This window comes from Pseudobutyrivibrio ruminis CF1b, from assembly GCF_000424005.1.
Lineage (GTDB): Bacteria > Bacillota > Clostridia > Lachnospirales > Lachnospiraceae > Pseudobutyrivibrio > Pseudobutyrivibrio ruminis_C.
In genome coordinates, this window is sequence record NZ_AUJB01000008.1 from 749,729 (window position 1) to 807,399 (window position 57,671).

Here is a 57,671-nt window from a genome sequence, read left to right on the forward strand (position 1 = left end):
TGCAGTAGGAAAGCTTCCTGAGCTTGGTGTATTTGGTGATGATTATGATACTCCAGATGGTACTGGTGTACGTGATTACATCCACGTTGTTGATCTTGCAAAGGGACATGTTAAGGCTCTTAAGAAGATTGAGGAGAATGCAGGTCTTAAGATTTACAACCTTGGTACAGGTGTAGGTTACTCAGTTCTTGATATCGTAAAGAACTTTGAGGCAGCTAACGACATCAAGATTCCTTACTCAATCAAGCCACGTCGAGCAGGCGATATCGCTACATGCTACTCAGATGCTACAAAGGCTAAGGAAGAGCTTGGCTGGACAGCAGAGTTTGGCATCAAGGAGATGTGTGCAGATTCATGGAGATGGCAGAAGAACAATCCTAATGGATATGCAGATTAATTTAAAAATTAATTAAAAAAAGTGTTGACAGAAGTCAATCTACATAGTATTATATGTCTTGTCGCTGAGGCAATGAGCCTTGCGACAGACAATATGGTTCCTTGGTCAAGCGGTTAAGACGTCGCCCTCTCACGGCGAAAACAGCGGTTCGATTCCGCTAGGAACTGCGAAAGAAAAAGCACTCAGAATTCTGAGTGCTTTTTGTTATATATTTACTAAATCAAACTTTCTATTAAATTCATTTGGAAATGTCTTTCCTGTTTTCTCAGTAACGACAACCCTGTATAAATCTGCTGCATAAATATCATGGCTATCAATTAAATCATTAGGGCTTGTGAGAAGAGGCGCAGATGCTTTTTCTTTTATAATACCAAGAAATGCTGAGCCATTCTTGCTAAATCCAAGCATCCTTAGATATTTAATATAGCCATCAGACTTAGCTTTTTCAAAATCCTCCTGAGTGATATCTAGTAAAATATGACATAAAACCCTGCTTATGCGAGAGTAGGCTATATTCTTAGTTTTTAACAAATCACAGAATTGGCTAAAGCTAATATAATCTTTTAAGTTGTTCTTTATTCTATCCGCAAGATCAGAAGTACAATCCAGATATTTTTCATAGTCCGTTTCTGTAATCAATTTATAATGAAGCATAGAAGAAATGTCATTACAAGCTACAGAAGTCGCTTCTTTATATATTTCTTTTGTTACTTCTGGAATAGCTACAACAAGTCCTGTTTCATTTAAATGAGCTCTAATGGCAGATGCAGAGCTTAATTCACCGGTAAGAGCTATTTCATTATATTCATTTCCCTGGCGCTTAATAATGGCGATATCCATATTAAGTCTTTTATCGATGATATAACGGCAATATTCGAGCCCTAATATGTTATTAGGGTTAGATATAAGCTCTGTTGGTATATGTCTTTCCAGGGCTTTAGAGCGGGCAGAAGCGTAGCTATCTCCTGATGCCATGGAAGAATTAATCTCTTCATCTAATTCACCGGATTTTTCTAATTTAACAAGCTTATGGGCTGCTTCTTTAAATAAATCTACATCATCTGATTCTGCACCAAATAAAATAGTATCTACTATACCTGTATTTGCTAAAAGCTGAACACCTGCGGCTGCAAATTCTCTTGCAGATGCAGTAGCAAAGATAGTAGGAATTTCCAATATAATATCAGCTCCAGAAATTAAAGCAGCATGAGCTCTTGTATATTTGTCAAAGCATGCAATTTCGCCACGCTGAGTAAAGCTGCCGGACATGGCAACTACAACAGCATCAGCCTTAAGCACATTTTTAGCATAATCTATCTGAAGTTTATGTCCGTTATGGAATGGATTATATTCAGCAACAATTCCGACTATCATGTGTTTCCTCCGGTTAAAAAATTAACTATCTATATGATACACGTGTTACTGTTTTTTCTCAATTAATCAAGCTATGTATTTCTTTAAAAACCTTTGTATTTATCTGTTTTTTTCATATCTTTGTGCTATAATAAAATGTCGTTTGAACAAACATTAAAGAAAGATTAAAAATATATTCAGAAAGGAAATAGCTATTATGAAGATTTTAGTTATCAACTGTGGTAGTTCATCTCTTAAGTATCAGGTAATTGATTCTGAGAGCGAGCAGGTACTTTGCAAAGGACTTTGTGAGAGAATTGGTATCGATGGACGTATCGTATATCAGAAGGAAGGTCTTGATAAGGAGATTACAGACATTCCTATGCCAACACACAAGGAGGCTGTTGCAGCTGTTATCGATGCAATCACAAATGATAAGACAGGCGCTATTGCATCCCTTGATGAGATCGATGCTGTAGGACACAGAATCGTACACGGTGGTGAGAAGTTTGCAGCTTCTGCACTTATTACAGATGAAATGATTAAGGTTGTAGAGGAGTGTAATGATCTTGCTCCACTTCACAACCCAGCAAATATTATTGGTATTAACGCATGCCGCGAGCTTATGCCAGGCAAGCCACAGGTAGGTGTATTTGATACAGCTTTCCATCAGACAATGCCTCAGGAAGCTTATATGTACGCTGTACCTTATAAGTATTATGAGCAGTATGGTGTTCGTCGTTATGGTTTCCACGGAACATCACACAGCTATGTTTCAAAGAGAGTTTGCGAGTTTGCAAATGCAGACCTTAACAACTCAAAGATTATCGTTTGCCACATCGGTAACGGTGCATCTTGCTGTGCAGTATTAAATGGAAAGTCTGTTGATACTTCAATGGGTCTTTCTCCACTTGAGGGTCTTGTAATGGGTACTCGTTCAGGTGATATCGATCCTTCAGCTGTTGAGTACATGGCTAAGAAGGAAGGTCTTGATTTCGCAGGCGTTATGAACGTACTTAACAAGGAGTCAGGTGCACTTGGTATTTCTGGTCTTTCATCAGATTTCAGAGACCTTCTTGCAGCTTCTGCAGAGGGAAATAAGAGAGCACAGCTCGCTATGGATATGATTGCATATCGTATCGCTAAGTATGTAGGTGCTTACGCAGCTGCTATGAACGGTGTAGATATGATTTGCTTCACAGCAGGTCTTGGAGAGAACAACGCTGGCCTTCGTCAGGCTGTATGTAATCACCTTGGATTCATGGGCGTTGAGCTTGATGCATCTAGAAACGAAGGCCCTTCAGAGGACAAGCTTATTTCTTCAGACTCTTCAAAGGTTAAGGTATTTGTTATCCCTACAAATGAAGAGGTTATGATTGCAAGAGATACAGCAGCTATCGTATCTGGAAAATAATTATTAAATATAGTATTAAAATTTGCAGAAAATGTTTGACAACTATATTTCTGCTATGTATAATTGACAAAGTGTGGATAGGAGATATTTATGAAGATTTCTATTAAGGATATTACTTCATTGACTGATCAGAATAAGAAGTTCGCAGGTTCATGCGATATAAAAGATTTTTCTTATCTTGGCAGTGAGTTTTCTATCAACCACATAGAGCCATTTGAAGTAGTTTTATCTATGATTGGAAATGGTAAGCTTCACATCACATTTGATACTGAAAGTACTATTTCAGGTGCGTGTGACAGATGCTTAACAGAAGTTACTTTTAAGGTTCCTGTTTCTGTTGATGAGACAATTCAGGTTTCTGATGGAGAAGTAGTTCCTGATGAAGAGCTTGGTCCTTACTCATTTATTGATGGAGAGGACATTCTGGTAGATGAGCTAATTTTAAACGAGATCTTAGTGAATTTCCCGGCAAAGATATTGTGCCAGGATGACTGCAAGGGTATTTGCCCGGTTTGCGGAAAGAATCGTAACATTGAAGCCTGTGGCTGCGATGATACAGTTTTAGATCCTAGAATGGCACAATTTTTAGATGTCTTTAATAGCTTTAAGGAGGTGAAATAGCATGTCTATTTGTCCAAAGAACAAATCTTCTAAGGGAAGAAGAGATAAAAGAAGAGCAAATTGGAAGATGAGCAACCCTACTCTTGTTAAGTGCAGCAAGTGCGGCGAGCTTATGGTACCACACAGAGTTTGCAAGAACTGTGGTTCATACAACAAAAAAGAAATCATTACTGTAGAATAATTTACGTATTGAGTCGCCCCTCGTTTTTTCGAGGGGCTTTTCTTTTGATTGCATTTCAAGTATACTTTTAGCAGTATGTAAGAAAGGGAATGTTATGGGTGATTACACAGTAGTAGCACTTGATGCCATGGGTGGAGACAACGCTCCATCAGAGATGGTAAAAGGCGCAGTAGACGCAGTAAATCTTAATAAAGAAGTTAAGGTTATTCTTGTTGGAAAGGAAGACGTTATAAAGTCTGAGCTTCAGTCTTACCAGTATCCAACAGAACAGATTGAAATAAAGAATGCCACTGAAATTATCGAGACAGCAGAGCATCCTGTTATGGCTATTAAGCGTAAGAAGGATTCTTCTATGGTAGTTGGTCTTCATCTTGTAAAGGATGGAGTGGCTGATGCCTTTGTTTCTGCTGGAAACTCAGGAGCACTTCTTACAGGCGGTCTTGGTATCGTAGGACGTATACGTGGTATCGAGAGAGCTCCATTTGGAGCATTGTTCCCAGTAAAGACAGGTGTAGCATTACTTGCTGATTCAGGAGCTAATGTAGACTGTCGTGCAAGCCATCTTGTACAGTTTGCAAAGATGGGAAGCATCTATATGGAAAAGGTAGTTGGCATTAAGAATCCTCGAGTAGCCATTGTTAATGTTGGTGCAGAAGAGGAAAAGGGTAATGCTCTTGTAAAAGAGACAATGCCATTATTAAAGGAATGCAAGGATATTAATTTCATTGGTAGTATAGAAGCCAGAGAAATCCCAAATGGTTACGCAGATGTTATCGTTTGCGATGGCTTTGTTGGCAATGTTATTTTAAAGCTTTATGAAGGTTTGGCAGGTACTCTTGTTTCTGTTATTAAGGGCGGTCTTATGAGCACACTTCGCTCAAAGATTGGTGCAGCACTTGCCCTTCCAGCTCTTAAGAGCACATTAAAGAGTTTTGATGCCACAGAGTATGGCGGAGCTCCACTTCTTGGTTTAAAGGGTCTTGTTGTTAAGACTCATGGTAGTGCCAAGGCTGGTGAGGTAAAGAACACTATTTTCCAGTGCCTCACATTTAAGGAGCAGAAGATTAACGAGCATATCCAGAATAATATAGTAATAGAGAAAAAGGAGGACTAGAACATGGAATTCGATTTACTTAAGGAGATTATCGCAGAGGTATTAAATGTAGATACAGCTGAAATCAAGCCAGAGACAACATTTGTTGACGATTTAGGAGCTGATTCTCTTGATGTATTCCAGATCATCATGGGTGTTGAGGAAAAGCTTAACATCGAAGTTGATACAGATGCAGCTGAGAAGCTTTCTACAGTTGGTGATGCAGTAGAGCTTATTAAGAAGACTGTTGCAGAGAAATAAGAAAAAATAACTGGAAAGCATCCAGGTTATCTGGATGCTTTCTCATATACTCAGGAGGTAACTTTTTGAAAGATTTAAAAGAGTTTCAAAAGACTATCGGTTATGAGTTTAGAGACGAAAGCTTATTACGTCAGGCACTTACACATAGTTCATATGCTAATGAGCACCATATGAAAAAGCTCTCTGACAATGAGAGACTTGAGTTCCTTGGTGATGCTGTGCTTGAGATTGTATCGAGTGAGTTTTTGTATCTAAATTATACTGATTTAAATGAGGGTAAGCTTTCTAGGCTTAGAGCCAGCATTGTATGTGAGCCTACCCTTGCTTATATCTGTAAGGAGATTAATCTTGGAGATTATGTTCTCCTTTCTAAGGGCGAAGACATGACAGGTGGACGTACCAGAAAGTCTATTTTGTCTGATGCCTTCGAGGCTACTATTGGCGCTATCTTTTTGGATGGCGGTATGGAGCCGGCATCTCAGTACATTCATCGTTTTGTATTAAATGATATTGAGCATAAGCAGCTGTTCTACGACAGCAAGACACGTTTGCAGGAAGTAGTGCAGGCTAATTTTAAGGAGTCACTTACTTACGAGCTTCTTTCTGAATCTGGCCCAGACCATGCAAAACCGTTCAAGGTCCAGGCTATGGTTGGCGACCGTATTCTTGGTTACGGAATTGGTAGCACAAAGAAGGCCGCTGAGCAGGAAGCCGCATACGAAGGCCTCATGCGTTTACACAAGGAAGATTCTATAAAGATTATATAACGTTAGTGTAACAGGCGGTGGTTTATATCAACTGGGGAGTAGAGAAAAATTTCAGGGAGAAAAAAATGTATTTAAAAAGTATAGAATTATATGGATTCAAGTCTTTTGCGCATAAGATGAAGTTTGAATTCCATAATGGAATTACAGGTATTGTAGGTCCTAATGGTTCCGGAAAGTCCAATGTAGCTGATGCTGTAAGATGGGTTCTTGGTGAGCAGTCAGCAAAGCAGCTCCGTGGAGCTTCCATGCAGGATGTTATCTTTGCAGGTACCGAGGCCAGAAAGCCACTTTCATATGCTTATGTTGCACTTACCATGGACAATTCTGACCATGTGCTTCCAGTAGATTATGAAGAGGTTACAATTGCACGTAGAGTTTATCGTTCAGGCGAGAGTGAGTACCTTTTAAATGGTACACCATGTCGTCTTAAGGATGTTGCTGAGCTTTTCTATGATACTGGTGTCGGTAAAGAAGGTTACTCTATCATCGGACAGGGTCAGATTGAGAAGATTCTTTCTGGTAAGCCTGAGGATAGACGTGAGCTTTTTGACGAAGCTGTAGGTATTGTTAAATATAAAAAGAGAAAAGCTGCTTCTGTAAAGAAGCTTGAAAATGAGCGTGAAAATCTTGTTCGAGTAAATGATATTTTATCAGAGCAGGAACGTAGAATTGGACCTTTGGAAAAGCAGTCTGAGGATGCAAAGAAATACCTCAAGTTAAAAGAAGACTTGAAGAAACTTGATGTTAATGCATTCCTTTTAGAGGTTGACCGTCTTAATAATAATCTCGAAGAAGTAGAAAAGAATTCTAAGATTGCCAGCGAGCAGCTAGAAGCAAGCAAGGCTTCTCAGGAAGATATACGTGTTAAATATGATGCGTTAGAGCAGGAAATCACAGATCTTGATGAGAAGATTGAAAGCTTAAAGCAGCAACAGTCTGATTCTACACTCCTTAAGGGAAAGCTTGAAAATGAGATTGCCCTTTTAGAGGAAAAGATTCGTTCAGCTAATGCTACTGATGAAAGTCTTTCAGCACGTGTAGCTGAGATTGAAGCTGATAAGAAAGAGAAAGAAGAACAGCTTGCAGGTTTTAAGTCTGAGAAGGAATCTTTAGATAAGACATTGGAAGAGGCTGTTGAGCGTCTCAATTCTGTTAAGAGCAACTACTCTGATTTACAGAATGCAATTGTTGCAAACAACGAAAAGATTGACGCAAACAACAAGGCTATTATGGAGCTTCTTAATAACAGAGCTTCTATTAAGTCTAAGGAACAGCGTCTTGAGACAATGCTTGAGCAGACAAATATCCGTAAAGCAAAGCTTACACAGCGTCTCTTAGAGAGAAAGACTCGTGAAGAAGATCTTGATTCTGCTGTAGCGGCAGCTGAAGAAGAGTTCAAGAATGCTCAGAGTCTTCTTTTAGAGCTTCAGGATAAGGATAAAGAGCTTAACGAAAAAGCTGCTGAGTGGAAAGAAAAGAATCGCAAGAATTTTGCTGATTTACAGGTTAAAAAGGATGAATTTGCCAGAGTTCAGACACGCTTGGAGTCTGTTAAGAATATTGCTGAGCGTTACGAGGGATATGGAAATTCTACTCGTAAGGTTATGGAACAGAAGGGTAAGATTAAGGGTATCGAAGGTGTCGTATCTGACCTTATCCATGTAGAAAAGAAATATGAGATGGCTATCGAGACAGCTCTCGGTGGAAACATCCAGAATATCGTTACAGATGATGAGGCCTGTGCAAAGGAGCTTATCCGTTTCCTTAAGGATAATAAGCTTGGACGTGCTACATTCCTTCCACTTACATCTGTAGATGGACGTGGCAACTTCAAAAAGACAGAAGTTCTTAATGAAAAGGGTGTACTTGGTCTTGCATCAGAGCTTGTTACTTGTGACAGCAAATTTGATGGTGTAGTTGCTTACTTACTTGGAAGAGTTGTTGTTACAGATAATATTGATTCTGCTATTGCACTTGCAAAGAAAAATAATTACAGCATTCATATAGTTACAGTCGATGGCGAATACCTGGCTCCAGGTGGTTCCATGACTGGTGGTCATTTCAAGAATAAGTCAAATCTTCTTGGAAGAAACCGTGAAATGGAAGAGCTTGAAGAGAAGCTTGATGTTCTTTCTAAGGAAATGGATGACTTAAAGAAGCGTGCTGACGATATTGAGGCAGCTGCAGGTCTTCTTGAATCTGACAGAGAGGATAACACTGCTAAGCTCAACGAGGCAGCCATTGCACTTAACACTGCTAAGCTTGGTTTAGACCGTGCTAATGAGCAGAAAAAGGAAAGCCTTACAGCTTATGAAGGACTTTCTAAAGAAAGTGAGGAGCTTGAGGCTCAGCTTACTGAGATTGCTGCCGGAAAGAAAGAGATTGATTTCGAAAAGAAGGAATCAGAGGACAAGGAAGCAGAGCTCAAAGCTGAGATTCAGAAGCTTTCTGATGAAGTTGATGAGAAGACTTACATGGAGACTTCTGTTAACAGAACAATGTCTGAAGTCCTCATCGAGGAAGCTAATGCTCGCAGCAACGTAGATTTCGTTCAGCAGAATATCGACCGTGTTACTGCGGAAATCGAAAAATGTGACAGCGATATAGCTACTATCAAAGAAAACGCTAAATCTTCTAAAGAGGAAATCGAGACTAATACAATGAGAATCGAAGAGATTAAGGATACAATTTCTGCTTCAGATGATTCCTTTGGACAGCTTGAGACTGAGATTAAAGAAAACATTGAGAAGCGTGAAAATCTTAATAACTCACATAAGAATTTCTTTGAACAGCGACAGGAGATATCAGACAGAATCTCTGAGCTTGATAAGGAAATCTACCGTCTGGATTCACAGAAAGAGAAGATTAACGATTCTATTTCTTACCAGAACAATTACATGTGGAATGAGTACGAGCTCACATACCACAATGCAGAAGAGCTTAAGAATCCTGAACTCAATGACTTGGATCAGATGAAGAAGGATGCCAATAAGATTAAGAACTCTATTCGTGCAATGGGCAATGTAAATGTCAATGCTATCGAAGAGTTCAAAGAGCTTTCTGAGAGATATAACTTCCTCAAGGGACAGCATGATGATCTTGTTGAGGCAGAGGCTTCACTTGTTCGAATCATCGAAGAGCTTGATGAGGGAATGAGAAAGCAGTTTGCAGAAGGCTTTAAGGATATTCAGGTACAGTTTGACAAGGCATTCAAGGAACTCTTTGGAGGTGGTCACGGTACATTAGAGCTTGTTGATAGTGAGAACCTTCTTGAGACAGGTATTATTATTAATGCCCAGCCACCAGGAAAGAAGCTCATCAATATGATGCAGATGTCCGGTGGTGAGAAGTCGCTTACAGCTATCGCGTTATTATTTGCAATTCAGAATCTTAAGCCATCACCATTCTGTCTCCTTGACGAGATTGAGGCGGCACTTGATGATGCAAACGTAGACCGTTTTGCAAATTACTTACATAAGCTCACAAAGAATACCCAGTTTATTGTTATCACACACCGTCGTGGTACAATGAACGCTGCTGACAGACTTTTCGGTATCACAATGCAGGAAAAGGGTGTATCAGCACTTGTTTCAGTAAATCTTATAGAATCACAGTTGGATGATTAGTTATGGCAGAAAAAATACCATTTTGGAAACGTCTCGTTAAGGGACTTACAAAGACAAGAGATAATTTTATAAAATCCATGGATTACATCTTCAATGGATTTTCAAACATTGATGAGGACTTCTACGAGGAATTGGAAGAGGTCCTTATCATGGGCGATATTGGTGTGCGCACTACTGAGACTATCCTCGATGACCTCAGGGATGCAGTAAAGAAAGAGCACATCAAAGAGCCTGCACAATGTAAAGAATTTCTTATTAATGAAATTAAGGAGCAGATGTCACTTGATGAGACAAGCTTTGACTTCGAGAAAAAGACATCTGTTGTACTTGTTATAGGTGTAAACGGTGTAGGAAAGACTACTACCATCGGAAAGCTTGCAGGAAAGCTTAAGGCAAACGGCAAGAAGGTAATGGTGGCAGGAGCTGATACATTTAGAGCGGCAGCATCTGACCAGCTTAAAGAATGGGCTGACAGAGCAGACGTTGATTTTGTCGGAGGCCCAGAGGGTTCTGATCCAGCTGCAGTCGTTTACGATGCAGTTCATGCAGCAAAGGCCCGTGGCATTGATGTCTTATTAGTAGATACAGCAGGTCGTCTTCATAATAAGAAAAACCTTATGAACGAACTTTCTAAGATTAACAGCACAATCACCAAGGAATTCCCAGAAGCATACAGGGAGACACTTATTGTTCTTGATGGAACAACAGGTCAGAATGCCCTTGTTCAGGCTAAGGAATTTTCTGAGGTTACAGATATTTCTGGTATTGTTCTCACAAAACTTGATGGAACAGCAAAAGGAGGTATTGCAATTGCAATACAATCTGAGTTAAAATTACCGGTAAAATACATTGGTGTTGGAGAAACAATAGACGACTTAGAAAAGTTCAACGCAGACGAATTTGTTAATGCCTTGTTCTACGCTGAACAGTAAGCGTCAGTAAGGGAGAAAAAATGCTTACTTTAGACAAATTTGAAGAGGCCTCAAAGATTGTCACAGAGGTCACACACGAGACAAAACTTATTTACAGTGACTATTTCAGCGAGAAATCTGGTAATGATGTGTATCTGAAACCAGAGAATATGCAGCTTACAGGAGCATACAAGCTTCGTGGTGCATATTACAAGATTAGTACTCTCACAGATGAGGAGAGAGCAAAGGGACTTATTACAGCATCAGCTGGTAACCATGCTCAGGGTGTTGCTTACGCAGCTCAAAAATACGGTGTTAAGGCTACAATCGTTATGCCTACCACCACACCTCTCATTAAGGTCAACCGTACAAAGAGCTATGGAGCAGAAGTAGTTCTTCATGGTGATGTTTATGATGAGGCATGTGATTATGCTTATAAGCTTGCAGATGAGCACGGATACACATTTATCCATCCATTTGATGATTTAGCTGTAGCTACAGGTCAGGGTACAATTGCAATGGAAATCTTTAAAGAGCTTCCACTTGTAGAGTATATCCTTGTTCCAGTTGGTGGCGGCGGACTTGCTACTGGTGTATCTACACTTGCAAAGCTTCTTAATCCAAAGATTAAAGTAATTGGCGTTGAGCCTAGCGGAGCTGCTTCTTTACAGGCTTCATTCGATAAGGGAGAGGTTACAACACTTCCTTCTGTAAACACTATTGCAGATGGTACCGCTGTTAAGACTCCAGGTTCAAATATATTCCCATATCTTCAGGAGAATATTGATGAGATTATCACAGTTGATGATGATGAGCTTATTGTAGCTTTCCTTGATATGGTTGAAAATCATAAGATGATTGCTGAGAACTCAGGCCTTCTTACAGTTGCAGCACTTAATCATCTTAATATTAAGGGCAAGAGAGTGGTTTCAGTTATTTCCGGTGGAAATATGGATGTTATCACAATGTCTTCAGTAGTTCAGCAGGGACTTATCTTTAGAGACAGAATCTTTACAGTATCTGTTCTTCTTCCTGATAAGCCAGGTATGCTTGCAAAGGTATCTCAGGTTATCGCAGATAATCAGGGAAATGTAATCAAGCTTGAGCACAACCAGTTCGTTACCACAAATCGTTCTGCAGCTGTTGAGCTTCGCATTACACTTGAGGCATTCGGTACAGATCACAAGGGACAGATTATTAAAGCTCTTGATGAAGGTGGTTACAAACCAAAGATTGTTCGTACATCTTTGTAAAAATATTTGGAGTGTCAAGTATTTTCACTTGACACTCTTTTGTTTATATAGTATATTAGTCTGCGGTGATAAAGGAGAGTCATGGAAGATAAGATTAAATCAGGATATTTATATGATTTCTACGGCGAATTACTTACAGAGCGTCAGCGTAGTGTATATGAAATGAGTATCAATGAGGATTTATCTTTGTCTGAAATTGCCGACACTTTATCAATATCCAGACAGGCAGTTCATGATATCATCAAAAGATGCGATCATCAACTTCAGGAGTACGAAGAAAAGCTTCACCTGGTTGATAAGTTCATGAACATCAGGGAAGATGTTTTGAAGATTAACGAGCTTACATCTTCAGAGCCTGGCAAAGATACTTTAGCTGAGATTTCCCGTTTATCGACATTGATTTTAGAGGAATTATAATATATGGCTTTTGACTCACTTTCAGAGAAGCTTCAGGGAGTATTTAAAAATCTCCGCAGCAAGGGTCGACTTTCAGAGGCAGATGTTAAGGCAGCCTTAAAGGAAGTTAAGATGGCATTGCTTGAAGCAGATGTTAATTTCAAAGTTGTAAAACAGTTTACTAACACTGTCACAGAGAGAGCTATTGGTTCAGATGTAATGAACGGCTTGAATCCTGGACAGATGGTTATAAAGATTGTTAACGAAGAGCTTGTTAATCTTATGGGCTCAGATGTTACAGATATTACTTATGGCACAGGCGGAGCTATTACCACTATTATGATGGTTGGTCTTCAGGGTGCCGGTAAAACTACCACCACAGCAAAGCTTGCCGGTAAGGTAAAGCAGCGTGGTAAGAAGCCACTTTTGGTTGCCTGTGATATTTATAGACCTGCCGCTATTGAGCAGTTGCAGATAAATGGTAAAAAGCAGGATGTAGAGGTTTTCTCCTTAGGAGATAAGGAAAAGCCTGTAAAGATTGCCAAAGAGGCTATGGAATATGCTAAGAAGAATGGCTTTGATGTAGTTATTTTCGATACAGCAGGTCGTCTTCATATAGATGAGGATATGATGAATGAGCTCGCAGCTATTAAGAGCAACATCGACATCCTTAATACTATCTTAGTAGTAGATGCCATGACAGGTCAGGATGCTGTAAATGTTTCCAGCACCTTTGATGAAAAGATTGGTATCGACGGTGTTATCATCACAAAGCTTGATGGTGATACACGAGGCGGTGCAGCCCTTTCTATTAAGGCTGTCACAGGAAAGCCTATTTTATACGCTGGTATGGGCGAGAAGCTTTCAGATTTAGAGCAGTTCCATCCAGATCGTATGGCAGGCCGTATCCTTGGAATGGGTGATGTACTTTCACTTATCGAAAAGGCAGAGGCAGAAATTGATAAAGATGCAGCCCTTCAGCTTTCAAAGAAGGTAAAGAAAGCATCCTTCGATTTCAATGATTATCTTACATCTATGGAGCAGATGAAGAAGCTTGGTGGTTTAACATCCATCCTTGGTATGATGCCAGGCATGAATTCATCACAGATTTCGCAGATTGAAAATGCGGTAGATGATAAGAAGCTTGCTCACATCGAAGCAATAATCTTATCCATGACTCCAGCAGAGCGTGAGAATCCTAAGTTACTAAATCCTAGCAGAAAGCACAGAATTGCTGCTGGAGCTGGTTTAGATATAGCAGAGGTCAATCGCTTCATTAAACAGTTTGAGCAATCAAAGAAAATGATGAAGCAAATGCCGAATATGATGGGAAAAGGACGACGTGGAATGCGTTTTCCATTTTAACCGTTAGTAATTTATTAATTTATTGTTTTATTTAACAGGAGGAATTAAAAATGGCAGTAAAGATTAGATTAAAGAGAATGGGTCAGAAGAAGAGACCAATCTACAGAATCGTTGTAGCAGATGCAAGAGCACCTCGTGACGGAAGAAATATCGATGAGATCGGTACATATGATCCAAATCAGGAGCCAGCTGAGGTAACAGTTGATACAGAGGCAGCTAAGAAGTGGATCGCTAATGGCGCAAAGCCAACTGAGACAGTTGCAAGACTTTTCAAGCAGGCTGGTGTTCAGTAATCATTCACAATCGAAAGGTAGAGGAATATAGTGATGAAAGAATTAGTTGAAGTAATTGCTAAGTCACTTGTAGACAATCCAGAAGAGGTTGTTGTTTCCGAGAAAGAAGATGCGAAGTCAATTGTTGTTGAGCTTCGTGTTGCACCTTCAGATATGGGAAAGGTTATTGGAAAACAGGGTAGAATCGCAAAGGCTATACGTGCGGTTGTTAAGGCTGCAGCCTCAAAGATTGACAAGAAGGTTATTGTTGACATTGTAGATGTTAACTAATTGTATATGGGCCTAAAGAAATTTAGGCCCATATATTTATCAGTATTGTTCAATAGGGGGAACAATACTTTATCACTTTAGTCCATAAAAGTGATAAACTGATAAACAAATAGCGTAAATACACAGTTTTTTCACAGATTGTATTTTTATTCACAAGTGTGTATAAATAGTAGGTATTGATTAATTAAGGGGGAATTACTACAATAGCAATTGTGAACAAGGACGTTCTTTTTCCTTGTTTTTTTCTTACTCCGAATGTCCGCGAGACGGATACAAATGTTTTTTAGTTATGTTATTTAACAGATATAAAGATGATTACAAACAGGTCCAGAGCCTTGGGCCAGACGGAAAACTTAGAACAGTTACTTTTTATGATGGAAGTTATTACGAGCTTCCATATGATGAGAAACAATTCAGGAAGAACAAGATAACTAGCCTTATCTTTTCAGTATTATTTCTAGTTATTTATTTGATGGCTGGTTTTATTAATCCAGATTCTTCAAAGACAGCATGGATTGTATTTCCTTATCTGTTCATATTCTTGCCAATAGCATTTAACATTTTGGCTGTTATTAATCTTTTCACATTGAAACTTAGAATGGAAAGAGCAGGATATGAAGCAAGTATTATTCGAATGAAAAATAGCTCAATGGCAATTCTTGTTTTAGCTATTATAAATATAGTATTGGATTTAGTTTTCATAATAATAAATCGACATACATTAAATTTTGTTCTAGAAATTTCTTATATAGTGCTATTACTTATTCTTATTATTAGTGTTATTGCATTTGGTAAGAAATATGACAAAATGTTTGGAGGGGTAATTTTGAACTCCAATTAAATTGTTAATTTGCTCCCGGGGAAATATTTAGGGTGTAAATATAAATAATAGGAGGAATTCTTATGAAAAAGAAAAAGATTGTTTCGCTTCTTCTTGTAGCTACAATGGCACTTTCTATGGTAGCTTGTGGCAAGAAGGCAGACGATGCTGGAAAATCAGAATCCGGCGCAAGCAATGGCTCTGACACTCCACTTGTTATCGGATGGGATGCTATGAGCCAGAAATTCAGCCCATTCTTCGCTGAATCTCATCCAGATATGTATTTGGATGATAAATGTGTACAGCTTGAGATGCTTAAGGTAGACAGAGCTGGTCAGTATATCTTAGATGGTATTGATGGTTATACTGCTGAGTACAATGGTACAGAGTACACATATTACACACCAGCAAACATTGATGTGACTGAGAATGAGGATGGCTCGGTTACTTACAGCATTAAGCTTAGAGAAGACCTTAAGTTCTCTGATGGTGAGCCTGTTACTATTGATGATGTTATTTTCTCATACTATGTAGTATCAGATCCTACATATGATGGACCTTCTACATTTGCTTCACTTCCAGTAAAGGGTATGGAAGAGTATAGAAGCGGTGTTTCTACACTTTCGGTTTTAATTGCTGAAGCTGGTAAGGATAACACTGATTTCACTAACTTCACAGAAGAGCAGCAGAAGGCTTTCTGGGATGCATGTGCTAACGAAGGTGCTGCATTTGCTCAGTCAATTGTTGATTATATGGTAGCTAACGCAGGCGTTGCTGAAGGTGATGTTAAGGCAGCAGCTGCTGGATGGGGATTTGATCTTGCAGATGGAGCTACAACAGAAGACTTCTTCATGGCTATTGGTGAGCAGTATGGATGGAACTTCTCTTCAATGGATAAGGAAGCAGCTGATGTTACAATCGCTGATTCATTCCCAGAGGATGTTCTTGCAATGTCTACAACTGGTGTTGAGACAGGTGAGTCTGCAGACCATATCGAGGGTATCGTTAAGACTGGAGATTACTCATGTGATGTCATTGTTACAGAGTTCTCTGCTCCAGCTATCGAGAAGCTTGCTACAGATATTGCTCCAATGCACTACTATGGTGATGCTTCACTTTATGATTATGACAACAACAAGTTCGGTTTCCCTAAGAATGATCTTTCAATCGTAAGAGAGAAGACAACAGCTCCTATGGGTGCAGGTCCTTACAAGTTTGTTGAGTACAAGAATAAGATTGCTTACCTTGAGGCTAATGAGAACTATTACCTTGGTGCTCCAGCTATCAAGAGTATTCAGTTTAAGGAGACAGCAGGTCCTGATAAGGTTCCTGGTGTTGTACAGGGTACAATCGATTTAACTGAGCCTTCAATGTCTAAGGCTACAGCTGAGCAGATTGCTGCTGAGAACTCTAACGGCGAAATCGCTGGTGATGTTCTTACAGCTACACTTGCTGATAACCTTGGTTATGGCTATATAGGTATGTGCGCTAAGAATGTTAAGGTTGGTAATGATCCTGCTTCAGAGGCTTCTAAGAACCTTCGTAAGGCTATTGCAACAGTTATCGCTGCATATCGTGATGTAGTTATTGATTCATACTATGGAGATTCTGCTGATGTTATTCAGTATCCTATCTCTAATTCTTCATGGGCAGCTCCACAGAAGTCTGACCCAGATTACGAAATCGCATTCTCTAAGGATGTAGATGGTAACCCAATCTACACAGAGGGTATGTCAGATGATGAGAAGTACGATGCAGCTCTTAAGGCAGCTCTTGGTTTCTTCGAGGCAGCTGGCTACACAGTTACAGATGGTAAGCTTACAGCAGCTCCAAGTGGTGCTAAGCTTTCATACGAAGCAATGATTCCTGCTGATGGTACTGGCGATCACCCAGCATTTGGTATACTTACAGGTGCTAAAGAATCTTTCGATAAGATTGGTTTTGAACTTGTAATCAACGATCTTTCTGATTCTTCAGTTCTTTGGGATACACTTTCAGCTCAGAAGGCTGAGATTTGGTGTGCTGCTTGGGGTGCTACTCCAGATCCTGATATGTACCAGGTATATCACAGTCAGGGTGGTTCAGCTTACCAGTATGCTGTATACTCAGATGAGCTTGATGCCCTTATCATGGATGCTAGAACAAGTGCAGATCAGTCATACAGAAAGGCTGTTTATAAGGAATGTCTTGATTTCATCGTAGACTTTGCTGTAGAGATTCCTACATACCAGAGACAGAATGCAGTTCTTTACTCTTCAGAGAGAGTTAACCTTGATTCTCTTGTAAAGGATCCAACTCCATTCTGGATTTATCTTGATGAAATTGCTAATCTTCAGATGCAGTAATTAGTAATTAAGTATTCTTTATTTCCTAGGGCTAATGTATAATAAGCCCTAGGAAATATTTTGTCTAAATATTCGATTAAAACTACCTTTAATAAACCTCTGATAATAAAGGTATTTTATGATGGGATGGGTTATTGAAATTGGTAAGGGCGTTAGTCCTTTATTTGTCTCACCATAAAATATCTTTATTTATGAAATAAAGGAGAAGAATAATTTAAGAAAGGAATTTTAGTGTCATGAAGAAATTTATGATCAGACGATTGTTATTATCAGTCGTTATTTTGTTCTTCGTATCGATGATTATTTATGCCATCATGAGATGCATGCCAACATCCTTCGTCGAGCAGAAAGCTATGGCTCTTTCACAGAAGCCCGGTGCAAAAAGTTATAAGGAGTGGTTGGATCAGCTTAATGCAGCCTATGGTCTTGATGTAGGTATTGTCCAGGGATACATCAAGTGGTTTGTAAAGCTAATTACTGAGCGTGACTTTGGTGATAGCTGGTATTTCAATATGCCTGTATTACAGAAGTTCTCAAGCGTTATTTGGTATTCATTTGCCCTTTCGCTTGCTTCATTTATTCTTGAAATTATTATTGCCATTCCTCTTGGTGTTATTGCAGCTAGAAAGCAGTATTCTGGGGCAGATTATGCCATCACAGTATTTGCTTTGATTGGTATTTCACTTCCAAGCTTTTTCTTTGCAACAATCCTTAAGTGGGTATTTGCAGTAAAACTTAATATTTTCGATTTATATGGTATTGTTGGACGTAACTATATGAATCTTTCTACAGGTGGAAAGATTCTTGATATGGCTTATCATCTTGTGCTTCCAGCAATTACACTTACTATTGTTTCAGTAGGTTCTTTAATGCGTTATACACGTACTAACATGCTAGAAGTACTTAATGCAGATTATATCCGTACAGCACGTGCTAAGGGACTTTCAGAGAAGAGAGTAGTTAATCACCACGCTTTTAGAAACATTCTTATTCCTATCATTACTTTGCTTGGTGGTACACTTCCAGGACTTTTCGGTGGTGCCATGATTACAGAGACTTTATTCCAGATTCCAGGTATCGGATACACTTCATATCAGTGCATCCTTCAGGGTGATATCCCATTTGTAATGTTCTATATGTTATTCTTTGCAATGCTTATTCTTTTGGGTAACCTTATTGCTGATATTCTTTATGCAGTGGTTGATCCTCGAGTAAGAGTAAATTAAGGAGGAAAGTGACGTGAGCGAAGAGAAAGATTTAAATAAAGAAGAGCTTGCTCTTGACGATGCAAACCGTGTTCAGGTACTTTCTCCTGGTATGATGGTTGCAAAGCGTTTCTTTAGAAACAAGCTTGCTATTACAGGTCTTATTATTATTGCCTGCATGTTTTTATTTGCCTTTTTAGGTGGTGTTGTTGTTCCTTATTCACAGTCAGAGGTTTTCTATACATCTGAGGAAATGAAGAAGGATTATGCTGGTGCTACAGAAATTAGCGAATATCAGATTTTTGCTAATGCTGGGGCAGAGCTTCCAAAGGATATTAGCTCAAAGCTTATCCTTGCTCTTACAAAGAAGGAGCCTACAATTACAACACGAGATGGCTCTACATTTGCTCTTAATGAGCTTAATAACGATATTTTTGAAATTTCATCTGCAGATGGTTCAGAGAGTCTTGCTTATGCATGTAAGTTACAGGTTTATTCTATGGACGGCGGAGTGGTAGATTCTGCCATCGCTGCTTCTATGATTAAGGCTCGTGCAAATGATGAGAATAGTTTCGAATATGATGGTGCTAACTACAAGGTAGATGCACACGGTTCTGGAGCAATGCTTTCAACAGAATCAGGAGATGAAGTTGCATATATTTCTTCTTACAGTATTAACCCTGTAGAAAATGGCGTATCTATTACTATTGATTTTAGAGAGGCTGTAGTTGCAGCAATTACAGAAAAGGCTGATTCATTTGATTTTGAAGGTGAAGAGTATCAGCTTTCAAACAAGAATGGTCAGTATACTGTTACAAAATATAAGGCAACTAGTGTAATCAATCAGTTTGAAGCACCTTCTTCAAAGCATTGGGTTGGTACAGATGGAAATGGAATGGATCTTCTTGCAAGACTTATGTATGGTGGTCGTATTTCACTTCTTATCGGTTTCGTAGTAGTTGCTATCGAGCTTTTCCTTGGAATTATTGTCGGTGGTTTCGCAGGATACTTTGGCGGATGGGTAGATACACTTCTTATGAGACTTGTAGATATTATCTACTGCGTACCTTCAATGCCACTTTACCTTATCCTTGGTTCTATCATGGATTTCTACAAGGTAGATGCAGGTATTCGTATTTTCTACCTTTGTATTATCATGGGTCTCATTGGTTGGGTTGGAATTGCCCGTATTATCAGAGGTCAGATTCTTTCTCTTCGTGAGCAGGAGTTCATGACTGCTTGTGAGGCATGTGGTATTAGCATTAGAAGACGTGTATTTAAGCACCTTATCCCTAATGTTATTCCTCAGCTTGTTGTTTTTGCTTCTATGGATATTGGTTCTGTAATCCTTGCAGAGTCTACACTTTCATTCCTTGGACTTGGTGTTAAGTATCCAGCTGCTTCATGGGGAAATATCATCAATGCGGTTAATGACTCATATGTTATGACAAATTACTTATTTGTTTGGGTTCCTGCAGGTATCCTTATTCTTCTTACAGTACTTGCATTTAACTTTATTGGTGACGGTCTTCGTGATGCTTTCGATCCAAAGATGAAGAGATAATAGAGGTGATAACATGGCAAAGAAAAATGTAAATTATATATCAGCCAAGGAATCCCGTAAGATTTCAAAAGAGAATCGAAAGATTACTAAGGAATTCGAGGCTAAGAGAAATAGAAAGCATATTCCAGAAGAGGAATATATTACAAAGATGAAGAACCCAGAGAACTGTGTAGAGTTCGATGATGTTCACACATACTTCTTTACAGATATCGGAACTGTAAAGGCTGTAGATGGTGTTTCATTTAACGTACCACAGGGTAAGACTGTTGGTATCGTAGGTGAGTCTGGTTGTGGTAAATCAGTTACATCACTTTCTATGCTTCAGCTTGTACAGCGTCCACAGGGACAGACTGTTTCAGGTGAAATTCGTTTTAATTCAGGTGATGAGTGCGTTAACGTTGTAAATGCTCCAGCTTCAAAGATGCAGGAACTTCGTGGTAACAAGATGGCAATGATTTTCCAGGAGCCAATGACAGCACTTAATCCTGTATTTAGAGTAGGTGCTCAGATTGACGAGGTTATCAAGCTTCATCGTCCAGAGATGAGCGATGAGGAGATAAAGAACCGTACAATCGAGATGCTTGGTATGGTTGGTATCGCCAATAAAGAAGGTGTTTACTCAATGTATCCACACGAACTTTCAGGTGGTATGAGACAGCGTATTTGTATCGCTATGGCACTTGCCTGCGAGCCAAAGCTTATCGTAGCTGATGAGCCTACAACAGCTCTAGATGTTACTATTCAGGCACAGATTCTTGATCTTCTTCGTGATCTTAAAGACAGAATCAACAGCTCAATCATGCTTATCACACACGACCTTGGTGTTGTAGCTGAGATGGCAGATTATGTTGTTGTTATGTATGCTGGTCGTGTAGTTGAAAAGGGTACTGCAAGAGAAATCTTCAAGGACCCACGTCATCCTTACACAATTGGTCTTATGAAATCTAAGCCAGTTGTTGGACAGAAGGTAGATGAGCTTTACTCTATCCCTGGTTCTGTTCCAAACCCAGTTAACATGCCAGATTATTGTTATTTTAAAGATAGATGTGATATGTGTATGGAATGCTGCAATGGCGAGTTTCCAGAGGAATACTATATCTCAGATACACATATGGTAAGATGTTACAGATGCAAAGAGGAGGGTGAGAGACATGAGTAACGAGAAAGATTATATCTTAGAAGTCAATCACCTCAAGAAATACTTCCCTATAAAGGGTGGCTTCTTTGGCGGTGTAACAGGAAATGTAAAGGCTGTAGATGACGTTACTTTCAAAATTGAAAGAGGAACTACAATGGGTCTCGTAGGTGAGTCTGGTTGTGGTAAGTCTACTACAGGACGTACAATCCTTCGTCTCCTTGAAAAGACTGATGGTGAAGTTATTTTCAATGGTGAGGATGTAAATACAAAGAGCAAAAAGGAACTTAGAGAACTCCGTACGAAGATGCAGATTGTTTTCCAGGATCCTTATTCATCACTTTCACCACGTCTTCCAATCGGTGAGATTATTGGCGAGGCAGTTAGAGAGCATGGTCTTGTTCCTGCTGCTGAATACGATGAATACATCTCAAAGATTATGAAGGAGTGTGGTCTTCAGGAGCACCATAAGGATAGATATCCTCATGAGTTCTCAGGTGGACAGAGACAGCGTGTATGTATCGCTCGTGCACTTGCGCTTAATCCTGATTTTATCGTATGTGATGAGCCAGTATCTGCTCTTGATGTTTCTATTCAGGCGCAGGTAATCAACCTTCTTAGAAAGCTTCAGAAGGATAGAGGACTTACATACTTATTTATTTCACATGACCTTTCTGTAGTAGAGCATATCTCAGATACAGTTGGTGTTATGTACCTTGGCGGACTTGTTGAGACAGGTAAGACAGAGGATATATTTGACAATCCTCTTCATCCTTACACAAAGGCTCTTTTCTCAGCTATTCCAATGCCAGATCCAGACCTTAAGAAGGAAAGAGTTATCCTTGAAGGTGACATCCCTTCACCAGCCAACCCACCTAAGGGTTGTAAGTTCCATACAAGATGCTCTGAGTGCATGGGCATTTGTAAGGAAGTTGCTCCAGAGGCAAAGGATATGGGCAATGGTCATGTAGTAAGATGTCATTTATATGATGATAAGTAATATGAATAATTTTGAATTTCTTAGAACAATTTTATACTCTGATTCGTCAGAGGTTATATTACAGGCATACAAGTCTCTCAGCAATGAGGGACTTGAAGTCTATGTAGAGGATTCTTTAAATGGGTTTAAGTTGGCTGATGAATCGTTATTAGTAGAGCAGCAGACTCTTATGGTTCCACTTGCTGACTGGTTTGTAGGAAAAGAAATCCTTGAGAATGCTGGTTTATCAGATTATGTGACTGAGCCTGAGATTCCTGAAGGAGTCCAGTCTGAGGTTGAAAAGGCCAGAGAACAATATTTCAAAAAACGAAAATGGACTTATATAGAAACAGCTGTTATTATTGTGGTAGCGATGTTATACTATTTTTTCAAAGTAATTTTTCATTGATTTAGGAGGCTTTTTTGGAAGATTTATATCAGGTTGGTTCAATTACACAGACCCATGGAATTAGAGGAGAGGTAAAAGTTTTCCCTCTTACAGATGATATTTCACGTTTTAAAAACATGAAGAATCTTTTGCTTGATGGCGGTAAAGATGGCTATATCACTCTTGAAGTAGAGAATGCCCGCCCACAGAAGAATCTTGTTATTTTAAAATTTAAGGGTATTGATAATATAAACGATATTGAAAAATATAAGGGCAAAGGACTTTATGTCACAAAGGAAAATCGTGTTGCTCTTAAGAAGGACGAATATTTCATTGCTGACTTAATTGGATGCAATGTTTTTACAGATGAAAATCCAGACGAGAAATTTGGCGTTATCTCGGATGTTATGGAGACCGGTGCAAATGATGTTTACGATATTGAGTTGGAAAAGGGCGGAAATGTTCTTGTTCCTGCCATTAAGGACTGCATCCTTGGCGTAGACATTGAGAATCGTCGTGTTGATATTCATTTAATGAAAGGGCTGATGGATTAGTATGAAGTATTACATTTTAACCCTTTTTCCTGAAATGATTGAAGATGCTTTAAATACCAGCATTTTAGGTCGCGCAAAGACCGCAGGTGCTATTTCATTTGACGCAGTTAATATTAGAGATTACACTCTTGATAAGCATAAAAAAGTGGATGATTATCCTTATGGTGGTGGTGCAGGCATGGTTATGCAGGCACAGCCTATCTATGATGCTTATCAGGCTATTTGCGAAAAGGCAGGTCATAAGGTACACTGCATTTACCTTACACCACAGGGACAGCTCTTTAAGCAGCAGGATGCAAAAGAGCTTGCTTTAAAAGAAGATATTTGTCTTCTTTGCGGTCACTATGAAGGTATTGATGAGCGCGTATTAGAGGAAATCGTTGATGAATATTATTCTATTGGCGATTATGTACTTACAGGTGGCGAGCTTCCATCACTTGTTATGATCGATGCTATTTCACGTATGGTTCCTGGTGTACTTACAAATTCTGTGTCAGGTGAGGATGAGTCTTTAGAGAATAATCTTCTTGAATATCCTCAGTATTCACGTCCAGAGACCTGGAATGACAGAAAGGTACCACCTATTTTACTTTCAGGAGATCATGCAAAGGTAGATGCATGGAGAAAAGAGCAGTCTATCCTTAGAACAAAGGAAAGACGCCCTGATTTATATGCTAAATATTTAGAATCTAATGTTGATTAATAGTACAATCCGTGTTATTATACTAGAGTTGCTAAAAGAAGAGATGGTCCGCTGATTTGCAATAGGGCATATCAAGAACGTCGCGAGTTTAGGAGGAAATAAAATGAACGCAAACGAGATTATTAGAAACATCGAAGCTGCTGAGCTTAAGGCAGAACTTCCTGAGTTCCAGGTTGGAGACACAGTTAAGGTTTACGGTCGTATCGTTGAGGGTAACCGTACTCGTACACAGGTTTTCGAGGGTACAGTTATTAAGAGACAGGGCGGCAGCAACCGTGAGACATTCACAGTTCGTAAGTCATCAAACGGTGTTGGTGTAGAGAAGACTTGGCCACTTCACAGCCCTAACGTTGAGAAGATCGAAGTAGTTCGTAAGGGTAAGGTTCGTAGAGCTAAGCTTTACTACCTCAGAGATCTTACAGGTAAGAAGGCAAAGGTTAAGGAGAGAATCTAATCTCGAAATTCATGGAACAGTCACGAAATGTGACTGTTCTTTTACTTTTAAGGACTTTTAATGGAAATTATATGCAAAGTGCGGTATATTTATACTAAAGATTAAAAAGGGATTTTGTATGTTTTCATCAAATAAAGGATTATTTAAAAGACACTCATTCAAGAAAAAAGACGGTCTTAATTTTCGCAGAAGACGTAGAAAGATAGATTTTGATAAAGTTAGATATGTTCTGATTTTTGCTTTGGAATTAGCTCTTGTTATTGCCTTGGCCTATGGCGTGGTAATTTCTTTCGGAAAACAGGTAGAATGTGCTAATGCTTCTATGGAGCCTACCTACCAAACATCCGATATATTACTTGTAAACACTATTGCTTACAAGCTATCTAAGCCTCAGCAGTCAGATGTTATCGCATTTAAACCAAAATCGAATGTAAACGCCAGTTATAGTGTTAAGAGAGTAATTGCTACTCCAGGCGACACTATATACATTAATAATGGCCGTATTTACATAAATGATGAGCTTTACAAGGAACATCTTGAGGTAGAGCGAATCGAAAATCCTGGTATTGCAGCTGCACCAATCACTCTTATGGATGATCAGTATTTTGTTCTTGGAGACAACCGCAATTCTTCAGAAGATTCAAGATATGAAAGTGTGGGCTTTGTAGCCAGTGAAGATATTTTAGGAAGGGTATGGATGCGATATCCATTCTAGAGGTGGTTTATGGAATTTCAATGGTATCCAGGGCATATGACGAAAGCAAAGCGTCAGATGCAGGAAGATATTAAACTTATAGATTTAGTTATTGAAGTTATTGATGCCCGTTGTCCTGTTTCCAGCCGCAATCCTGACATTAACGGACTTGCAAATGGAAAGCTTAGACTTATTTTATTAAACAAGTCTGACTTGGCAGATAAGGGCGTTAACCAGAAATGGAAAGAATACTTTAAAGAGCAGGGATTCTACTGTGTAGAACTGGATTCTCGTGACAGAAAGAATATGAAGGGCGTGCAGGCTACATTGGATGAAGTTTGTGCAGCCAAATTCGAAAGAGACAGAAAACGTGGTATCAAGAATCGTCCAGTAAGAGCTATGGTTGTAGGCATTCCAAACGTAGGAAAATCTACATTTATTAATTCCTTTGCAGGAAGGGCTGTTGCAAAGACTGGTAATAAGCCAGGTGTTACAAAGGGAAAACAATGGATTAAACTTAACAAATCCGTTGAGCTTTTGGATACACCAGGTATTCTATGGCCAAAGTTCGAAGACAACACAGTTGGTCTTCATTTAGCATTTATCGGTTCTATAAATGACGCGATTATTGAGACAAGAGAGCTTTCTTTAGAGCTTGCTGATTTCCTTAAGGAAAATTATCCAGGAATTCTCAATAAACGTTATGAGATAGATGAAAATGCTGTTAATCATGAGATTATCACAGAAATAGCTGCTAAGAGAAACTTTGTCAAAAAGGGATCTGAGCTTGATTTTGACAAGGCGGCAGCTGTCTTAATTGATGAATTTAGAAATGGAAGCTTAGGAAATATATCACTTGAGAGGCCTTAAAAATGAACAACACAATTGACTTTAACGAAGAAGAACAGATTAAAAAAGATATAGAAAGAGCTAGACGTAACGTAAATAATTCTCCATCGGAGACTAAGCCATCAAGAAATAAGGGTGAGGTTTTTGAGGAAGAGGAAGAACCTATTACAAAGGCTGTGGTATTTAAAGAAATACTTAGCGTAATCATTAATGTATTAGTATGCTTTTTAGTTGTATTTTTGATTACTCAATTTATAGGTCAGAGAACTGTTGTTAGTGGTTCATCTATGGAAGACACACTTACAGACGGTGATAATCTTATTGTAGATAAAATCAGCTACAGAATTCATGATCCAGAGCGTTTTGATGTTGTGGTTTTCCCATATAAGTATGAGGAGGACACATATTACATCAAGCGTGTCATCGGACTTCCTGGAGAATGGGTTTATATTGATGGCTCAGGAAACATCTATATTAATGATGAGCTCCTTGAGGAAAGCTATGGTACAGAGACTATTTTAAATGCAGGTCTCGCAAACACAGATATTCTTCTTGGACCAGATGAGTATTTCGTTCTTGGTGATAATCGTAACAACAGTACAGATTCAAGATTTGAAGCTGTTGGAAATATAAAGGGAGATGATATTGTTGGCAAGGCTTGGCTTCGAGTATATCCATTCGGAGACTTTGGTCTTGTAGACAATATTGAATAATCATGGGCGAAAAGAAGATTACTGAGATTCAAAAGGAATTCAAAGAAGCAGATATTGATATTATTCCTGATTTTATTCAGGAGTATATCAATGATGGCAGACCAGGTGTCTCTAAGATTATTGGTCAGGCTCAGAAGAAGATGGAGAAGCTCCGTATTGAAAAGGATCGTATCGAACGTCTTAAGGAATACGAATACAAATACTGGGATCAGTATGAATTCATCGGTGGAATAGACGAAGTTGGAAGAGGTCCTCTTGCAGGTCCTGTTGTTACAGCTTGCGTTATTTTACCTAAGGACTGCGATATTCTTTACATTAACGACTCTAAAAAGCTTACAGCTACAAAGAGAGAGGAGCTTTATGAGGAAATAATGGAAAAGGCAGTTTCAGTTAGTATTGGTGCTGCTTCTGAAGCCCGCATTGATGAAATCAATATTCTTCAGGCTACATATGAAGCAATGAGACAGGCTATTGAGGAAAGCAAGGTAGAGCCTCAGATGCTTCTTAACGATGCAGTTACAATACCACAGGTAAAGATTCCTCAGGTACCTATTATCAAAGGTGATGCTAAATCTATTTCTATTGGTGCAGCCAGCATTATTGCCAAGGTTACCAGAGATAGAATGATGATTGAGTACGATAGCATTTATCCAGAATATCATTTTGCTAGTAATAAGGGCTATGGTTCAGCTGAGCACATTGAAGCTCTTAAAAAATATGGTCCATGTCCTATACATAGAAGATCTTTTATCGGAAACTTTGTTTAAGTTTGCTGGGGTGAGTTATGAACATCAATACTGGGCTTAATCCATATGGTAATGGCTACAATATTAATGCAGCTGATACCACGAAGATGAGCCAGAGCCAGTCTCTTACAGGGTCTGTTACAGACAACTTGAAAGAGGGGGAGATTTTCGAGGGCTCTGTCAATTCTATTGAGAATGGCAAGGTTACTATTGGACTTGCCAATGGTCAGACTATGACTGCCCGTCTGGATTCTGGCGTTAGTCTTGTGCCCGGTCAGTCTGTTTTCTTTCAGGTAAAGAGTAATGATGGTAATTTAGTTCAGATTCGTCCCGTTTCTTTGAATAGCCTTGACGCTAATCCTACACTTCTAAAGGCTCTTGATATGGCGAATATTGCTGTAAATGAAAGGACCATTAATATGGTCAATTCTTTGATGCAAAATTCCCTTTCGATTAATCCTGAAAATTTGACAGTTATGAATAGAGCTATGCTTAATAATCCTCAGGTCGAACCTCAGACCCTTGTCACAATGGCAAAATATGGTCTTGAGCTTACGCCTGAGAATATTTCCATGTTCCAAAACTATGCCAATGATAAAGCAGCTCTTGCAAATAATTTTGATGTTATATCAGAGATGCTTCCTGATCTTATGACTTCTGAGGAAGTGAGCACATCTGATGTAATAAATTTAAATAATCAGTTACGTGCTATTTTTATTGATGGAGCGGCAGAAGAATCTGCTAATCCTAATATGGCTGTTCAGGGCCAGGTTACAGAGGAGCAGGCCGCACAGCAGGCAAACCAGGAAGCTGCTCAGGTTCAAAATTTCACTACCATTGTTAACGAAGGTGTTAACCCTCAGGTTATCGGTGCCCAGCAGAATTCAGTCGCTACAGAAAATTTGAACCAGCTTCAGGGGCAGGTTATTGCTGAAGTCGTATCTGAAGAACAAGCCACAGAAGGTGCAGAAATAGCAAAAGAGGCAAATACTCAGCAGCAGGCACAAGTTGTAGCTGAGCAGACAAAAGAGGCTGTTATTCAAGAAAATATAGGTACACAGACACTTAACAGTTTTGCAGGTGAGAAACAAATCGCTTCTTTTAATACAATATTGAGTACAATGCCTGATTTCCCTAAGGATAATCTTGAGATTTTCGGGGAAGATGGTACATTAAAGGCTGATGCCAACATAAAAGAAGTCTTTCGAGAAATATCTGATTATTTAAATGAGCATCCAGATATTCCAAAAGAGACATTAAATGATATAATAAAAGCTCCGCTTTATAGGGGGCTACTTAAAAATCTTATAGCAGACAGCTTTACCATGGAGCCAAAGGATGTTACCAAGACCGGTCAGCTGTCCAAATTATACGAGAGAGTTTTAAAGCAGACAGAAGCATTAGAAAAGCTTATGTCGAGCTTTAATAATAAAGCAGCTGAGACTATTAAGAGTCAGACTGCGGAAATAAAACAGAATATTAACTTCATGAATAATGCTAATGAAATGTATAATTTTGTGCAGATTCCTTTGAAAATGTACAATCAGAATACAGATAGCATGTTATATGTTCGTCAGAATAAAAAAAGCAGCTATGAGGAAGGTGAAGAAATTACAGCATTCCTTCATTTTGATATGGAGTATCTAGGTCCTACTGATGTATTTATCTCTTTGAAAGAGATGAAGGTAGGATGTAAGTGGAATCTTGCTGATGAATCAGTATTGAAGCTCATCGAGGATAATATAGATATTCTTACAGAGAGACTTGCTGCCAAGGGATTTACATGTACATCAGAAATGACCTGCGGACAGCCTAAGACAAGCTTTGTAGAGGATTTCCTGGGAGCGGCTCCTGTCATAACTGAAAATTCCAGCAGCGACGGTATTGTTCACAGATACAGCTTTGATATGAGAGCATAATCATGAGGGTGAATTATGGCTGAGGAAAAAACATTCGACAAAAATAAAACAGCGGTTGCACTTTCCTATGAAGCTGGTGATGCTGCGCCTAAAATCCTGGCCTCTGGCAAGGGATATGTGGCTGAGCAAATTATTGAGGAAGCAAAAAAGGCTGATGTTCCTTTTTATCAGGACAATGAGCTGGCTCAGACATTGAGCAAGCTTAATATTGGCGATGCTATTCCTCCTGAGTTATACGAGGTTGTTGCAGAGATTTTAGTCTTTGTTAACGATATGGAAAAGCTTAAAGCTAAGCTTGGTAGATAAAGATTTATGAATAACAGAAGACAGGGAAATGATTTTGAAAGTCTTGCTGCTGATTATCTCAAACGCAATGGTATGTTGGTTCTTGAACAGAACTATTACTGCAAAATGGGCGAGATAGATATTGTGGCGCGAGATAAAGAGTATCTTGTTTTTGTGGAGGTTAAATATCGCAAGAACAAAATGACTGGTTCTGCAGCTGAGGCTGTGAACTTTAATAAAATGAGAAAAATCTCACGATGTGCTGATGTCTGGATGATGCAGCATAAAGTGAGTGGAGATACAAGTGTCAGGTTTGATGTAGTAGCAATAGAGGAAGGACATTTAACGCATTATAAAAATGCATTTGAGTATATACCAATATGTTAAATTCAAGTCATAAAATCAAACAGGTAATGGAAGGAAGCCCGGCTCAGCTGGCAGGCCTTGTACCTGGAGATATAATTACAAAAATCAATAATGTAGAGCTGGTTGATATCTTTGATTATCATTATTATTCAGATGATGCAGATATCACAGTAGAGCTTCTTCATGAGGATGGCAGCACAGGTGTTGTTATTGTAAAAAAAGAAGAGGGCGAAGATCTTGGAGTTATCTTCTGCAATGGTCTTATGGATGATTATAAATCATGTTCTAATAAATGCGCTTTCTGCTTTATTGACCAGATGCCACCTGGTATGAGAGAGACTCTCTATTTCAAGGATGATGACACACGTCTTTCATTCCTTCAGGGTAATTACGTTACTCTTACAAATATGAAGATGGCTGATTTGGACAGAATTATAGCCTATAAGCTAGGACCAATTAATATTTCTGTTCATGCTACAAATCCAGAGCTTAGAATGAAGCTTTTACACAACCGCTTCGCTGGAGATATTTTAGATAAAATCAGGAAGCTTTATGAAGCAGAGATTCCTATGAATGCTCAGGTCGTTTCATGTCCTGGTCTTAATGATGGGCCAGAGCTTGACAGAACAATCAGTGATTTGCTTCAGTTTGCTCCTGTTATGAGTTCAATGTCAGTTGTACCTGTAGGTATTACAAAGTACAGAGATGGACTTTTCCCACTTAGAACCTACACTGCTGAGGAAGCTTGCGCTGTTATTGATCAGATTGAAAAATGGCAGCAGATTGCCATGGAAAAAGTTGGCAATCACTTTGTACAGGCTTCAGATGAATGGTATATTTTAGCAGGTCGTCCACTTCCAGAGGCTGACAGATATGATGGATTCATACAGCTTGAGAACGGAGTTGGAATGCTTCGTCTTTTAAAGGAAGAAGTGCTTGATGCCTTAGAGGATATCAAAAAGCCATTCTTTATGAAGCGCCGCAAGGTCACCATTGCTACAGGAAAGCTAGCAGCTCCATTTATGCAGGAACTTGGAGATTTGATTACTGAAAAGTTCAACAAAGTTTCAGTAGAAGTTGTGCCTATCACAAACGATTTCTTCGGAGAGGAAATCACTGTATCAGGTCTTATTACAGGCCAGGATCTTATCGCACAGCTTAAGGACAGAGATTTAGGAGACAATCTTCTTTTATCATGCACAATGCTTCGTGCACAGGAAGAGGTTTTCCTTGATGATATAACACTTTCAGAGCTGGAGTCAGCTTTACAAGTGAAGACCCGTATTGTACAATCAGACGGGCGTGATTTAGTTTACGCTATAATTGGACGTTAATTCAGAAAAGAGGTAATATATGTCAAGACCAGTAGTAGCTATTGTAGGTCGTCCTAATGTTGGAAAATCTACTTTATTTAATGCTCTTGCAGGAGAAAGAATATCTATTGTAAAAGATACTCCAGGTGTTACAAGAGACCGTATATATGCAGATGTTTCATGGCTGAATTATGATTTCACCATGATTGATACAGGTGGTATCGAGCCAGATACAAAGGATATTATCCTTTCACAGATGCGTGAGCAGGCTCAGATTGCCATCGATACAGCTGACGTTATCATTTTCCTTGTAGATGTAAAGCAGGGATTACAGGATAGTGATTCAAAGGTAGCTGATATGCTTCGCCGAAGCCATAAACCAGTTATTCTTGTAGTTAACAAGGTGGATAGCTTTGAGCGTGATATGGCTGATGTTTACGAGTTCTATAATCTTGGAATCGGCGATCCTATTCCAGTTTCAGCATCAAGCCGTCTCGGATTTGGTGATATGCTTGATAAGGTAGTAGCTTACTTCCCTGAGCCATCTGCTGAGGAGGAAGAGGATGATACTCCTAAGATTGCAGTTATTGGAAAGCCAAATGTAGGAAAGTCATCACTTATCAATAAGCTTTGTGGTGAGGAGCGTGTAATCGTTTCTGATATCGCTGGTACTACACGTGATGCTGTAGATACAAGAGTTCGTTATAATCACAAGGATTATATTTTCATCGATACAGCAGGTCTTCGTCGTAAGAGTAAGATTAAAGAGGACCTTGAGAGATACTCTATCGTTCGTGCCGTAGCTTCTGTAGAAAAGGCAGATGTTGTTATCATTATGATTGATGCTACAGAGGGTGTTACTGAGCAGGATGCAAAGATTGCCGGTATTGCTCATGAGCGTGGAAAGGGTATAATTATTTGTGTAAACAAGTGGGATGCCATTGAGAAGAATGATAAGACAATGAAGGAGCACGAGACTAAGATTCGACAGATTCTTTCATTCATGCCTTACGCTTCAATTCTTTTTATTTCTGTAAAGAGTGGACAGCGTCTTGGAAAGATTTACGAGACAATCGATGCAGTTATCGAGAACAACTCAATGCGTATTGCCACAGGTGTACTTAATGAAATCGTTACTGAGGCAGTTGCTCTTCAGCAGCCACCTACAGATAAGGGTAAGAGACTTAAGATTTTCTATACAACTCAGGTAGCTGTAAAGCCACCTACATTCGTTATTTTCGTAAATGAAAAGTACTTAATGCACTTCTCATATGTACGATACCTTGAGAACCGAATCAGAGATGCATTTGGCTTCGAAGGAACATCTCTGAAATTTATAATTAGAGAGAGAAAGGAAAACGAATAATGATTATTGGGAGAATTATTGCTGTATTAATTGGTTACTGCTTTGGTATGGTTCTGATGGGGTATTTTATCGGAAAGTCAAAGCATATTGATCTCACAAAGGTAGGCAGCGGTAATGTGGGTTCTACAAACACAATGCGTAACTTAGGCGTTCCTGCCGGACTTATTACTTTACTTTGGGACTGCTTTAAGTGTGTTGTTGCGTGCTTTGTTGTATGGCTCACTTATCACAGATTCTTCGATGATGTAAGCATTTACATGGTTTATGCAGGTCTTGGTACTGTTTTAGGACATGATTTCCCATGTTATATGCATTTTAAGGGTGGTAAGGGTGTAGCATCTACACTTGGATTTATCATCGCGTTATTCCCTATGGGACTTCCGATTCCAGCATGTATTTTTATTGGAATCGTTGCAATTACACGTTACGTATCCCTTGGTTCAATCATTGGATGTTTATCATTTGCAGTTGAAATGCTTGTTGGAGCATACCTAGGATTAGTTCCATTTGAAGGTTCAGAGCTTGTTGAAGTACTTGTTATTTGCTGCTTCGTATCAGGCCTCGCCATCGTACTCCATCATGCGAACATTAAGCGATTAATCAATGGCAATGAAAATAAATTCTCTTTTCATCCAGAAACTAGAGCGTAATTTTTATAAGGACTAGAGGTATTTTATGGCTAGAATTAGTGTTTTAGGAGCTGGTAGCTGGGGCATAGCCTTAGCTGTTATGCTTAATAAGAATGGACATGAGGTTAAGGTTTGGTCCCACAGACAGTCACAGGTGGACCAGATGAATGACACTCATACCAGCGATAAGATTAAGGGAGTAAAGCTTCCTGAATCTATGATTTTCACTGCAGACATTGAGGATGCTGCTAAATCAGCAGATGTTGTTTTAATGGCAGTTCCTTCAAAGGCTACCAGAGAGACAGCTGAAAAGATTAAGCCTTTCGTTAATGATAATCAGATTTTTATAACTGTAACAAAGGGTATCGAAGAGGAGACTCTTTTCACTCAGACAGAGATTTTAGAGGATGTCTTAGGCGCAGGAAAACGTATATGCGTTTTATCTGGTCCTAGCCACGCAGAGGAGGTTGTTGTATTCAAGCCTACTCTTGTAGTTGCTGGTTCTACTGACAGACAGACTTCTCTTTTTGTTCAGAACCTTTTCATGAACAAATATTTCAGAGTTTACTCATCTCCAGATGTAAAGGGTATCGAGGTTGGTGCAGCACTTAAGAACGTTATTGCTCTTGCTGCCGGTATGTCTGATGGTCTTGGATTTGGAGATAATGCAAAAGCAGCTCTTATTACTCGTGGTATCAAGGAGATTTCAGCACTTGCTGTTGCCATGGGAGGACAGGCCGAAACACTTGCTGGTCTTACTGGTGTAGGTGATCTTATCGTTACATGTTCATCAATGCACTCTAGAAATAGAATGGCAGGTTTTTATATTGGACAGGGCATGTCTAAGGACGATGCCATGGAAAAAGTAGCCATGGTTGTTGAGGGTGTTTACTCAGCAAAGGCTGCAAAGAAGCTTGCTGAAAAATATGAAATTGAAATGCCAATCGTAGATGTGGTAAATGCAGTTCTCTTTGATGGCATGGCTGCAAAAGATGCTGTTTACGAGCTTATGACTCGTTCAAAGAAGGATGAAACTTCAGATTTAGAATGGTAAATATTTTAAGACTAGCTCAGAAGGCTAGTCTTTTTTATTGCACAATAACTCCCAGATGTGTAGAATAGCATTAATATTTTACGGAAGGAGTGACGGTATGATTATTAAAGGCATGGATAACGACAAAGAATTTGACTGGGGCAACACATCTAAGGATTATGCCAAGTACAGGGATATTTATCCTCAGGAGTTTTATGATTACATTCTAGGCCTTGGTGCTTGCAAGGATGGTCAGAAAGTTCTAGATGTAGGAACAGGTACCGGAGTTCTTCCAAGAAACATGTATAAATATGGTGCCAACTGGACAGGAACTGATATTGCAGCAAATCAGATTGAACAGGCTAAAAGATTGGCTAAGGAGTCAGAGATGGACATTGATTTCTTTGCCTGTCCTGCTGAAGATATTGATTATCCTGAAAATACATTTGATCTAATTACAGCTTGTCAGTGTATCTGGTACTTGGATGCTAAAGTAATAGCGCCAAAGTTTGCAGGGATGGTGAAAGCTGGAGGAAGATTTTTGATTTTGTATATGGGATGGCTTCCACTTGAAGATGAGGTGGCAGGAAAAAGTGAGGAGATTATACTTAAATATAATCCAAATTGGACAGCTCATAGTGATTATGTTCATCCTGTTTGGGTACCTGATGAGTTCTTAGAATATTTTGACCTGGTTTCTAGAAATGAATTCAGGATTGATATTCCATTTACAAGGGAAGGCTGGCATGGACGTATGAGAGCCTGCAGAGGAGTAGGTGCTTCTATGTCGCCTGAAACTGTTGCTAAATGGGACAAGGAACACTTTGCTATGCTTGAAGCAAATGCACCTGAAAAATTTAATATTAAGCACTATGTATCTATTGCAGAATTGAAGGTTAAGAAGTAGAAGGAAGCTGAACGTAAAACAAAGAAACACGCAAAAATAGCAGGTTTAAACAAGTTCTTAAGGATATATTATGCAAGAGTAAGTGAAGTGTATAAATAGAAAAATATAGTTAAAGGCTGGTCTACCGCCAGCCTTATTATGATGCAATTAATTATTTAAAAAGTATATTTGAAATTCATACTTGATTTTTGTTAGCAGGTTTTTGTACAAATTTTGAGAGCTTCTAAATTTAAACATGGATTGATTAACATCTTTTTAGTTTCGCCTAACATGAATCCTCTAGAAGGTGAAGGTGGCTATACAATTCAATTTGCACCAGATAATAAGGTTATTCGATTCTTCAGATTTGGCCGCGATGATATGTTTAGAGGTCAATTAAAGGCACCAATTGGAGATGGTAAATATCATAATCTAGAAATTAAAAAGAAGAATAATAACATTTCTGTTTTTGTAGATGATGTGAATAGTCTTGATTACACTTTAGAGGATGCTAACGATTTAGAGGAAGGATATGTTGGACTTGGACTTTGGGATGGTGAATTAAATGTTCAAACCTTCTATGTAGATTCCAAGGATACAGAAAAACCGGCGGAGGATAAGCCTGCTACTCCTTCTACCAATAACAATAAATCAGATATTTCATCATCAAATAGTGGAAGCTCATCTGGTTCATCAAATTCAAATAGAGCCTCTAACACTGCTTCAAATAATGGCCAGACACAGGTGAAAATTGCAGATGAGTCTGTAGCACAGGCACTACCTAAACAAGAAGCTACAGGTAAAATAAGAACTAAAAATTCTTCGAAGAAGCCTTCAGAAAAAGAAGAACAGGCTGTTACTGAAGATCTTTCTACTAGGGATAATTCCTTAGATGAAAAAGCCTCAGAAGAAATACAGGATGAAACTGTACCTAAGGCAGCAGTTGAGACAGAAAATGATTCTGCTACTGAGTCTATAGCTGAAGAAAGTACTTCTAATAATGCAGTAATTGCTATTTTATGTGTACTTGGTATTTTACTTGCCTGTGGACTAGTAATACTGATGATTAGAAAGAAGAAAATGTAATTATTTCTCGGGCAGTCCTCTGTATTGGGGATTGCCTGATTTTTATTATATGAAATTAAATTGTACATGGTTTTTTATATTATAGTTTGTTACAATGATGAAAATATATTTTGAAGGAAGTGTTTTATGAAAGCGTATTTTGCAGGCGGATGCTTTTGGTGTGTTACACCTATCTACAAGATTTATGGAGTAGATTCTGTTGTGTGCGGATACTCTGGAGGAGATGAAGTTAATCCTACTTATGAGGATGTAAAATCTCAGAAGACTGGTCATCGTGAGACCATTGAGCTAACATATGAGAAGGAAAATGTTTCTTTTGATAAGCTTCTAGATATTTATTTTGCTAATGTAGATCCATTTGATGGTGAAGGACAGTACATCGACAAGGGATTTTCTTATACGCTGGCTATCTACTATCAAAATGATGAAGAAAAGCAGATTGCTGAGAGTAGAATAAAGGCTTTGGAAGAGGAATCAGGTAAAAAAGTTCAGGTGGCTTTAGAGCCATTTAAATCTTTCTATCCAGCTGAAGAAGAACATCAGGACTACTACTTAAAGAATCCTGAGGCTTTTGAAAAGGAGCTTATTGAAAGCGGTCGTAAAAAATAAGGGGAGATAATTGGGGGAATAAAATGGATAGACCAATATTAAAAAATAAACTCTATCTGTATCTGACAGAATTTTTTGCAGGAATGTCAGTTATGGCGGTAGAGCTTGGCGCCAGTAGACTCTTGGCGCCTTATTTTAGTTCATCACAAATAGTTTGGACTATTATTATCGGAACTATTATGATTGCCATGGCTTTAGGAAATCTTTATGGAGGACGTTCTGCTGATAAAGATCCTAATCCAGATAAGCTTTATTTACGAATTGTCATTGCGGCTATATGGATTGCAGCTATTCCTGTGGTAGGTAAATATATAATCATAGCTATTTCAGGATTATTGATTTTTACAGTAAGCAATAATTTCCTGATTATAGCTGGCTTTGTAGCCTGTATGGTGATATTCGTATTTCCGTTATTTTTGCTTGGTACTGTAACACCATCACTTGTAAAGTTTTCCGTAGACAGCTTGGATGATAGTGGAACTGTAGTTGGAAAGCTAAATGCCAGCAATACCATTGGAAGCATCATCGGTACATTCGTACCTACATTTATCAGTATTCCAGCTGTTGGAACTTCCATTTCATTTTTGATTTTTGCAGGCATATTATTGGTTCTTTGCATTATCTATTTTGTTACTTCGAAAATAAATTTTTCTCAGGCCAAGAGGGTACCTGTTAGCATAGTTTTGTTTTTAGTCTGCTGCCTTCTTGGTCATAACAACAGCTTTGCGTTTTGGCAGACTGATCTCACCTATGAAGGGGAGTCTATTTATAATTATCTTCAGGTAAGTGAGACAAAGGACAGGGTTATTCTTTCAACCAATGTATTGTTTGGTGTTCAATCCATCTATCAGAAGGAAAAAGGACCAACCGGCATGTATTACGATTATGCCATGGCATCAATTTATATGTCAGGAAATGATGGGCCTAAGAAGATTCTGATTCTTGGAAACGGCAGCGGTACTTTTGCTACACAGTGCAAGAGATATTTTGATGATGTAGATATTACTGGCGTGGAGATTGACCAAAAGATTACAGACTTAGCTGTTGAGTACTTCGAATTACCAGAAGATGTGCCAGTTGTAACCTATGATGGAAGGGCATATTTAAATGCAATAGAAGATAAGTATGATGTAATAATGGTAGATGCTTATCAGGATATAACCATTCCATTTCAAATGTCATCGGTGGAGTTCTTTCAGCTTGTGGAAGATCATTTAAATGATGACGGTGTAATGGTTGTAAACATGAATATGCGAAGTGATTCACCAGATAACATCAACGATTATCTAGCTGATACCATTGGTAACGTATTTACGAATATGCTTACCACCGATGTAAAGGGATGGTCAAATAGAATACTTTTTGCCAGCAACAATCCAGATATGGAGGAAAGATTACTGGCTGCCATGGCAGAAGAAAATGATGACGACATGTTTTTTATGATGGCAAAGGTGTATGATGGACTTACAGTTTACAAACCTGGAAATCTTATTATGACAGATGACAAGGCACCGGTGGAGCTTTTAGGTATGAGAGTAATTGACGAAATCATATCTGATGAGGTATCAGAATATAAAGATCTCTATGAAAAAGAAGGAGTAAAAGGACTATTGAATGTTTTATAAAAGAAAGGAGCATGATTATGCCATTTATTGATTCTAAAATTACAGTACCCGTTACAAATGAACTTAAGGAAGAGATTAAAAGTGAGCTTGGAAAGCTTATCACTACTTTAAATAAGACAGAGACATATCTTATGGTAGGTATTGATGATGCCTATGACCTTTGGCTTGGAGGTAAGAAGCTTGATAAGGGAGCTTATGTTTCTGTAAGTCTTTATGGAAATGCACCAGCAGAGTCATACGACAAGCTTACAGGACAGATTTGCCAGCTCTTTGAAGAGAAGCTTGGTATTCCTGGAAATGCTGTATATGTTACATATCATCCAGTAAGCGACTGGGGATGGAACGGCGGAAATTTCTAATAAAATGATTAAAGGAGCTCTCACTTAGAGGGCTCCTTATTCTATGTTTATGATTACATATTCTGATCTACATCCTGTTTTAAATTTCAGCGCCCAGTCGGATATGCCTGATGTAACAATAAAATCTGTATCATTGATTCTTTTGTAGCCATAGGTAAAATCATTAGCTCCCACAAGGACTCCAATATGACGAATTGGAACCATCTGACCGCCATGGGTATGACCGGAAACCACAAGGTCGGCTTTTGAATTTGCTTCGGAGTCGTAATCGTTTGGTTCATGGTCCATAACGATAATGTATTTATCCTCTGGGATATCTTTAAGTAAATCATCCATGGATTTACGGATATCACCATCTACATTTTTATCAAGTCTTCCTACAAGATAGAAATTGTTATCTATCAATTCATATTCATCTGCCAAAACATGAACGCCGTTAGCTAAAAGCCTTTTCTCTAAATCATCGGCAGTAAAATCTCTGTGATTAAAATAACCTTCATCATGATTTCCGTATGAGTACCAGACTCCATATTTTAGATTCATTTCTCCAAGAGCCTCACAGGCTTTTTCCATATTAGCTTTCTTTGTTCCATCATCTACAAAATCTCCAGCAATCAGGAGGATATCAGGATTTTGACTTTCAATTGTTTTTAAATGTTCTGCAAATCCATCCCCATCAAAGGTAGTGCCAATGTGAGAGTCTGCAATCATAGCTACTTTGACAGGTTCTATACTCTTAGTAGTGGTCAGATCATAATCTTTTTCTACAACAGAAACACAAAGGTAATATCCTGAAACAAGATACAGAATAGATGCAAATATAGCCAGCCAACCCTGCCAGTGAACAGATGTGGTCATTTTTAAGCTTTTCTTAAATATTCTTCCAATAAGTCCAAAAATCAAAAAGAACATAGTGGTATAGATGCTTATTGTTAGCGCATTTATCCATCCCATGGTAAAGAAAAAGAAGATAAATACTCCTACAACTATAACAAGTGCAGCTAACTTGTTTCTGATAAAGGAGAACTTAGCTATTGAATTTATCATATAGATGGAGCCTAAGATTGCGCCCAAGGCTGCACCTAAAAACATAATTAACCAGATCATGAAATACCTCTTTAAAACAAAAATACCTAATGAATATCATACTATGAAAATGTGTTTATTTTTTTATTAATATCGCATCTTTTATGTTGGTTTTTGAAGGGCAGTATAGTAAGATAGTTAGTAATATATTGGACAAGTATAAGCATTTGTAGATTCTTGTTTCGCAGAGTAAAGAGGTGAGTTCTATGAGGACCAGAGAAGAAGCTTTGAAATATGGTTTATCTTTTCCAGATACATATCAGGACGCTCCATTTCATGATGATAACTGGCAACTGGTAAGATATAAAGGAAATAAAAAAGCTTTTCTATGGACTTATGAGAAAGACGGCTTTATGAATTTAAATCTAAAAGTGGATCCTGATAATGCCTATTACTGGAGACGAATCTATAAGTCTGTGATCCCTGGGTATCATCAGAATAAAGACCATTGGAATACAGTGATTCTCGATGGAAGTATTCCTGAAAAGGATATCAAGCTAATGATAGCTGAAAGCTATGATTTGATTTCCTATAGCCCAACAAAACGTATATACGAAGCAGTAAAGCTTATCCCAAAGGGAAAGGTTGCTACATATGGTCAGGTAGCTGCTATTGCAGGAGATAAAAATATGGCAAGGGCAGTGGGAAATGCCCTTCACAAAAATCCTGATCCTACTACCATTCCCTGCCATAGAGTGGTAAATGCCAAGGGGGAAATGGCAGGCCAATATGTTTTTGGAGGTGCATGGAAGCAGGCTGAAATACTTGAATCTGAAGGTGTACATATTGAAGATAATAAAGTAGATTTAAAGCAATATCAGTGGGATTTTTTTGGTGATAAATATAAGGAGTAATGATGATTTTTGAAAAGGCTGTAAAACTTAAAAATGGCAAGGAATGCATACTTAGAAATGCTGAACCTACAGACGCAAGAGAATTCTTAGAGTACTTTGAGCTCTGTCATGCTGAGACAGATTTTCTTACCACATATCCAGATGAAACAGAACATAATCTTGGAAAAATATCTGCAAGATTAGCAGATAACAAGCAAAGTGAAGGTAATGTAGAAATCCTGGCATATGTAGATGGAAGACTTGTAGGAAGTGCAGGCATTCATATGATTCAGGATAGAGATAAATTACGTCACAGAGCTGAATTTGGAATTTCAATTATTAAAGCTTATTGGGGCTTTGGAATCGGGAATTATCTTACAGAAAGCTGTATTGAATGTGCCAAAGAAGCCGGTTATTTACAATTAGAACTTGATGCAGTATCTGATAACAAATCTGCATTGAATCTGTATCGTAAATACGGATTTACTGAGTTTGGAAGAAATCCAAGAGGTTTTAGAACAAGAGAAGGTAATTGGCAGGAGCTTGTATTGATGAGGCTTGAGTTTTAAGGCTTTTGAAATAATTAACAATAAATAAGATTAAATTGCTTACTAAGGAGGACTAGAAATGACAGCAGAAGAATTATGGAAAAAATCTGGACTTACAGGTGAATATGAAGCCTGGGGGTTCGGTGATGATGAACTTACAGAATTGGTTAGTTCTGGTAAAAAGACAGCTACTTCATCAGCGTATGCCTGTTATGAGGCTGAAGAGGAAGATTTACCAGAGGTTGGTGAGACAAGCATCCTTTTAGATGACAATGATGATGCAATTTGCATTATGCGAACCACAAAGGTTTATACAGTTCCTTTCAAGGAGGTTTCAGCTGAACATGCTGCAAAAGAAGGAGAGGGAGACCTTTCTTTAGATTATTGGAGAGAAGTTCATAAGGAGTTTTTCACAGAAGAGCTAGAGGAAATAGGTGAAAGTTTTAGCGAAGATATGCTTGTAGTCTGTGAAGAATTTGAAGTAATAAATGTATAAGGAGAAAGCTTTATGGAGACTTGGTATTACACAGTAGTCAGTATTGATGGAGATTATGCTAATTTAAAGAGAACTGATATAGATTCGGATGAGCTAAAGCTTGTGGCAAGAGCTTTGCTTCCTGCTGATATTGAAGAAGGCACAAATCTTAAGTATGAGTTGATGCAGTATTATATTGTTTAATAGATGCCAAAGTGGATGCTGAAAAGCAAATAATAACTTTTGAGGGTAAATAATATGAGTAAAAAATTAGCAGTACTTTTTCCAGGAATAGGCTATCACAATGACAAGCCTCTTATGTATTACACAAAGAAGATTGCATCTAACCATGATTATGAAATTATTCAGCTTAGTTATGACCTTTCAGAGGCGGCTTCTTCAATAAAAAATGATGCAGATAAAACAAAAGATGCCATAAATGAAGCTTTTACACAGGTAGTTGACGCACTAAAGGATGTTAATTTTGACAATTATGAAAGAATTATCTTTGTAGGAAAGAGTATTGGAACTGCTATTATGGCCAAATACGAGATGACCTATGAGCTTGATGTGGATATGATTATTTACACACCTATTCCATATACATTCAGTTATCTTGGTCCATGTGAAGGGCTATTATTCCACGGAAGTAGTGATCCTTTCTGTGATACTGATATGTGTGTTCAGCTTTGTGACGAAATGTCACTTACATATGCTGTTATTCCAGAAGCAAATCATTCTTTGGAAACTGGGGATGTCCAAACCGATATTGCAAATATGGCAAAGGTAATGAATGCAGTAGATAAAATATTTTCCTTATAGATTTATTCTTAAAATAGAGTAAAATATTAAATAGTGAAAAAACAGTATTTTAAAGGGAAATATCGGAGGATATAGTTATGAAAGGTATAGTAGTTTATAAATCTAAGTATGGAGCTACAAAGCGGTACGCTCAGTGGATTGCAGAGGAAACTGGATTCGATTGCATTGATTTAAAGCATACCAGAATTGATGATCTTGAAGAGTATGATACTATAGTATTTGGTGGTGGACTTTACGCTCAGGGCATTGCTGGATTGTCATTTTTGAAAAAACATATTGATGCATTAAAGGACAAGCAGCTTTTTGTATTTTGTGATGGTGCTTCACCTATTGAAGAGGGTGCTATCAGCTTTATCTTTGACCAGAACATGAAGGATTATTTGAAGATGCTTCCATTTTTCTATTTCCGTGGTGGCTGGGATATGGATAATATGTCATTCGTGGATAGAAATCTTTGCAAGATGCTTCAGAAATCTGTAGCAAAGAAGGATCCAAAGGATTACGAAGTTTGGGAAAAAGCTTTAATGGAAGCTGGTACTGATAAACATGACTGGACAGATAAGTCATACATTAAGCCATTAATTGAGGCAATTAATACAAGCTACGTATCGTAGTATATATGAATTTAATGAGGTAGAAAGATTTGAAATGTTATTATCACCTTCCGGGGTTATTCGAGTTTTATGAACTATATAAAGTCTTTCTCCCTCTTTTTTATTATCACAGGGAATATTTTTATGATTGGTGTGAGATAGGTTCTATTTATGGCGCTCCTGATGATTGTATTTGGGGTGGTGGACGTGTTGGCTTTGGGGAAGAAAATCCAAAAGATGTAGCGTCGCTAATGGAAAAATACGATATATCATCACGTCTGACCTTTAGTAATTCTTTGTTAAAAGAAGAGCATCTTTCAGACAAAAAATGTAATGCTCTGTGCAAGTTATTTGAAAACAACGGTAATAAGCAAAATGGAATTATCGTATATTCGGATTTGCTTTTAGATTATTTAAAAGAAAAGTATCCAGATTTTTATTTTGTTTCAAGCACTACAAAGGTTCTTACGGATTTTAGTGATTTTGAAAAAGAATTAAATCGTATGGACTTTGCTTATGTGGTTCCTGATTTCAGACTTAACAAAGAATTTGAAAAGCTTAATTCATTGCCTCAGGAGCTGAAAGATAAAGTGGAATTTTTAAGTAATGAATGTTGCTGGTTTGACTGTTACGACAGAAAGAACTGCTATGAAAATGTTAGCAGAAAAAGTCTTGGTGAAGACTGTGAAGATCATATTTGCGTGTCACCAACTGCAGATATTGGATATAGATTCTCAGACGCCATGAAAAATCCAGGCTTTATTGGAATAGATGATATTATAAATACTTATATGCCTAACGGATTTACGAATTTTAAGATTGAAGGCAGAGGCTTGGGCAGTGCAGTAGTTCTGGAATTTTTGTTATATTATATGACAAAACCAGAATACTATCTAAAAGTTAGGGAAGAGATTTATTTAGATAGTATGCTGGATTTATTTTAATTTAAAATTCGCTGTTATTTTGGTAATAGCAGATGCAGTTATCACTGAAATTAAAAGTGAAAACAAATAGGTGAACAGGTACTGTTCGATTCCGAAACGTCCTATCATTTGTTTAATTATAAAGTGATGTACTAAATAAACTGCAAATGAAATTGAGCTGAAAAATTTTAATATTTTTCCCACATTAGTGTTGTAACTAAACTTTGAGAAAATCATATTTAATAAATAAAAAATGGAAATTCCAAGTAAGTTTTTCCATGGAAGAACATTTCCGATAAAAGGCAATTGGATAAACGCTACAGCAATACCTGTGATTAAAGCCAGTGCTGTTTTCAAGTAAGTAGCTTCAAGAATTACAGGATATTCCTGCATCAGCATTCCGAGCCAGAAAAGCATAAGTCCAGTAAAAATGCTGGCGTCTGCTGGAACAGTTGGATGTATACCTTTTATACATTCTGCAAAATATAATATCGTAATTACGATAGTTGTTATTGCAGGACATTTTTTAATGAAAATGCGAAGCAATAAATAGGATACATACAAAAAGAGAATCATGGCTGTGAACCATTCGCCTACACATGAATAAGTAGGCACATAGTAATATTGAAGATATGTATCTACACCAATAAATGAAAGAACAATTCTCCAAATTTCACCGCCCCAGAAATAGTTATTTCTATTAATACTTGTAAGCAAATAAACAAGTATAAAACTAAGCCAAAGAGCTGGATATATAGATAAAAATCGTTTTTTAATATAAGTAATGATATTAGAATTCTTGCTTCCCATGTGAATTAGGTATCCAGAAAGAAGGAAAAATATACTGGTTCCAACACTTCCCCAGCCACCATTTTTATATACACAAAAGATGGATTCACTGGCACCTATTTCCATACAAAAATGGTAGTTAAATATCATAAGTATTGCGAGAATACGAATTATATCAAATTGTGATTTGCGATTTGATTGTACTGTCATTATTTTCACCTCGTATATGAGGTTATCACATAGTTTGTTCATTTGTAAATGCAGGTTTTTAGGAGATTTGTTATGGAGACTAAAATTACAGTAATCGTAGATAATATTTCAAATATGGGTCTGGAGGGAGAATGGGGTTTATGTCTTTTAGTAGAATATGGAGATAAGAAGATTCTTTTAGATGCAGGTGGATCAAATCTATTTCTTACTAATTTAAAAGAATTAGGCTTTGATGTGGCAGACATTGATTATGGAGTTCTCAGTCATGCCCACTATGATCATGGAAATGGTATGCCTGCATTTTTTAAGAATAATTCCAAGGCGAAATTCTATTTAAGAGACGCTGCTGCAGAAAATTGCTATCATAGAAGAAAATTTTTCAGAGTATACATAGGTATTCCAAAACATGTATTAAGGGATTATCCTGACAGAATAGAAAAGGTATCGGGAGATTACAAACTTTGTGATGGAGTATTTCTTATTCCTCACAAATCTTTAGGTTTATCTGAAATTGGTAAACGGGAGAAAATGTTTGTAAAGGAAAATCGTAAGTGGTTTCCTGATGAATTTGCCCATGAGCAGAGCCTTGTTTTAGATACTGATAAAGGACTTGTTATTTTAAATTCATGCTCCCATGGCGGTGTAGAAAATATTATTAACGAGGTTCAATCATCATTTCCTGAAAAACGTATATACGGATATATAGGTGGCCTTCATCTTTTCAATAAGAGTGAAGAGGAAATATTGGAGGTCGCAGATATATTTAAGGAAAAGAACATTGAATATATCTGCACAGGACACTGTACTAAAAACAGAGCCTATGGGATTTTAAAAAATGAATTAGGTGACAAACTGGAGCAACTAAAGGTTGGTCTTGAAATAAATATCTGATGTAGAAGGAGGATAATTATGGACGCTAATATTATCAAGAGAAATGAATTGCTGGCACAGAAGGTTATTAAAGGACTTGAGTCCCGCAACATGAGCGGTTACTACGCTTCAAATAAGGAAGAAGCTTTAAAGAAGGCCTTGGAGCTTATTCCTGAAGGTTCATCTATTTCCATGGGAGGGGCAATGTCAGCTCATGAAATCGGTCTTGTGGAAGCATTAAAAGAAGGAGATTATCATTTCATCGATAGAGATGCTGCAACAGATAAAAGAGCAGCTATGCTTGCCGCTTATGACGCTGATTACTTCCTCAGTAGTGCTAATGCAATTACTGAGGATGGAGTAATGATTAATATTGATGGAAATTCAAACCGAGTTTCTGCAATTGCACAGGGACCAAAGCATGTAGTCTTTATTGTGGGTATGAACAAGGTGTGTCCTGATGTGGATTCTGCTATGAAGCGCGCACGTAATGTGGCTGCTCCAATTAACGCCCAGCGTTTTGGACTTTCCACTCCTTGTGCCAAGACTGGAGCATGTATGGATTGCAAGTCACCTGACACAATTTGCTGCCAGTTTTTAATGACACGTTACTCAAGACACGAAGGAAGAATGCATGTAATTCTTGTAAACGATAATTTAGGTTTCTAAATGAGCAAGTAACTGTCAAGCTCTTAGATTTCTCAAGCAAATCATGTTGGATTAGCGGAGAAATACTAAGGCTTGACAGTGTAACTTGCGGGTTGAATTTGTTAAATGTGTCTGAATTGTTAAACTTTATTTTGTGTTTTGTGAACCTATTGACTACTAGATAGTGTGGTGGTAGTATAATCCTATCAACACAATATCTAGTAGTTTTTATTTTAAATCAACTAGATATTGACAGAAAATTCAAAAATTATTAGTTGTTTTTTATAAATTTCCGGAGGTTAGGTATGAAGCGTTTCGTAGTAAAAAAGGATGGTGCACTTGAGCCATTTGACGTGCAAAAAGTTGTAGAGGCTGTGGGAAAGTCAGCTACACGCGTACTTGTTAAATTTACTCCTGAGCAGGAGAAATTTATATGTCAATTTGTTGAGGAAAGAGTGGAGGAGCTTGGCCTTGAGAAGATTGAGATTGCGCAAATGCATAACATTGTTGAGGGTGCTTTGGAGCGTGTTAATCCAATGGTTGCAAAGAGCTACCGCGATTACCGCAACTATAAGCAGGATTTCGTTCAGATGCTTGATGATGTTTATAAGAAGTCTCAGAACATCATGTACATCGGTGACAAGGAGAATTCAAATACTGATTCGGCCCTTGTTTCTACCAAGCGTTCATTGATTTTTAATGAGCTTAACCGCGAGCTTTACAAGAAGTTCTTCCTTACTACAGAAGAGGTTCAGGCTATTCGCGACGGCTACATTTATATTCACGATATGAACGCCAGAAGAGACACTATGAACTGTTGTCTTTTCGATGTTAAGACTGTCCTTGAGGGCGGTTTTGAAATGGGTAACATTTTCTACAATGAGCCAAAGAGTCTAGATGTAGCATTTGATGTTATCGGTGATATTGTTCTTTCGGCTGCCAGCCAGCAGTACGGTGGTTTTACCATCCCTCAGGCTGATCAGATTTTAGAGAAATATGCACAGATTTCTTATGACAAATATTTAAAGAAATATGTTGATTTAGGAATTGACCAGGCTAAGGCTGAGGAAGTTGCCATGGCTGAGGTTCAGCGTGATATGGAGCAGGGCTTCCAGGGATGGGAGTACAAGTTCAATACAGTTGCTTCATCACGTGGTGATTATCCATTTATCACAGTTACAATCGGTCTTGGTACATCCGTATTTGCGAAGATGGCATCGAAAGCATGCTTAAAGGTTCGTTCAATCGGTCAGGGTAAGCCAGGCTTTAAAAAGCCAGTTCTTTTCCCTAAGGTTGTTTTCCTTTATGATGAAAATCTTCACGGACCAGGCGGAGAGCTTGAGGACGTATTTGAAGCTGGTATCGACTGCTCTAGAAAGACTATGTATCCAGATTGGCTATCACTTACAGGCGAGGGCTATATTGCCAGCATGTATAAAAAATATGGCAAGGTAATTTCACCTATGGGTTGCCGTGCTTTCCTTTCACCTTGGTATGAAAGAGGTGGTATGAAGCCTGCAGACGATGATGATCAGCCAGTATTTATTGGACGTTTCAATATTGGAGCTGTTTCACTTCATCTTCCAATGATCCTTGCAAAGTCACGTCAGGAATCTAAGGATTTCTTTGAAGTACTTGATTATTATCTTGAGATGATTAGAAAGCTTCACATCCGTACATATGCATACCTTGGAGAGATGCGTGCATCTACAAATCCACTTGCATATTGCGAAGGTGGTTTCTATGGTGGACATCTTGGATTCCACGATAAGATTAAGCCACTTTTAAAGGCAGCCACAGCATCATTTGGTATCACAGCTTTCAATGAGCTTCAGGAGCTCTACAATGGTAAGTCACTTGTAGAGGATGGAGAGTTTGCTTTAGAGGTGCTTAAGCACATTAATGAAAAGGTAAATCAGTTTAAGGAGGAAGATGGAAATCTTTACGCTATCTACGGTACTCCAGCTGAGAACCTTTGCGGATTGCAGGTTAAGCAGTTCAGAAATAAATATGGAATTGTAGAAAACGTTTCAGACAGAGATTACGTTTCAAATTCATTCCATTGCCACGTAACTGAAAACATTACACCTATTGAGAAGCAGGATAAGGAAGGACGCTTCTGGGAGCTTTCAAACGGTGGAAAGATTCAGTATGTTCGTTACCCAATTAATTACAACCGCGAGGCTGTAAAGACACTTGTTCGTCGTGCTATGCAGAAGGGCTTCTATGAAGGAGTTAACCTTTCACTTTCATACTGCGACGATTGCGGTCATGAGGAACTTGAGATGGATGTATGTCCAGTTTGCGGAAGCAAAAACCTTACAAAGATTGACCGTATGAATGGATACTTATCTTATTCACGTGTAAAGGGAGATACACGTCTTAACGAGGCGAAGATGGCGGAAATCGCCGACAGAAAATCGATGTAATTACATCAAATAAAACCGGAGAATAATCGTAATGAATTATCATAATATTACTAAAGATGACATGCTTAATGGCGATGGTCTTAGAGCTGTGCTTTGGGTTTCTGGCTGTGACCATCATTGCAAGGATTGTCAAAATCCTATTACATGGGACCCAGATGGCGGTTTGAAATTTGATCAGGCTGCCAAAGATGAATTATTTGAAATACTATCCAGAGACTATATTTCCGGAATTACATTCAGTGGAGGTGACCCATTGTTTCCAGGAAATCGAAAGGAAGTGACGGAGCTTGCCCGGGAAATTAGGGAGAGGTTTCCCGGCAAGACCGTCTGGCTTTACACTGGCTACACCTACGAGGAAATCAAATCTCTGGAAATAATGGAATATGTGGATGTTCTGGTTGACGGGGAGTTTGAAATTGATAAGATAGATTTACAGGCAAAATGGCGAGGAAGCATTAATCAGCGGGTTATCGATGTTCCTCAGACAAGAAAGCTTGAACAAATCGTTTTGCATGTAGACTAATTAAGGGAGATTTTTATTTTATGAATATCAATATTACAAAACTTACCGACTCTGCGAAGCTTCCAGAGAGAGGTTCAGAATATGCTGCAGGTTATGACTTATTTGCAGATGTTACAGAGGAGGTAAAGATTGCACCACACGAGACCAAGATGATTGGTACAGGTCTTGCAATGGAGATTCCAGTAGGATACTTTGGCGGCGTTTTTGCTCGTTCAGGCCTTTCTGCAAAAGAGGGGCTTCGTCCTGCAAACTGTGTCGGTGTAGTTGATTCGGATTACAGGGGAGAAGTTAAGGTTGCTCTTCATAATGATGGAGAGGTTGAGAGGGTTGTTACTCCTGCAGAGAAGATTGCTCAGCTTGTAGTAGTTCCTTTCCTTTCAGTAGAATTTTCTGAAGTGTCAGAGCTTTCAGATACAGCTCGAGGTGAGGGCGGATTTGGTTCTACCGGAAAACACTAAATTGATATTAACTGGCGCCTGGAAATCCAGACGCCTTTTAGACGTTTTATAGACGTTTATAGATTTTTATTTGAAAGAGAGATAATTTATGGCAAAAAAAGTTACCTATGATGAAAGCAGTATATCTGTTTTAGAGGGACTTGAGGCTGTTAGAAAGCGTCCGGGAATGTACATTGGTTCTACATCCCGTAAAGGTCTCAATCATCTTATATACGAAATCGTAGACAACTCAGTTGATGAGCATCTTGCAGGAGAATGTGACACTATCTATGTCACTCTCGAAAAAGATGGCAGCTGTACAGTGGAAGATAACGGCCGTGGTATTCCTGTAGGCATGCATGCAAAGGGAGTTCCAGCAGCTCGTCTTGTTTTCTCTACACTTCACGCAGGTGGAAAGTTCGATGACAGTGTTTACAAGACCTCAGGTGGTTTGCACGGTGTAGGTTCTTCTGTTGTAAACGCTTTGTCTGAATATATGGTAGTAGACATTTCCCGCGAAGGATTTGTTCATCATGACAGATACGAGAGAGGTGTTCCTACAGAAAAGCTTGTAGACGGTCTTCTTCCTAAGATTTCAAAGACAAACAAGCACGGAACAAAGATTAACTTTCTTCCTGATGCTGAAATTTTCGAGAAGACATATTTCAAGGAGGATGAGGTAAAGTCACGTCTCCACGAGACAGCGTATCTTAATCCAGGTCTCACAATTAACTATGCAGATTTAAGAGGTGAGACACCTGAGTATGTTACATATCATGAGCCTGAAGGAATCAAGGGATTTGTTAAGGAGATTAACAAGTCAGCAGAGACTCTCCATGACGTAGTTTACTTTAAGGGTAAATGTGATGATGTAGAGCTTGAGGTTGCATTCCAGTACTGCAACGAGTTCAAGGAAAACATCCTCGGTTTTTGTAACAACATTTACAACTCTGAAGGTGGTACACATATCACAGGTTTCAAGACTGTTCTTACTACAGTTATCAATAACTATGCCCGTGAGCTTGGCATCTTAAAAGATAAGGACGCCAACTTCACAGGTGCAGATGTTAGAAATGGTATTACTGCAATCGTTTCTATCAAGCATCCAGATCCACGTTTCGAAGGACAGACTAAGACAAAGCTTGACAATCCAGATGCATCAAAGGCTACACAGAAGGTATGTCAGGATGAGTTTGTATTATTCTTTGATAGAAATTTAGAGACTTTAAAGGCTATTATTTCTTGCGCAGAGAAGAGTGCCAAAATTCGTAAATCCGAAGAGAAGGCAAAGACAAATCTTCTTACAAAGCAGAAGTTCTCATTCGACCAGAACGGAAAGCTCGCTAACTGCGAGTCACGTGAAGCAGATAAATGCGAAATCTTCATCGTAGAGGGAGATTCCGCTGGTGGTTCAGCTAAGAAAGCACGTAACCGTATGTATCAGGCAATCATGCCTATCCGTGGTAAGATTCTTAATGTTGAAAAAGCTTCAATGGATAAGGTCCTTGCCAATGCCGAGATTAAGACACTTATCAACGCATTTGGCTGCGGTTTCTCAGAAGGTTACGGTAACGATTTTGATATTTCAAAACTTCGTTATAACAAGATTGTAATCATGGCCGATGCCGACGTGGATGGTGCTCATATCAGCACACTTCTTCTGACATTCTTTTACAGATTTATGCCAGAGCTTATCAGAGAAGGCCACGTTTATATTGCTATGCCTCCTCTTTACAAAGCAATCCCTTCAAAGGGTGAGGAAGAGTATCTTTATGATGATGTGGCTCTTGAAAAATATCGTAAAAAGATGGAAGGAAAATCATTCACTCTTCAGCGATACAAGGGTCTTGGTGAGATGGATGCTGAGCAGCTTTGGGAGACAACACTTGACCCAGAGCGTCGTAAGCTTAAGCTCGTAGAAATCGAGGATGGTCTCATGGCTTCTGAAGTAACAGAGCTTCTTATGGGTAGCGATGTTGCACCTCGTAAGCAGTTCATTTACAAACATGCAAAGGAAGCTGAGCTGGACGTTTAATTCCGGCCCAGGATTTGAAAGGATATATTATTAATGGCACAAGAAATTATTAGAACTGAATATTCAGAGATAATGCAAAAATCCTTCATCGACTATTCTATGTCTGTAATACTTGCCCGTGCAGTACCAGATGTAAGAGATGGTCTTAAGCCTGTACAGCGTCGTACTCTCTACGATATGTATGAGTTGAAGGTTGATTATAATAAACCATATAAGAAATCTGCCCGTATCGTCGGTGATACAATGGGTAAATATCATCCACATGGTGACAGCTCTATCTACGAAGCACTGGTTGTTATGAGCCAGGATTTCAAGAAGAGCCTTCCACTTGTAGATGGTCATGGTAACTTTGGTTCCATCGAAGGTGACGGAGCCGCTGCAATGCGATACACAGAGGCGCGCCTTGCAAAGGTTGCCCAGGAAGTTTACCTTGGGGACCTTGATAAAAATGTCGTAGATTTCATTCCAAACTATGATGAGACAGAAAAGGAGCCAGAGGTTCTTCCAGTTCGTGTTCCAAATCTTCTCATTAATGGTTCTGACGGTATCGCTGTAGGTATGGTTACATCTATCCCTCAGCACAATCTTGGTGAGGTTGTTGATGGTGTAATCGCCTACATGAAAAATCCAGATATCAGTACATCAGAGATGATGCAGATTATTCCTGGTCCTGATTTCCCAACAGGTGGTATCGTTACAAATAAGGATGATCTGCTTGAGATTTACTCTACTGGTGTAGGTAAGATTAAGATTCGTGGTAAGGCTGAAATCGAAAAGATTAAGGGCGGTAAGGAACAGATTGTTATTACAGAAATCCCTTATCCAATGATTGGTGCCAATATCGGTAAATTCTTAAATGATATCTGCAGTCTTGTAGAGACAAAGAAGACAAATGACATCGCAGATATTTCCAACCAGTCTAAGGGTGAGCAGATGAGAATTGTTATTGAGCTCAGAAAAGGTGCTGATGCTCAAAACGTCCTCAATCTTCTCTATAAGAAGACTCGTCTTGAGGACACATTTGGTGTAAATATGCTTGCTGTTGCTGATGGTAAGCCAGAGACACTTGGCATTGTTCCTATCATCAAGCATCACGTTGATTTCCAGTACGAGCTTTGCACAAGAAAGTATACACATCTTCTTGGCAAAGAGCAGGAGAAGAAGGAGATTCAGGAAGGTCTCATTAAGGCCTGTGATGTAATCGATTTGATTATCGAGATTCTCCGTGGTTCAAAGGATGTTAAGCAGGCTAAGGCTTGTCTTGTTGACGGAATCACAGCTGGAATTAAATTCAAATCACAGAAGTCAAAGACTGATGCTGAGCAGCTTCACTTTACAGAGAAGCAGGCGCAGGCAATCCTTGATATGAGACTTCATCGTTTAATCGGTCTCGAAATTGAAGCTCTTCGAGGAGACTATGCAGAGACTATGGATAAGATTGCCCGCTATACTAAGATTCTTGGTTCCCGTGCTGAGATGGCAAAGGTTATCATCAAAGACCTTCAGGCTATCAGAAAAGAATATGCAAGAGACCGTCGTACAGTTATCGATAATGTTGAGGAAGCAGTTGTAGAAGAGAAGCCAATCGAGGTTATTGATGTAGCAGTTCTTATTGACAGATTTGCATATGCCCGTGTTGTAGATATGCCTACATTTGAGCGTAATAAAGAAGCGGCTGAAATCGAATCAAAGAAAATTGTATTCTGTAAAAACACAGACAAGATTTGTCTATTTACAGAAAAGGGAGACATGCACACCATTAAGGTATTAAGTCTTCCATTTGGTAAATTCAGAGATAAGGGGCAGCCTATTGATACTGCAGAAAAGGGTTCAAAGATTGACCTTACAAAAGAAAATCTTATCTTTGCAGATGCAATGGAAAATATAGTTTCAAAGAAGCTGATTTTCGGTACAAAACAGGCTATGATTAAGCTTGTAGATGGTAGTGAGTTTGATGTATCAAGAAAGACAATTGCAGCCACTAAGCTCAATGATAAGGATGAGGTAATCTGCGTACAGATTGTAAATCCTGGTGATACAGTTGTTATGCAGTCTGCTAAGGATATGTTCCTTAGAATCGAGGGAGATACCATCCCTGAAAAGAAGAAGACTGCTGCTGGTGTTCGTGGTATTAAGCTTGCCAAGGGTGACGAGCTTACAAATATTTATGTTCTCGCTGAAGGTGAAGCAAGAGAAGTCAAAGTAAAGGACAAAGATATCGCCCTCAACAGACTTCATATTGGAAGTCGTGATACTAAAGGAGTTAAGAAGTGATAAAAAACATTTATTTTGATTTGGATGGAACAATAATTGATTCTGCTCCAAGTATCATTACAGGACTTAAAATAACTTTGGAAAAATATGGTTATGATATTCCTGATTATGCAACACTTCGTAAATGCGTAGGACCACCATTTACCTATTCTTTCCCTAATTACTTAGGTATCAGGGATGAGGATTTTGCTGATGCAGTTGCTACCTACAGATATTATTACGATAATGAAAATGGTTGCATGAATGTAGATGCTTTTGAAGGTGTGGAAGGATTACTTGAGGCTCTTGTAAAGAGAGGTTATTGTCTTTTTGTCTGCACCTCAAAGCCAGAGCCTACAGCTAGAAAAATTCTCGAAGGCTTAGGTTTAGCCAAGTATTTTACAGATATTTGTGGTGCTACTTTAGACGCAAAGATTAACACAAAAGAACAGGTTATTAATCTTTGTTTCAGTAGAGCACCATGGCATCTTAAAGAAGAGACTATCCTTATAGGTGATACAAAATTTGATGTTGATGGAGCAAAAGCTTCAGGTATTGAGTGCATTGGAGTTTCCTGGGGCTTTGGGTCAACAGATGAAATGCTTGAACATGGTGCGTTAGAAGTTTTTGATTATCCAGATGAGGTGTTAGATTACATTGAATCGAATTAAGACTAATCGCGTAATTCAAATTGTATACCCATTATTGGTTTACTTTATTGTCTATCAGCTTGGTGGATCATTATTAATGGATTTATATGCTGCAAAGATAGGCAGGCTTATGTGCCTGCTTATTGCAGCATTATTTTGTTTGGTTCCAATGTGGATCATTTATAAGGGTGTACCTAAGATTATTCCAAATAAACTGGACAAAAAAGAATTAATTACAGCTGTAATATGGATTGCTGCTGTCATAGCCGTTGGAGTGGTTTCAAATATTATATTGACTCACAGCGGTCTTATTAGCCGCTCCACAAACTTCTCAAAGGCCAGCCAGACACTTACTGACGGAGGTTTATTAATAAAAATCCTCTGTAATGCCATTGCTATCCCTGTCTTGGAAGAACTTTTGATGAGAGGCATAGTAGCAGGGCAAGTATGTTTATGGTACGGTCCATTAGAAGCTGTCTTTTTATCTACAATTTGTTTTGGTATTATCCATAATAATATAGTACAATTCATATATGCAGTAATTGTTGGTTTAGCCTTGAGTTTTATGTATGTAAAAAACAAACGTCTATGGATGTGTTTTTTAGCTCATGGTCTAATCAATCTTATTGCAATATTATTCAGTTAACTGGAGGAGGGTAATAATGGCTAGAAATAATGAAGAAATAAAAGATTCAAAGGTGGCACTTGTTGCTCACATTGTTGCATCTCTTGTTTATTTGGCATTAGGTATTTGCCTTTTGGTTTTAGATGCAAATGTTATTTCGCAAATAGCTTACTCATTTTCTGTGCTTGCAGTAGGAATACTTTTCATTTGTTTCGGTGCATGGTACATGATTAAATATTTTTTCAACCATGAGTACATTAAGATTTCAAACTATGGATTTACCATGGGTGTTATTCTTGTGATAATTGGCGCTATTTCTATTTTCCAGGCCAATTACATTTCAGCATTTATTGATGCACTTGTATGTTTGATTGGTGTAGTACTTGGCGCAGTCATGCTTCAGCAGTCATTTGCATTATTCCATATTCAGCGTGGTGCATGGTTCTTAAGCCTGTTTTTTGGAATAATTTCAATAGCAGCAAGTATCTATTTCCTTTTAGTTCCACAGAAATTCTTTGAGAGAAATGTAATTACATGCTCATACCTGATTGCTATTGGAGCATTATCATTATTGTCTCTGTTACTTATGGCAATTGGATTACATGATCACAAGAAGGACTCCAACAGAAATTACACACGTATTTTAGAGGATGCGCCTGGTTCTTCATTAGATGATTCTATTTTCGAAGAGGATCAGGACAACTATTTTGATGACGTATACAAGGACAGCAGTTCAGATTTATTTGAGGACTAAAATAAATTATGGCTAACATAGAAGACTATCTGGTTTGGCGTAACGATGTACCTTTTGATATTGATCCATTTAACGAGGTTGATAATGCAGTTCTATGTGAACTTGTTTACACAGCCTTTGATGGTATTGTGCCTGGACCAGGCTTAAAAGAGAAAATATCAATTGAAGATGCCTGCGATTTGTTTTTTGAGAAATATTCAGAAAAACAGATATTAGCCAGAACATCTTTGACTAAATGTGCACCTTTTTTGATGAAGAAAATGGCTCGCTCCAAAAGATTTGGTGGCACAAAGCTTTCAGGTTTTGTAAATGAGCTTGACGCAGAAAATCAGAGTCAGTTTGCTGTATGTAGCTTTTATCTTCCTGACGGAACAATATACGTGGCATTCAGAGGCACAGACGACAGTTTAATTGGATGGAAAGAAGATTTTAACATGTCTTTCTCACCGGGGACTGGCGGTCAGCTTAAAGCTGTAGAATATCTTAATAAAAATTTTGCCCGAACCATGAAACCTCTTCGTATAGGAGGTCATTCTAAAGGCGGCAGTTTTGCTTTATATGGCTCTGCATTTTGTAAGCCTCATATAAAGGACAATATTATAGAAATTTACAATAATGATGGTCCTGGATTTATTCCAGAGATTCTGAAAACGCCTGAATATAAGTCTGTTATCAAGCGAGTACATAAATTAATTCCTAATGAATCCATTATTGGAATGATGATGTACACAAAGGCGAAAGTAGAAGTAGTTACTTCTAATACAAAAGGAATCAGTCAGCACGATTTATTTAGCTGGCAGGTCACCCGCAACAGATTTACAAAAGCAGATTCAGTTGCAAAATCATCAATAATGATTGATGAGATTATGAAAGAATGGACTAAAAAATTCGATTATGAGACCAGAGAAGCCTTTGGCGATGTTTTCTATGAGCTATTATCAAGCTCTGGAGCTACTAAGATGTCTCATATTACAGGCAATAAAGTTAAGTCTATAGCTATTGTGACTAAGGAGATTCAGGCATTGGACCCTGAGAATCAGGCTATAGTAATGGACGTGCTTAAGCATTTGATGGCAGTAGGTGGCGATACCCTTAAAAATTCAGTGCTTTCGAAGCTTCCAAAAATACAAAAGTAAGAAAAAATGAGAAAAAAAGAGTAAAAACGAGCTTTTAATAGGATTCTGTTGAAATTCTTCATTCGGATTTAGTTGAAAGTTTTTCAATAGAATCCTATTATACTTTTTGTAGTTAGCACTCAGGCTTATAGAGTGCTAACAAATACTTTGAGATTATTATTTTAGGAGGTAATATAAAATGAAATTGGTTCCATTAACAGATCGCG

The 57,671-nt window shown here is 38.4% G+C and carries 62 protein-coding genes and 1 tRNA gene (2 of these 63 running past the window's edge); 60 read left to right on the forward strand and 3 right to left on the reverse strand.

The window, feature by feature from the left end; genetic code table 11:
- Together galE and G592_RS0105740 are read left to right on the forward strand one after the other, a co-directional pair.
- Positions 1-397, forward strand: the end of a protein-coding gene (galE, locus tag G592_RS0105735; RefSeq protein WP_028246974.1) for a UDP-glucose 4-epimerase GalE. It extends 620 nt beyond the left edge of the window; 397 of the gene's 1,017 nt are visible here — the last part of the coding sequence; its start codon lies off the left edge, out of view; its stop codon occupies positions 395-397.
- Between the two features lie 95 nt (positions 398-492).
- Positions 493-564: transfer RNA gene (locus G592_RS0105740), tRNA-Glu, on the forward strand.
- 37 nt (positions 565-601) lie between these two features.
- Here the strand turns inward: G592_RS0105740 and G592_RS0105745 are convergent.
- On the reverse strand, positions 602-1,771 hold the full coding sequence (locus tag G592_RS0105745) for a nucleotidyltransferase family protein (protein ID WP_028246975.1): 1,170 nt from the start codon (positions 1,769-1,771) through the stop codon (positions 602-604).
- A 196-nt stretch (positions 1,772-1,967) separates the two neighbouring features.
- Here G592_RS0105745 and G592_RS0105750 point away from each other — a divergent pair, with 196 nt between their 5' ends.
- The 39 genes from G592_RS0105750 to G592_RS0105940 all read left to right on the forward strand — a co-directional run bounded on the left by G592_RS0105750 (position 1,968) and on the right by G592_RS0105940 (position 38,826).
- Positions 1,968-3,164, forward strand: a complete 1,197-nt coding sequence (locus tag G592_RS0105750) for an acetate/propionate family kinase (RefSeq protein ID WP_028246976.1) — start codon at positions 1,968-1,970, stop codon at positions 3,162-3,164.
- Between the two features lie 90 nt (positions 3,165-3,254).
- Positions 3,255-3,785, forward strand: a complete 531-nt coding sequence (locus tag G592_RS0105755; protein ID WP_028246977.1) for a YceD family protein — start codon at positions 3,255-3,257, stop codon at positions 3,783-3,785.
- Between the two features lies 1 nt (position 3,786).
- Positions 3,787-3,966, forward strand: coding sequence for a 50S ribosomal protein L32 (rpmF, locus tag G592_RS0105760; RefSeq protein ID WP_028246978.1), 180 nt, complete (start codon positions 3,787-3,789; stop codon positions 3,964-3,966).
- Between the two features lie 94 nt (positions 3,967-4,060).
- Complete coding sequence (gene plsX, locus G592_RS0105765; RefSeq protein WP_028246979.1) at positions 4,061-5,080, forward strand: phosphate acyltransferase PlsX; 1,020 nt, start codon at positions 4,061-4,063, stop codon at positions 5,078-5,080.
- Between the two features lie 3 nt (positions 5,081-5,083).
- On the forward strand, positions 5,084-5,320 hold the full coding sequence (gene acpP / locus G592_RS0105770; RefSeq protein WP_015549845.1) for an acyl carrier protein: 237 nt from the start codon (positions 5,084-5,086) through the stop codon (positions 5,318-5,320).
- Positions 5,321-5,385: 65 nt separating this feature from the next.
- Positions 5,386-6,087: a ribonuclease III gene (gene rnc / locus G592_RS0105775; protein WP_028246980.1), complete on the forward strand. Its 702-nt coding sequence runs from the start codon at positions 5,386-5,388 to the stop codon at positions 6,085-6,087.
- Between the two features lie 65 nt (positions 6,088-6,152).
- Entirely contained in the window at positions 6,153-9,713 is a 3,561-nt protein-coding gene (smc, locus tag G592_RS0105780; protein ID WP_028246981.1) for a chromosome segregation protein SMC, read from the forward strand.
- Between the two features lie 2 nt (positions 9,714-9,715).
- Positions 9,716-10,645, forward strand: a complete 930-nt coding sequence (ftsY, locus tag G592_RS0105785; protein WP_028246982.1) for a signal recognition particle-docking protein FtsY — start codon at positions 9,716-9,718, stop codon at positions 10,643-10,645.
- 20 nt (positions 10,646-10,665) lie between these two features.
- Positions 10,666-11,877, forward strand: a complete 1,212-nt coding sequence (gene ilvA, locus G592_RS0105790; protein ID WP_028246983.1) for a threonine ammonia-lyase — start codon at positions 10,666-10,668, stop codon at positions 11,875-11,877.
- A gap of 81 nt (positions 11,878-11,958) precedes the next feature.
- A complete protein-coding gene (ylxM, locus tag G592_RS0105795; protein WP_028246984.1) occupies positions 11,959-12,294 on the forward strand; it encodes a YlxM family DNA-binding protein in 336 nt (111 codons plus the stop codon).
- 3 nt (positions 12,295-12,297) lie between these two features.
- Positions 12,298-13,638: a signal recognition particle protein gene (gene ffh, locus G592_RS0105800; protein ID WP_028246985.1), complete on the forward strand. Its 1,341-nt coding sequence runs from the start codon at positions 12,298-12,300 to the stop codon at positions 13,636-13,638.
- Positions 13,639-13,688: 50 nt separating this feature from the next.
- The gene (rpsP, locus tag G592_RS0105805; protein WP_028246986.1) at positions 13,689-13,931 is read left to right on the forward strand and encodes a 30S ribosomal protein S16; all 243 of its coding nucleotides are present in this window, start codon (positions 13,689-13,691) and stop codon (positions 13,929-13,931) included.
- A 33-nt stretch (positions 13,932-13,964) separates the two neighbouring features.
- The gene (locus G592_RS0105810) at positions 13,965-14,201 is read left to right on the forward strand and encodes a KH domain-containing protein (RefSeq protein ID WP_028246987.1); all 237 of its coding nucleotides are present in this window, start codon (positions 13,965-13,967) and stop codon (positions 14,199-14,201) included.
- A 289-nt stretch (positions 14,202-14,490) separates the two neighbouring features.
- Positions 14,491-15,042, forward strand: a complete 552-nt coding sequence (locus G592_RS0105815) for a hypothetical protein (RefSeq protein WP_028246988.1) — start codon at positions 14,491-14,493, stop codon at positions 15,040-15,042.
- A 62-nt stretch (positions 15,043-15,104) separates the two neighbouring features.
- On the forward strand, positions 15,105-17,366 hold the full coding sequence (locus G592_RS0105820) for an ABC transporter substrate-binding protein (RefSeq protein ID WP_028246989.1): 2,262 nt from the start codon (positions 15,105-15,107) through the stop codon (positions 17,364-17,366).
- A 236-nt stretch (positions 17,367-17,602) separates the two neighbouring features.
- On the forward strand, positions 17,603-18,592 hold the full coding sequence (locus tag G592_RS0105825) for an ABC transporter permease (RefSeq protein ID WP_028246990.1): 990 nt from the start codon (positions 17,603-17,605) through the stop codon (positions 18,590-18,592).
- A gap of 13 nt (positions 18,593-18,605) precedes the next feature.
- On the forward strand, positions 18,606-20,135 hold the full coding sequence (locus tag G592_RS0105830; protein ID WP_028246991.1) for an ABC transporter permease: 1,530 nt from the start codon (positions 18,606-18,608) through the stop codon (positions 20,133-20,135).
- 13 nt (positions 20,136-20,148) lie between these two features.
- Positions 20,149-21,294 carry an ABC transporter ATP-binding protein gene (locus tag G592_RS0105835; protein ID WP_028246992.1) on the forward strand — a complete coding sequence of 382 codons (1,146 nt, stop codon included), beginning with the start codon at positions 20,149-20,151 and terminating at the stop codon, positions 21,292-21,294.
- Complete coding sequence (locus tag G592_RS0105840; protein WP_051194774.1) at positions 21,287-22,270, forward strand: ABC transporter ATP-binding protein; 984 nt, start codon at positions 21,287-21,289, stop codon at positions 22,268-22,270. The genes G592_RS0105835 and G592_RS0105840 overlap by 8 nt, the downstream gene beginning before the upstream one ends.
- Before the next feature lies 1 nt (position 22,271).
- Complete coding sequence (locus tag G592_RS0105845) at positions 22,272-22,658, forward strand: hypothetical protein (protein ID WP_155942160.1); 387 nt, start codon at positions 22,272-22,274, stop codon at positions 22,656-22,658.
- Positions 22,659-22,672: 14 nt separating this feature from the next.
- Complete coding sequence (gene rimM, locus G592_RS0105850; protein WP_028246995.1) at positions 22,673-23,191, forward strand: ribosome maturation factor RimM; 519 nt, start codon at positions 22,673-22,675, stop codon at positions 23,189-23,191.
- 1 nt (position 23,192) lies between these two features.
- On the forward strand, positions 23,193-23,894 hold the full coding sequence (gene trmD / locus G592_RS0105855) for a tRNA (guanosine(37)-N1)-methyltransferase TrmD (RefSeq protein WP_028246996.1): 702 nt from the start codon (positions 23,193-23,195) through the stop codon (positions 23,892-23,894).
- A 103-nt stretch (positions 23,895-23,997) separates the two neighbouring features.
- A complete protein-coding gene (rplS, locus tag G592_RS0105860; RefSeq protein ID WP_028246997.1) occupies positions 23,998-24,348 on the forward strand; it encodes a 50S ribosomal protein L19 in 351 nt (116 codons plus the stop codon).
- A 118-nt stretch (positions 24,349-24,466) separates the two neighbouring features.
- A complete protein-coding gene (gene lepB / locus G592_RS15775) occupies positions 24,467-25,063 on the forward strand; it encodes a signal peptidase I (protein WP_051194775.1) in 597 nt (198 codons plus the stop codon).
- Between the two features lie 9 nt (positions 25,064-25,072).
- On the forward strand, positions 25,073-25,912 hold the full coding sequence (gene ylqF / locus G592_RS0105870; protein ID WP_028246998.1) for a ribosome biogenesis GTPase YlqF: 840 nt from the start codon (positions 25,073-25,075) through the stop codon (positions 25,910-25,912).
- Positions 25,913-26,067: 155 nt separating this feature from the next.
- Positions 26,068-26,604: a signal peptidase I gene (gene lepB, locus G592_RS0105875; protein ID WP_051194795.1), complete on the forward strand. Its 537-nt coding sequence runs from the start codon at positions 26,068-26,070 to the stop codon at positions 26,602-26,604.
- A gap of 2 nt (positions 26,605-26,606) precedes the next feature.
- On the forward strand, positions 26,607-27,371 hold the full coding sequence (locus tag G592_RS0105880; protein WP_028247000.1) for a ribonuclease HII: 765 nt from the start codon (positions 26,607-26,609) through the stop codon (positions 27,369-27,371).
- 17 nt (positions 27,372-27,388) lie between these two features.
- Positions 27,389-29,269 carry a flagellar hook-length control protein FliK gene (locus G592_RS0105885; protein WP_028247001.1) on the forward strand — a complete coding sequence of 627 codons (1,881 nt, stop codon included), beginning with the start codon at positions 27,389-27,391 and terminating at the stop codon, positions 29,267-29,269.
- A gap of 15 nt (positions 29,270-29,284) precedes the next feature.
- On the forward strand, positions 29,285-29,575 hold the full coding sequence (locus G592_RS0105890) for an EscU/YscU/HrcU family type III secretion system export apparatus switch protein (protein WP_028247002.1): 291 nt from the start codon (positions 29,285-29,287) through the stop codon (positions 29,573-29,575).
- A gap of 6 nt (positions 29,576-29,581) precedes the next feature.
- The gene (locus G592_RS0105895) at positions 29,582-29,941 is read left to right on the forward strand and encodes a YraN family protein (protein ID WP_028247003.1); all 360 of its coding nucleotides are present in this window, start codon (positions 29,582-29,584) and stop codon (positions 29,939-29,941) included.
- Complete coding sequence (locus tag G592_RS0105900; RefSeq protein WP_028247004.1) at positions 29,935-31,254, forward strand: DUF512 domain-containing protein; 1,320 nt, start codon at positions 29,935-29,937, stop codon at positions 31,252-31,254. Before G592_RS0105895 ends, G592_RS0105900 begins: the two co-directional genes overlap by 7 nt.
- Positions 31,255-31,273: 19 nt before the next feature.
- Positions 31,274-32,599 (forward strand): ribosome biogenesis GTPase Der, encoded by a 1,326-nt coding sequence (der, locus tag G592_RS0105905; RefSeq protein WP_028247005.1) that lies wholly within the window; start codon positions 31,274-31,276, stop codon positions 32,597-32,599.
- Positions 32,599-33,249, forward strand: coding sequence for a glycerol-3-phosphate acyltransferase (locus G592_RS0105910; protein ID WP_036951818.1), 651 nt, complete (start codon positions 32,599-32,601; stop codon positions 33,247-33,249). The genes der and G592_RS0105910 overlap by 1 nt, the downstream gene beginning before the upstream one ends.
- A 25-nt stretch (positions 33,250-33,274) precedes the next feature.
- Positions 33,275-34,282: an NAD(P)H-dependent glycerol-3-phosphate dehydrogenase gene (locus G592_RS0105915; RefSeq protein ID WP_028247007.1), complete on the forward strand. Its 1,008-nt coding sequence runs from the start codon at positions 33,275-33,277 to the stop codon at positions 34,280-34,282.
- Between the two features lie 97 nt (positions 34,283-34,379).
- Entirely contained in the window at positions 34,380-35,168 is a 789-nt protein-coding gene (locus G592_RS0105920; protein ID WP_028247008.1) for a class I SAM-dependent methyltransferase, read from the forward strand.
- A 213-nt stretch (positions 35,169-35,381) separates the two neighbouring features.
- On the forward strand, positions 35,382-36,233 hold the full coding sequence (locus G592_RS0105925; RefSeq protein ID WP_028247009.1) for a hypothetical protein: 852 nt from the start codon (positions 35,382-35,384) through the stop codon (positions 36,231-36,233).
- A gap of 126 nt (positions 36,234-36,359) precedes the next feature.
- A complete protein-coding gene (gene msrA / locus G592_RS0105930) occupies positions 36,360-36,842 on the forward strand; it encodes a peptide-methionine (S)-S-oxide reductase MsrA (protein ID WP_028247010.1) in 483 nt (160 codons plus the stop codon).
- Between the two features lie 23 nt (positions 36,843-36,865).
- Positions 36,866-38,467 (forward strand): spermidine synthase, encoded by a 1,602-nt coding sequence (locus G592_RS0105935; protein ID WP_028247011.1) that lies wholly within the window; start codon positions 36,866-36,868, stop codon positions 38,465-38,467.
- A 17-nt stretch (positions 38,468-38,484) separates the two neighbouring features.
- Positions 38,485-38,826, forward strand: a complete 342-nt coding sequence (locus tag G592_RS0105940) for a phenylpyruvate tautomerase MIF-related protein (RefSeq protein ID WP_028247012.1) — start codon at positions 38,485-38,487, stop codon at positions 38,824-38,826.
- 36 nt (positions 38,827-38,862) lie between these two features.
- Here G592_RS0105940 and G592_RS0105945 read toward each other — a convergent pair whose 3' ends face one another.
- Complete coding sequence (locus G592_RS0105945; RefSeq protein WP_028247013.1) at positions 38,863-39,933, reverse strand: metallophosphoesterase; 1,071 nt, start codon at positions 39,931-39,933, stop codon at positions 38,863-38,865.
- Positions 39,934-40,118: 185 nt separating this feature from the next.
- Here G592_RS0105945 and G592_RS15780 point away from each other — a divergent pair, with 185 nt between their 5' ends.
- The 7 genes from G592_RS15780 to G592_RS0105980 all read left to right on the forward strand — a co-directional run bounded on the left by G592_RS15780 (position 40,119) and on the right by G592_RS0105980 (position 44,127).
- The gene (locus G592_RS15780) at positions 40,119-40,766 is read left to right on the forward strand and encodes a methylated-DNA--[protein]-cysteine S-methyltransferase (protein WP_036951824.1); all 648 of its coding nucleotides are present in this window, start codon (positions 40,119-40,121) and stop codon (positions 40,764-40,766) included.
- 2 nt (positions 40,767-40,768) lie between these two features.
- Entirely contained in the window at positions 40,769-41,314 is a 546-nt protein-coding gene (locus G592_RS0105955; protein WP_028247014.1) for a GNAT family N-acetyltransferase, read from the forward strand.
- Between the two features lie 58 nt (positions 41,315-41,372).
- Positions 41,373-41,789 carry an ASCH domain-containing protein gene (locus tag G592_RS0105960; RefSeq protein WP_028247015.1) on the forward strand — a complete coding sequence of 139 codons (417 nt, stop codon included), beginning with the start codon at positions 41,373-41,375 and terminating at the stop codon, positions 41,787-41,789.
- Positions 41,790-41,801: 12 nt separating this feature from the next.
- On the forward strand, positions 41,802-41,972 hold the full coding sequence (locus tag G592_RS0105965; RefSeq protein ID WP_028247016.1) for a hypothetical protein: 171 nt from the start codon (positions 41,802-41,804) through the stop codon (positions 41,970-41,972).
- 54 nt (positions 41,973-42,026) lie between these two features.
- Entirely contained in the window at positions 42,027-42,590 is a 564-nt protein-coding gene (locus tag G592_RS15785; RefSeq protein ID WP_051194776.1) for an alpha/beta hydrolase, read from the forward strand.
- A gap of 77 nt (positions 42,591-42,667) precedes the next feature.
- A complete protein-coding gene (locus G592_RS0105975) occupies positions 42,668-43,204 on the forward strand; it encodes a flavodoxin domain-containing protein (protein ID WP_036951828.1) in 537 nt (178 codons plus the stop codon).
- Positions 43,205-43,233: 29 nt separating this feature from the next.
- Positions 43,234-44,127: a hypothetical protein gene (locus G592_RS0105980; protein ID WP_028247018.1), complete on the forward strand. Its 894-nt coding sequence runs from the start codon at positions 43,234-43,236 to the stop codon at positions 44,125-44,127.
- Here G592_RS0105980 and G592_RS0105985 read toward each other — a convergent pair.
- Complete coding sequence (locus G592_RS0105985) at positions 44,119-45,105, reverse strand: acyltransferase family protein (protein WP_028247019.1); 987 nt, start codon at positions 45,103-45,105, stop codon at positions 44,119-44,121. The two genes, G592_RS0105980 and G592_RS0105985, sit on opposite strands and share 9 nt — an antisense overlap.
- Positions 45,106-45,177: 72 nt before the next feature.
- On the opposite strand from G592_RS0105985, the gene G592_RS0105990 reads away from it, so the two are divergent.
- The 12 genes from G592_RS0105990 to G592_RS0106045 form a co-directional block, all read left to right on the forward strand.
- The gene (locus G592_RS0105990) at positions 45,178-45,996 is read left to right on the forward strand and encodes an MBL fold metallo-hydrolase (protein ID WP_036951831.1); all 819 of its coding nucleotides are present in this window, start codon (positions 45,178-45,180) and stop codon (positions 45,994-45,996) included.
- A gap of 18 nt (positions 45,997-46,014) precedes the next feature.
- Positions 46,015-46,644: a lactate utilization protein gene (locus tag G592_RS0105995; protein ID WP_028247021.1), complete on the forward strand. Its 630-nt coding sequence runs from the start codon at positions 46,015-46,017 to the stop codon at positions 46,642-46,644.
- Between the two features lie 284 nt (positions 46,645-46,928).
- On the forward strand, positions 46,929-49,052 hold the full coding sequence (gene nrdD / locus G592_RS0106000) for an anaerobic ribonucleoside-triphosphate reductase (RefSeq protein ID WP_028247022.1): 2,124 nt from the start codon (positions 46,929-46,931) through the stop codon (positions 49,050-49,052).
- A gap of 31 nt (positions 49,053-49,083) precedes the next feature.
- On the forward strand, positions 49,084-49,575 hold the full coding sequence (nrdG, locus tag G592_RS0106005) for an anaerobic ribonucleoside-triphosphate reductase activating protein (RefSeq protein ID WP_028247023.1): 492 nt from the start codon (positions 49,084-49,086) through the stop codon (positions 49,573-49,575).
- A 20-nt stretch (positions 49,576-49,595) separates the two neighbouring features.
- Positions 49,596-50,033 (forward strand): dUTP diphosphatase, encoded by a 438-nt coding sequence (gene dut, locus G592_RS0106010; protein ID WP_028247024.1) that lies wholly within the window; start codon positions 49,596-49,598, stop codon positions 50,031-50,033.
- Positions 50,034-50,121: 88 nt separating this feature from the next.
- Positions 50,122-52,047: a DNA gyrase/topoisomerase IV subunit B gene (locus G592_RS0106015; RefSeq protein WP_028247025.1), complete on the forward strand. Its 1,926-nt coding sequence runs from the start codon at positions 50,122-50,124 to the stop codon at positions 52,045-52,047.
- Between the two features lie 33 nt (positions 52,048-52,080).
- Positions 52,081-54,321, forward strand: a complete 2,241-nt coding sequence (locus tag G592_RS0106020) for a DNA gyrase/topoisomerase IV subunit A (protein ID WP_028247026.1) — start codon at positions 52,081-52,083, stop codon at positions 54,319-54,321.
- On the forward strand, positions 54,318-54,971 hold the full coding sequence (locus tag G592_RS0106025) for an HAD hydrolase-like protein (protein WP_028247027.1): 654 nt from the start codon (positions 54,318-54,320) through the stop codon (positions 54,969-54,971). Before G592_RS0106020 ends, G592_RS0106025 begins: the two co-directional genes overlap by 4 nt.
- A gap of 76 nt (positions 54,972-55,047) precedes the next feature.
- On the forward strand, positions 55,048-55,596 hold the full coding sequence (locus tag G592_RS0106030) for a CPBP family intramembrane glutamic endopeptidase (RefSeq protein WP_143001181.1): 549 nt from the start codon (positions 55,048-55,050) through the stop codon (positions 55,594-55,596).
- A 16-nt stretch (positions 55,597-55,612) separates the two neighbouring features.
- Positions 55,613-56,329, forward strand: a complete 717-nt coding sequence (locus G592_RS0106035; protein WP_028247029.1) for a DUF308 domain-containing protein — start codon at positions 55,613-55,615, stop codon at positions 56,327-56,329.
- 8 nt (positions 56,330-56,337) lie between these two features.
- Entirely contained in the window at positions 56,338-57,465 is a 1,128-nt protein-coding gene (locus tag G592_RS0106040; RefSeq protein WP_028247030.1) for a DUF2974 domain-containing protein, read from the forward strand.
- 178 nt (positions 57,466-57,643) lie between these two features.
- Positions 57,644-57,671, forward strand: partial view of a co-chaperone GroES gene (locus G592_RS0106045; RefSeq protein WP_015549795.1) — the 5' portion only. The gene runs 257 nt beyond the window's last position; the window shows 28 of its 285 coding nt (coding positions 1-28); its start codon is at positions 57,644-57,646; its stop codon lies off the right edge, out of view.

Coding starts and splice junctions, on each gene's coding strand:
- msrA (WP_028247010.1), top strand. CDS start 36,360: ATGAAAGCGTATTTTGCAGGCGGATGCTTTTGGTGTGTTACACCTATC.
- G592_RS0105900 (WP_028247004.1), top strand. CDS start 29,935: ATGTTAAATTCAAGTCATAAAATCAAACAGGTAATGGAAGGAAGCCCG.
- nrdG (WP_028247023.1), top strand. CDS start 49,084: ATGAATTATCATAATATTACTAAAGATGACATGCTTAATGGCGATGGT.
- G592_RS0105845 (WP_155942160.1), top strand. CDS start 22,272: ATGAATAATTTTGAATTTCTTAGAACAATTTTATACTCTGATTCGTCA.
- plsX (WP_028246979.1), top strand. CDS start 4,061: ATGGGTGATTACACAGTAGTAGCACTTGATGCCATGGGTGGAGACAAC.
- G592_RS0105940 (WP_028247012.1), top strand. CDS start 38,485: ATGCCATTTATTGATTCTAAAATTACAGTACCCGTTACAAATGAACTT.
- G592_RS0105755 (WP_028246977.1), top strand. CDS start 3,255: ATGAAGATTTCTATTAAGGATATTACTTCATTGACTGATCAGAATAAG.
- G592_RS0105810 (WP_028246987.1), top strand. CDS start 13,965: ATGAAAGAATTAGTTGAAGTAATTGCTAAGTCACTTGTAGACAATCCA.
- G592_RS0105955 (WP_028247014.1), top strand. CDS start 40,769: ATGATTTTTGAAAAGGCTGTAAAACTTAAAAATGGCAAGGAATGCATA.
- ylxM (WP_028246984.1), top strand. CDS start 11,959: ATGGAAGATAAGATTAAATCAGGATATTTATATGATTTCTACGGCGAA.
- G592_RS0105825 (WP_028246990.1), top strand. CDS start 17,603: ATGAAGAAATTTATGATCAGACGATTGTTATTATCAGTCGTTATTTTG.
- G592_RS0105945 (WP_028247013.1), bottom strand. CDS start 39,933: ATGATCTGGTTAATTATGTTTTTAGGTGCAGCCTTGGGCGCAATCTTA.
- G592_RS0105820 (WP_028246989.1), top strand. CDS start 15,105: ATGAAAAAGAAAAAGATTGTTTCGCTTCTTCTTGTAGCTACAATGGCA.
- G592_RS0105975 (WP_036951828.1), top strand. CDS start 42,668: ATGAAAGGTATAGTAGTTTATAAATCTAAGTATGGAGCTACAAAGCGG.
- G592_RS0105745 (WP_028246975.1), bottom strand. CDS start 1,771: ATGATAGTCGGAATTGTTGCTGAATATAATCCATTCCATAACGGACAT.
- ftsY (WP_028246982.1), top strand. CDS start 9,716: ATGGCAGAAAAAATACCATTTTGGAAACGTCTCGTTAAGGGACTTACA.
- G592_RS0105815 (WP_028246988.1), top strand. CDS start 14,491: ATGTTATTTAACAGATATAAAGATGATTACAAACAGGTCCAGAGCCTT.
- G592_RS0105880 (WP_028247000.1), top strand. CDS start 26,607: ATGGGCGAAAAGAAGATTACTGAGATTCAAAAGGAATTCAAAGAAGCA.
- lepB (WP_051194775.1), top strand. CDS start 24,467: ATGTTTTCATCAAATAAAGGATTATTTAAAAGACACTCATTCAAGAAA.
- rpmF (WP_028246978.1), top strand. CDS start 3,787: ATGTCTATTTGTCCAAAGAACAAATCTTCTAAGGGAAGAAGAGATAAA.
- G592_RS0105985 (WP_028247019.1), bottom strand. CDS start 45,105: ATGACAGTACAATCAAATCGCAAATCACAATTTGATATAATTCGTATT.
- G592_RS0105890 (WP_028247002.1), top strand. CDS start 29,285: ATGGCTGAGGAAAAAACATTCGACAAAAATAAAACAGCGGTTGCACTT.
- G592_RS0106035 (WP_028247029.1), top strand. CDS start 55,613: ATGGCTAGAAATAATGAAGAAATAAAAGATTCAAAGGTGGCACTTGTT.
- G592_RS0105960 (WP_028247015.1), top strand. CDS start 41,373: ATGACAGCAGAAGAATTATGGAAAAAATCTGGACTTACAGGTGAATAT.
- G592_RS0105915 (WP_028247007.1), top strand. CDS start 33,275: ATGGCTAGAATTAGTGTTTTAGGAGCTGGTAGCTGGGGCATAGCCTTA.
- G592_RS0105835 (WP_028246992.1), top strand. CDS start 20,149: ATGGCAAAGAAAAATGTAAATTATATATCAGCCAAGGAATCCCGTAAG.
- G592_RS0106030 (WP_143001181.1), top strand. CDS start 55,048: ATGGATTTATATGCTGCAAAGATAGGCAGGCTTATGTGCCTGCTTATT.
- G592_RS0105920 (WP_028247008.1), top strand. CDS start 34,380: ATGATTATTAAAGGCATGGATAACGACAAAGAATTTGACTGGGGCAAC.
- nrdD (WP_028247022.1), top strand. CDS start 46,929: ATGAAGCGTTTCGTAGTAAAAAAGGATGGTGCACTTGAGCCATTTGAC.
- G592_RS0105965 (WP_028247016.1), top strand. CDS start 41,802: ATGGAGACTTGGTATTACACAGTAGTCAGTATTGATGGAGATTATGCT.
- G592_RS0105840 (WP_051194774.1), top strand. CDS start 21,287: ATGAGTAACGAGAAAGATTATATCTTAGAAGTCAATCACCTCAAGAAA.
- G592_RS15780 (WP_036951824.1), top strand. CDS start 40,119: ATGAGGACCAGAGAAGAAGCTTTGAAATATGGTTTATCTTTTCCAGAT.
- acpP (WP_015549845.1), top strand. CDS start 5,084: ATGGAATTCGATTTACTTAAGGAGATTATCGCAGAGGTATTAAATGTA.
- G592_RS15785 (WP_051194776.1), top strand. CDS start 42,027: ATGAGTAAAAAATTAGCAGTACTTTTTCCAGGAATAGGCTATCACAAT.
- ylqF (WP_028246998.1), top strand. CDS start 25,073: ATGGAATTTCAATGGTATCCAGGGCATATGACGAAAGCAAAGCGTCAG.
- G592_RS0105935 (WP_028247011.1), top strand. CDS start 36,866: ATGGATAGACCAATATTAAAAAATAAACTCTATCTGTATCTGACAGAA.
- rplS (WP_028246997.1), top strand. CDS start 23,998: ATGAACGCAAACGAGATTATTAGAAACATCGAAGCTGCTGAGCTTAAG.
- rpsP (WP_028246986.1), top strand. CDS start 13,689: ATGGCAGTAAAGATTAGATTAAAGAGAATGGGTCAGAAGAAGAGACCA.
- der (WP_028247005.1), top strand. CDS start 31,274: ATGTCAAGACCAGTAGTAGCTATTGTAGGTCGTCCTAATGTTGGAAAA.
- G592_RS0106040 (WP_028247030.1), top strand. CDS start 56,338: ATGGCTAACATAGAAGACTATCTGGTTTGGCGTAACGATGTACCTTTT.
- G592_RS0105885 (WP_028247001.1), top strand. CDS start 27,389: ATGAACATCAATACTGGGCTTAATCCATATGGTAATGGCTACAATATT.
- ilvA (WP_028246983.1), top strand. CDS start 10,666: ATGCTTACTTTAGACAAATTTGAAGAGGCCTCAAAGATTGTCACAGAG.
- G592_RS0106020 (WP_028247026.1), top strand. CDS start 52,081: ATGGCACAAGAAATTATTAGAACTGAATATTCAGAGATAATGCAAAAA.
- G592_RS0105750 (WP_028246976.1), top strand. CDS start 1,968: ATGAAGATTTTAGTTATCAACTGTGGTAGTTCATCTCTTAAGTATCAG.
- G592_RS0105990 (WP_036951831.1), top strand. CDS start 45,178: ATGGAGACTAAAATTACAGTAATCGTAGATAATATTTCAAATATGGGT.
- dut (WP_028247024.1), top strand. CDS start 49,596: ATGAATATCAATATTACAAAACTTACCGACTCTGCGAAGCTTCCAGAG.
- G592_RS0105895 (WP_028247003.1), top strand. CDS start 29,582: ATGAATAACAGAAGACAGGGAAATGATTTTGAAAGTCTTGCTGCTGAT.
- G592_RS0105995 (WP_028247021.1), top strand. CDS start 46,015: ATGGACGCTAATATTATCAAGAGAAATGAATTGCTGGCACAGAAGGTT.
- ffh (WP_028246985.1), top strand. CDS start 12,298: ATGGCTTTTGACTCACTTTCAGAGAAGCTTCAGGGAGTATTTAAAAAT.
- smc (WP_028246981.1), top strand. CDS start 6,153: ATGTATTTAAAAAGTATAGAATTATATGGATTCAAGTCTTTTGCGCAT.
- G592_RS0106015 (WP_028247025.1), top strand. CDS start 50,122: ATGGCAAAAAAAGTTACCTATGATGAAAGCAGTATATCTGTTTTAGAG.
- trmD (WP_028246996.1), top strand. CDS start 23,193: ATGAAGTATTACATTTTAACCCTTTTTCCTGAAATGATTGAAGATGCT.
- G592_RS0105910 (WP_036951818.1), top strand. CDS start 32,599: ATGATTATTGGGAGAATTATTGCTGTATTAATTGGTTACTGCTTTGGT.